Origin of the sequence: Cohnella xylanilytica, from assembly GCF_014212175.1 — a bacterium.
In the GTDB taxonomy this organism is placed as follows: domain Bacteria; phylum Bacillota; class Bacilli; order Paenibacillales; family Paenibacillaceae; genus Cohnella; species Cohnella xylanilytica.
On sequence record NZ_JACJVR010000007.1, the window covers coordinates 1 to 57485 of the forward strand.

54 protein-coding genes are annotated in these 57485 nt (G+C 64.6%); 52 read left to right on the forward strand and 2 right to left on the reverse strand.

Annotated features, from left to right (window positions below):
* Positions 1–182: 182 nt before the first annotated feature.
* Both H7B90_RS02735 and H7B90_RS02740 read right to left on the reverse strand, forming a co-directional pair.
* Positions 183–1433 (reverse strand): hypothetical protein, encoded by a 1251-nt coding sequence (locus H7B90_RS02735; RefSeq protein ID WP_185134343.1) that lies wholly within the window; start codon positions 1431–1433, stop codon positions 183–185.
* Between the two features lie 125 nt (positions 1434–1558).
* Positions 1559–2794, reverse strand: coding sequence for a nucleotidyltransferase (locus H7B90_RS02740; RefSeq protein WP_185134344.1), 1236 nt, complete (start codon positions 2792–2794; stop codon positions 1559–1561).
* Between the two features lie 137 nt (positions 2795–2931).
* On the opposite strand from H7B90_RS02740, the gene H7B90_RS02745 reads away from it, so the two are divergent.
* The 52 genes from H7B90_RS02745 to H7B90_RS03000 form a co-directional block, all read left to right on the forward strand.
* Entirely contained in the window at positions 2932–3450 is a 519-nt protein-coding gene (locus H7B90_RS02745) for a YceD family protein (RefSeq protein WP_185134345.1), read from the forward strand.
* 60 nt (positions 3451–3510) lie between these two features.
* Positions 3511–3684 carry a 50S ribosomal protein L32 gene (gene rpmF / locus H7B90_RS02750; RefSeq protein ID WP_185134346.1) on the forward strand — a complete coding sequence of 58 codons (174 nt, stop codon included), beginning with the start codon at positions 3511–3513 and terminating at the stop codon, positions 3682–3684.
* A gap of 100 nt (positions 3685–3784) precedes the next feature.
* Entirely contained in the window at positions 3785–4396 is a 612-nt protein-coding gene (gene fapR, locus H7B90_RS02755; RefSeq protein WP_185134347.1) for a transcription factor FapR, read from the forward strand.
* A complete protein-coding gene (gene plsX / locus H7B90_RS02760; RefSeq protein WP_185134348.1) occupies positions 4380–5366 on the forward strand; it encodes a phosphate acyltransferase PlsX in 987 nt (328 codons plus the stop codon). The genes fapR and plsX overlap by 17 nt, the downstream gene beginning before the upstream one ends.
* A gap of 10 nt (positions 5367–5376) precedes the next feature.
* Positions 5377–6363, forward strand: coding sequence for a beta-ketoacyl-ACP synthase III (locus H7B90_RS02765; RefSeq protein ID WP_221481895.1), 987 nt, complete (start codon positions 5377–5379; stop codon positions 6361–6363).
* Between the two features lie 118 nt (positions 6364–6481).
* Positions 6482–7411, forward strand: a complete 930-nt coding sequence (gene fabD, locus H7B90_RS02770; protein ID WP_185134349.1) for an ACP S-malonyltransferase — start codon at positions 6482–6484, stop codon at positions 7409–7411.
* Between the two features lie 41 nt (positions 7412–7452).
* On the forward strand, positions 7453–8205 hold the full coding sequence (gene fabG / locus H7B90_RS02775; protein ID WP_185134350.1) for a 3-oxoacyl-[acyl-carrier-protein] reductase: 753 nt from the start codon (positions 7453–7455) through the stop codon (positions 8203–8205).
* Between the two features lie 81 nt (positions 8206–8286).
* Positions 8287–8520 carry an acyl carrier protein gene (gene acpP / locus H7B90_RS02780; RefSeq protein WP_185134351.1) on the forward strand — a complete coding sequence of 78 codons (234 nt, stop codon included), beginning with the start codon at positions 8287–8289 and terminating at the stop codon, positions 8518–8520.
* A gap of 226 nt (positions 8521–8746) precedes the next feature.
* Positions 8747–9988, forward strand: coding sequence for a beta-ketoacyl-ACP synthase II (fabF, locus tag H7B90_RS02785; protein ID WP_185134352.1), 1242 nt, complete (start codon positions 8747–8749; stop codon positions 9986–9988).
* A 110-nt stretch (positions 9989–10098) separates the two neighbouring features.
* On the forward strand, positions 10099–10839 hold the full coding sequence (gene rnc, locus H7B90_RS02790) for a ribonuclease III (protein WP_185134353.1): 741 nt from the start codon (positions 10099–10101) through the stop codon (positions 10837–10839).
* A 3-nt stretch (positions 10840–10842) separates the two neighbouring features.
* On the forward strand, positions 10843–14412 hold the full coding sequence (gene smc / locus H7B90_RS02795; protein ID WP_185134354.1) for a chromosome segregation protein SMC: 3570 nt from the start codon (positions 10843–10845) through the stop codon (positions 14410–14412).
* Positions 14413–14490: 78 nt separating this feature from the next.
* On the forward strand, positions 14491–15501 hold the full coding sequence (gene ftsY, locus H7B90_RS02800; protein WP_185134355.1) for a signal recognition particle-docking protein FtsY: 1011 nt from the start codon (positions 14491–14493) through the stop codon (positions 15499–15501).
* Positions 15502–15655: 154 nt separating this feature from the next.
* Positions 15656–16096 carry a MarR family winged helix-turn-helix transcriptional regulator gene (locus H7B90_RS02805; protein ID WP_185134356.1) on the forward strand — a complete coding sequence of 147 codons (441 nt, stop codon included), beginning with the start codon at positions 15656–15658 and terminating at the stop codon, positions 16094–16096.
* Between the two features lie 3 nt (positions 16097–16099).
* Positions 16100–17596: an MDR family MFS transporter gene (locus tag H7B90_RS02810; protein WP_221481896.1), complete on the forward strand. Its 1497-nt coding sequence runs from the start codon at positions 16100–16102 to the stop codon at positions 17594–17596.
* A gap of 322 nt (positions 17597–17918) precedes the next feature.
* Positions 17919–18467, forward strand: coding sequence for a chromate transporter (locus H7B90_RS02815; RefSeq protein ID WP_185134357.1), 549 nt, complete (start codon positions 17919–17921; stop codon positions 18465–18467).
* A gap of 99 nt (positions 18468–18566) precedes the next feature.
* The gene (locus H7B90_RS02820) at positions 18567–19994 is read left to right on the forward strand and encodes an 8-oxoguanine deaminase (protein WP_185134358.1); all 1428 of its coding nucleotides are present in this window, start codon (positions 18567–18569) and stop codon (positions 19992–19994) included.
* 20 nt (positions 19995–20014) lie between these two features.
* Positions 20015–20896 carry a C45 family peptidase gene (locus H7B90_RS02825; RefSeq protein ID WP_185134359.1) on the forward strand — a complete coding sequence of 294 codons (882 nt, stop codon included), beginning with the start codon at positions 20015–20017 and terminating at the stop codon, positions 20894–20896.
* Positions 20880–21620, forward strand: a complete 741-nt coding sequence (locus H7B90_RS02830) for an SDR family NAD(P)-dependent oxidoreductase (protein ID WP_185134360.1) — start codon at positions 20880–20882, stop codon at positions 21618–21620. Before H7B90_RS02825 ends, H7B90_RS02830 begins: the two co-directional genes overlap by 17 nt.
* A 17-nt stretch (positions 21621–21637) precedes the next feature.
* Positions 21638–22975, forward strand: a complete 1338-nt coding sequence (locus H7B90_RS02835) for an amidohydrolase (protein WP_185134361.1) — start codon at positions 21638–21640, stop codon at positions 22973–22975.
* A 39-nt stretch (positions 22976–23014) separates the two neighbouring features.
* The gene (locus H7B90_RS02840) at positions 23015–24226 is read left to right on the forward strand and encodes an aromatic ring-hydroxylating oxygenase subunit alpha (RefSeq protein ID WP_185134362.1); all 1212 of its coding nucleotides are present in this window, start codon (positions 23015–23017) and stop codon (positions 24224–24226) included.
* Positions 24223–25044, forward strand: a complete 822-nt coding sequence (locus H7B90_RS02845; RefSeq protein WP_185134363.1) for an alpha/beta fold hydrolase — start codon at positions 24223–24225, stop codon at positions 25042–25044. Before H7B90_RS02840 ends, H7B90_RS02845 begins: the two co-directional genes overlap by 4 nt.
* 18 nt (positions 25045–25062) lie before the next feature.
* On the forward strand, positions 25063–26439 hold the full coding sequence (locus tag H7B90_RS02850) for a RidA family protein (protein ID WP_185134364.1): 1377 nt from the start codon (positions 25063–25065) through the stop codon (positions 26437–26439).
* Position 26440: 1 nt separating this feature from the next.
* A complete protein-coding gene (locus tag H7B90_RS02855; RefSeq protein ID WP_185134365.1) occupies positions 26441–27205 on the forward strand; it encodes a maleate cis-trans isomerase family protein in 765 nt (254 codons plus the stop codon).
* 22 nt (positions 27206–27227) lie between these two features.
* On the forward strand, positions 27228–28607 hold the full coding sequence (locus H7B90_RS02860) for an amidohydrolase family protein (RefSeq protein ID WP_185134366.1): 1380 nt from the start codon (positions 27228–27230) through the stop codon (positions 28605–28607).
* Between the two features lie 195 nt (positions 28608–28802).
* The gene (locus tag H7B90_RS02865; protein WP_185134367.1) at positions 28803–30413 is read left to right on the forward strand and encodes a PucR family transcriptional regulator; all 1611 of its coding nucleotides are present in this window, start codon (positions 28803–28805) and stop codon (positions 30411–30413) included.
* A gap of 32 nt (positions 30414–30445) precedes the next feature.
* On the forward strand, positions 30446–31771 hold the full coding sequence (locus H7B90_RS02870; protein ID WP_185134368.1) for a 5'-deoxyadenosine deaminase: 1326 nt from the start codon (positions 30446–30448) through the stop codon (positions 31769–31771).
* Between the two features lie 46 nt (positions 31772–31817).
* Positions 31818–32963 (forward strand): XdhC family protein, encoded by a 1146-nt coding sequence (locus H7B90_RS02875; protein WP_185134369.1) that lies wholly within the window; start codon positions 31818–31820, stop codon positions 32961–32963.
* Positions 32878–33498: a nucleotidyltransferase family protein gene (locus H7B90_RS02880; RefSeq protein ID WP_185134370.1), complete on the forward strand. Its 621-nt coding sequence runs from the start codon at positions 32878–32880 to the stop codon at positions 33496–33498. The genes H7B90_RS02875 and H7B90_RS02880 overlap by 86 nt, the downstream gene beginning before the upstream one ends.
* A gap of 713 nt (positions 33499–34211) precedes the next feature.
* Complete coding sequence (locus H7B90_RS02885) at positions 34212–35402, forward strand: BMP family ABC transporter substrate-binding protein (protein ID WP_185134371.1); 1191 nt, start codon at positions 34212–34214, stop codon at positions 35400–35402.
* 150 nt (positions 35403–35552) lie between these two features.
* Complete coding sequence (locus tag H7B90_RS02890) at positions 35553–37091, forward strand: ABC transporter ATP-binding protein (RefSeq protein ID WP_185134372.1); 1539 nt, start codon at positions 35553–35555, stop codon at positions 37089–37091.
* On the forward strand, positions 37088–38218 hold the full coding sequence (locus H7B90_RS02895; protein ID WP_185134373.1) for an ABC transporter permease: 1131 nt from the start codon (positions 37088–37090) through the stop codon (positions 38216–38218). Before H7B90_RS02890 ends, H7B90_RS02895 begins: the two co-directional genes overlap by 4 nt.
* A gap of 18 nt (positions 38219–38236) precedes the next feature.
* Complete coding sequence (locus tag H7B90_RS02900; protein ID WP_185134374.1) at positions 38237–39166, forward strand: ABC transporter permease; 930 nt, start codon at positions 38237–38239, stop codon at positions 39164–39166.
* 73 nt (positions 39167–39239) lie between these two features.
* On the forward strand, positions 39240–40172 hold the full coding sequence (locus H7B90_RS02905) for an FAD binding domain-containing protein (RefSeq protein WP_185134375.1): 933 nt from the start codon (positions 39240–39242) through the stop codon (positions 40170–40172).
* Positions 40150–42414: a xanthine dehydrogenase subunit D gene (gene pucD / locus H7B90_RS02910; protein WP_185134376.1), complete on the forward strand. Its 2265-nt coding sequence runs from the start codon at positions 40150–40152 to the stop codon at positions 42412–42414. Before H7B90_RS02905 ends, pucD begins: the two co-directional genes overlap by 23 nt.
* A gap of 39 nt (positions 42415–42453) precedes the next feature.
* Positions 42454–42960 (forward strand): (2Fe-2S)-binding protein, encoded by a 507-nt coding sequence (locus H7B90_RS02915; RefSeq protein ID WP_185134377.1) that lies wholly within the window; start codon positions 42454–42456, stop codon positions 42958–42960.
* Entirely contained in the window at positions 42957–43442 is a 486-nt protein-coding gene (locus H7B90_RS02920; RefSeq protein WP_185134378.1) for a nucleoside deaminase, read from the forward strand. The genes H7B90_RS02915 and H7B90_RS02920 overlap by 4 nt, the downstream gene beginning before the upstream one ends.
* Positions 43439–43942: a 2-oxo-4-hydroxy-4-carboxy-5-ureidoimidazoline decarboxylase gene (gene uraD, locus H7B90_RS02925; protein ID WP_185134379.1), complete on the forward strand. Its 504-nt coding sequence runs from the start codon at positions 43439–43441 to the stop codon at positions 43940–43942. Before H7B90_RS02920 ends, uraD begins: the two co-directional genes overlap by 4 nt.
* 40 nt (positions 43943–43982) lie before the next feature.
* The gene (gene uraH, locus H7B90_RS02930) at positions 43983–44327 is read left to right on the forward strand and encodes a hydroxyisourate hydrolase (RefSeq protein WP_185134380.1); all 345 of its coding nucleotides are present in this window, start codon (positions 43983–43985) and stop codon (positions 44325–44327) included.
* Between the two features lie 11 nt (positions 44328–44338).
* On the forward strand, positions 44339–45736 hold the full coding sequence (locus H7B90_RS02935) for an allantoinase (RefSeq protein WP_185134381.1): 1398 nt from the start codon (positions 44339–44341) through the stop codon (positions 45734–45736).
* The gene (gene allC, locus H7B90_RS02940; protein WP_185134382.1) at positions 45733–46995 is read left to right on the forward strand and encodes an allantoate deiminase; all 1263 of its coding nucleotides are present in this window, start codon (positions 45733–45735) and stop codon (positions 46993–46995) included. The genes H7B90_RS02935 and allC overlap by 4 nt, the downstream gene beginning before the upstream one ends.
* Complete coding sequence (locus tag H7B90_RS02945; RefSeq protein WP_185134383.1) at positions 46992–48233, forward strand: (S)-ureidoglycine--glyoxylate transaminase; 1242 nt, start codon at positions 46992–46994, stop codon at positions 48231–48233. Before allC ends, H7B90_RS02945 begins: the two co-directional genes overlap by 4 nt.
* Before the next feature lie 1226 nt (positions 48234–49459).
* Positions 49460–49843, forward strand: a complete 384-nt coding sequence (gene ylxM / locus H7B90_RS02950; protein ID WP_185134384.1) for a YlxM family DNA-binding protein — start codon at positions 49460–49462, stop codon at positions 49841–49843.
* Positions 49844–49873: 30 nt separating this feature from the next.
* Positions 49874–51256 carry a signal recognition particle protein gene (gene ffh, locus H7B90_RS02955; protein WP_185134385.1) on the forward strand — a complete coding sequence of 461 codons (1383 nt, stop codon included), beginning with the start codon at positions 49874–49876 and terminating at the stop codon, positions 51254–51256.
* Positions 51257–51317: 61 nt separating this feature from the next.
* A complete protein-coding gene (gene rpsP / locus H7B90_RS02960; RefSeq protein ID WP_185134386.1) occupies positions 51318–51590 on the forward strand; it encodes a 30S ribosomal protein S16 in 273 nt (90 codons plus the stop codon).
* Between the two features lie 28 nt (positions 51591–51618).
* Complete coding sequence (locus H7B90_RS02965) at positions 51619–51852, forward strand: KH domain-containing protein (protein WP_185134387.1); 234 nt, start codon at positions 51619–51621, stop codon at positions 51850–51852.
* Positions 51853–52035: 183 nt separating this feature from the next.
* Positions 52036–52557 carry a ribosome maturation factor RimM gene (rimM, locus tag H7B90_RS02970; protein WP_185134388.1) on the forward strand — a complete coding sequence of 174 codons (522 nt, stop codon included), beginning with the start codon at positions 52036–52038 and terminating at the stop codon, positions 52555–52557.
* Between the two features lies 1 nt (position 52558).
* A complete protein-coding gene (gene trmD, locus H7B90_RS02975) occupies positions 52559–53347 on the forward strand; it encodes a tRNA (guanosine(37)-N1)-methyltransferase TrmD (RefSeq protein WP_185134389.1) in 789 nt (262 codons plus the stop codon).
* 212 nt (positions 53348–53559) lie between these two features.
* Positions 53560–53901, forward strand: coding sequence for a 50S ribosomal protein L19 (gene rplS / locus H7B90_RS02980; RefSeq protein WP_185134390.1), 342 nt, complete (start codon positions 53560–53562; stop codon positions 53899–53901).
* Between the two features lie 121 nt (positions 53902–54022).
* On the forward strand, positions 54023–54730 hold the full coding sequence (gene lepB, locus H7B90_RS02985; RefSeq protein ID WP_185134391.1) for a signal peptidase I: 708 nt from the start codon (positions 54023–54025) through the stop codon (positions 54728–54730).
* Positions 54731–54784: 54 nt separating this feature from the next.
* On the forward strand, positions 54785–55651 hold the full coding sequence (ylqF, locus tag H7B90_RS02990; RefSeq protein WP_185134392.1) for a ribosome biogenesis GTPase YlqF: 867 nt from the start codon (positions 54785–54787) through the stop codon (positions 55649–55651).
* Between the two features lie 261 nt (positions 55652–55912).
* Complete coding sequence (gene rnhB, locus H7B90_RS02995) at positions 55913–56647, forward strand: ribonuclease HII (protein WP_185134393.1); 735 nt, start codon at positions 55913–55915, stop codon at positions 56645–56647.
* A 109-nt stretch (positions 56648–56756) separates the two neighbouring features.
* On the forward strand, positions 56757–57485 hold a 729-nt coding region (locus H7B90_RS03000; RefSeq protein WP_512699101.1), incomplete at its 3' end, for a TP0910 N-terminal domain-containing protein.

Genomic DNA, 57485 nt, shown 5'->3' on the forward strand with positions numbered 1-57485 from the left:
TTGGGCTGCGTCCCCCACCGGGACATAAACATTCAGTTTTCAAAGTGCAAAAATTTAAGAGCAACCCCTAAACCAGGAGCTGCTCTTAGCATACAAGGAGGAGAGGCGATGAGGGCCTCATGAGGGGATGGCTGACGAAGGAAGACGGCCATGAGAAAAAGCCGACCCTCCCCGCCGCGGGATTAGCGGTCGCGGGGAGGACGTTGGCGCGGACGGATGAGGGCGGCCAGAAGGGCGAGAAGAAGGAACACGAGAATCGAAATAATCGATGTAAGGGCCATCTCCGACAGGAAGAGCCAGCCGGACGGCAAAGGGAGGCTCCAGTTCGAGTCGGCGGAGTCGCCGGCGTTCAGGGACGCCCAGGCCGGGGCGATGCCGGACAGCCAGCCTTCCCGGACGGCGTAGGCGAGCGGGAAGGTGAACAGGAGCGCCAGCGCGGCATGAAGCAGCCGGCCCGAGACGAACCGGGCCCAGGGGAACCCGGTGCCGGCGCCGATGACGGCGCGAGCCTGAAGCAGGCCGCTCCAGCCGGTCCAAGCCAGGACGGCGGCGAGCAGGGAGACGGCGTGCACGGGAGAAGAGGCGAACAAGGCGGAGCGGCTCGTCTCGTAGGCGCCCAGGTGCAGCTCGTAGATGCCGGGAACGGCGAGCCAGGCGTCGGCTTGCGGCCAGGCGATCTGGAGCATGCGGAGCAGGACGGAGCTCATGAGGATCAGGCCGCCGACGGCGAACAGCACCGTGACGGCATGGGTGACGGCGTCGGCGATCTGCTTGCCGAACGGCCGTCCGTCTTCTTCGCGAGCCTCCCGGACGATTCGGGAGAGGCGGCTGAGCAGGGCGCCGGGCTCCCCGGCGGCGGGCGGGGGCGGGACCGAAGGAGACGCGGGCTTGGCCGCGCGAGCCCACAGAGCGCCCGCGGCGATCGCGGACAGCCAGAGGCCGAGAACGATGGCCCAGCCGTAAGCCGGCGCATGAAGGAAGCCGCTGCCGATGACGAGGACGACGACGAACGGATTGGGCAGATGGGAGACGAGAAGCAGCGTGTCCATATCGGCGTCGCGGACGAGCCCTTTGTCCTTCAGCCGGGCGGCTTCCCGCGCGCCGGCGGGCATGCCGGCGATCCAGCCGAAGACGATCGCCCATCCGGCGCCGCCGGGAAGCTTGAACAGGCGCCGGGTGACGGGCTCGCACAGGGCGCTGAGGGCGTGCAGGAGGCCGGACGCGGCGAGAAGCTCGGCCAACATGAGCGGAGGGAGCAGCCCGGGGAACACGGTCTGCCACCAGATTTGCAGTCCGGCCAGGGAGGCGCGGAACGCTTCGCCGGGCGACCGGACGATTCCGATAACGAGAAGCAGCGCGCAGGCGCCGTACAGGACGGACAGGGAGGCTTGCCACCGGCGGGAGCGGGGGCGAACGGAAGGGGCGTCGGACATCTCGGTCAATCCTCCCATGCGTTGATCGCGTCCGCGGGCGTTCTATAAGAGGGCGGGCGCACAATACAATGTACGCGGGGTTGTCCGGCGATAGACCTCCTTGTCCTCACGGAACGACCGGGGAGTTATATTTGCACGGGGGGCAGCGTGTAATCCCGCAAGGCAAGGCGGGGATCCGGATCCCGGAAGGCGAGGGAGTAGACCGCGCTGGCCCGGGCGTCCATGGCGAGATAAGCCCAGTCGCCGGCGGCGGCGGATTGGACGACGGGGACGGCCGCCGTCCGCTTCATGCGCCGGAGCAGCTCCCGGCCTTGGCCGGTGAAGCCGAGCACGCGGATGTATCGGACTCCGCCCGCCAGAGCCGCGGCGGACAGCTCCTCCTTGCGGTGCCCGAGAAGGATGCGGAGCAGCGTGCGCTGGAGCTTCGTCCTCGTATAGCGCTTCGTCTTGAGCTCGTCCAGCAGGGAGTCGACGCCGAGCCGGGGAAGCCGCGCCAGGCTGCGGCGGATCCGGAATTCCAGACCTTCCGCGACTTCCGCGAACGCGGACAGGTCGGATTCGCTTAAGGCGTATAATTGATGGAACAAGGGACCGGCGAACCGTTCCCACGCGATCGGGGCGCGCCCGGCCCGGGCTTCGCGCTCCAGAATCTCCAGCGTGGAGGCGGGAACGTAAGGGGCGAGGCCGGCCAAATCGCCCGATTCGGCCAGCAGCTTGCGAAGAGCCGTGGCGCTGGCGATGGCGGCGTCGGTAATCGAGGTCTGGCCGTATTCGGACTTCTCCCGGCGGATGGAATACGGAACGATAGGGCTGCGCAGCCGGCGCAGCGCCAGCAAGTAATGAAGCCCGAGCGTATGGTTGGGCTGGTCGAGCCGGTAGCCGGCTTCCGCGTCCGCGCCGATCGCGCGCAGATAGCGCCTCACGGATTCGGCGTACGCCGTCGGATAAGGCAAGCCTTCCTTGAGAAGCCGGGCAAGCTCGGAGCCGACCGCTTCGGGCTCTTCGGCCAGCCGGTCCGCGATTCGCAGCAGCGTATCGGCGTCTCCGCTCTCGCTGCCGAAGCAGAGCGTGTCGACGACGCCGGCGGCGTGGAGGACGGCAACGGCGCCGTAAGCGAACCACTGGGCCGGCTGGGAGCTGTAGGCGACCGGAAGCTCCAGTACGAGGTCGCAGCCGGCGCGCAGGGCCATCTCGGTCCGCGCCCACTTGTCCGCGAGGGCGGGCTCGCCCCGCTGCAGGAAGTGGCCGCTCATGACGGCGACGACCGCGTCGGCTCCCGTTATTTTCCGCGATTGTTGTATATGATAGAGATGACCGTTGTGCAAAGGATTGTATTCGACGACGATTCCGACCGTTCGCATGACCTTCTCCTTATTCCCGAGGGGGATTCTCCTATAACTATAACCGCGGGGGGAAGGGAATAGGAAGTCCCTGCGAATTGTTGACAAAAGCGTTATGCGACGGATATAATAATTTTTGTTTGTTTGGAGTGATAACGATGCTGCTCAACGTTCAAGAACTGGCTCAGCGCAAGGAGCCGGTTACGTTAAAAGATTCTTTCGACGCGGCCTCCGCTCTCGCCGGGCTTCCGGGCGTGAAGCCTCTTAGCCCCTTGACCGCGGAATTGACCGCCGTCTACGCGGACCGCGCGATCGACGTGACGGGAACGATCTCTTGCCGGGTTCGGCTGCAATGCTCCCGCTGCCTCGATCCGATCGAGGAGCAGATGAACGTTCCGTTCGAGGAGACCTTCAAAGTCGTCTCGAAGGAGACGGCGGAGCAGGGCGAGCAGGACGACGAAGATTTCGTGCCGATCCACGGCGAACGCCTGGATCTCCGCCCGTACGTCGAGGAAGAACTGGTGCTTCATTTGCCGCTGGCGCCGCTGTGCCGGGAAGATTGCGAGGGACTCTGTCCGGAATGCGGGCAGAACCGCAACGAACGGGAATGCGGCTGCAGCCGGGAGAAGATCGATCCGAGGTTCGCCTCGCTGAAGGATTTCTTCGATCCGAAGTGACTTTGTCCGACAATGAACGCCGATACAGGCAGCTTTCGACTCTGATAAGGAGGTGGGAACATGGCAGTCCCTTTTGGTAAAACATCGAAATCCCGCAAAAACAAGCGTCGCACGCACTTCAAGCTGGTTGTCCCGGGCATGATCAAGTGCGATCAATGCGGCGAGCTGAAGCTGGCGCACCGCGTTTGCAAAGTGTGCGGCACTTACAAAGCACGTGAAATCATCAAGCAATAATGAAGATAACGCGTCTCGGCGTGACTGGCGTCCCGGCGCGTTTTTCTTTATCGTTTTTTGGCACCAGGTATCAGTATGAACTTACAAGGCGGTGAAGGTTATGGAACGGCTTCCCAAGCGTCAGCGCCATCAGCAGCTTAGCCGGCTCATCGAGGAGAACCCGTTCCTTACCGACCGCGAGCTGACCAGGCTGCTCAAGGTGAGCATCCAGACGATTCGCCTGGACCGTCTGGAGCTGGCCATCCCCGAATTGCGGGAGAGGCTGAAGATGATGGCGGAGCGGTCTTACGACCCGGTTCGCTCGCTGCCGCTCCATGAAGTGATCGGGGATATCGTCGACCTGCAGCTCGACAAGAGCGGCATCTCGCTGTTCGAGATCCGGGAAGAGCACGTGTTCTCCCGCAGCGGAATCGCCCGCGGGCATCACGTGTTCGCCCAGGCGAACTCGCTCGCGGTAGCCGTCATTAACGACGAGATCGCTCTGACCGCCTCGGCGGACATTCGGTTCATCCGGCCCGCGAGGCTCGGGGAGAAGTGCATAGCCAAAGCTTACGTAAGGTCGAGCGGATCGCAGAAAGGGAAGGCGAAAGTGGAAGTGTTCACGTACGTCGGGGACGAAATGGTGTTCCAAGGGAACTTCGTCATTTACCGTTCGCGCATGGCCGGCGACGCGGGGCCCGAAGGAGGGGAAGCGCATGAGAATCGCGGTTGACGCGATGGGAGGCGACTTGGCGCCTCAGGCGCCGGTGGAAGGAGTCTTGGCCGCCGCGAAGGAATGGCCGGACACGCAGTTCAAGCTCGTGGGCAAGCCGGACGTTCTGAACCCGCTTCTGGGAAGCAAGCCGTCCAACGTCACGGTCGTGGAGGCCGAAGAGACGATCGAGGCCGACGACGAGCCCGTCCGGGCCGTTCGCCGCAAGACGAACGCTTCGATGGTGGTGGCCGGGCGGCTCGTCAAGGAAGGCGAGGCGGACGCGATGATCTCCGCCGGCAACACGGGCGCGCTCATGACGGTCGGCCTGCTCGTGCTCGGACGGCTGAAAGGCATCGAGCGTCCGGGTCTCGCGCCTATTTTGCCGACGGTGGATAAACTAGGGGTGCTGGCTCTGGATCTCGGGGCCAACATGGACGCGAAGCCCGAGCATCTGCTGCAATACGCGCTCATGGGCAGCCTGTACCGGCAGAAGGTGCACGGCATGGCGAAGCCCCGCGTCGGCCTGCTCAACGTCGGCACGGAAGAGGCGAAGGGCAACGAGCTGACGAAGGCGGCGTTCGACCTGCTGAAGGAAGCGCCGATCCACTTCATCGGCAACGTGGAAGCGCGGGACGTGCTCGAGCGCAATTGCGACGTGCTCGTCTGCGACGGCTTCGCCGGCAACATCCTGCTCAAGGGGATGGAGGGCGCGGCGGATACGCTGTTCGGCGTGTTGAAGAAAGAATTGACCTCGTCCTGGCAATCGAAGCTCGCGGCCGCGATCTTAAGGCCGAACTTCCGGCGGGTGCGGCACATGATGGATCCCAAGGAGCACAACGGCGCTCCGTTGCTCGGCGTGAACGGCCTCGTGGTCAAGAGCCACGGCTCGTCCGACGCCGTCGCGACGAAGCACGCCATCCGCCAGGCGCGGGTGGCGATCGGCAACGGCCTCATCGCGGCATTGGCCGACGAATTCGGCGGAAAGTGAGAGAAAGCGAATGAATGGAATTCCCGTCGGCATTCTGGGGACCGGCAAATACAACCCGGAACGCCGTTTGACGAACCAAGAGCTGGAGACGATGGTGGATACGAACGACGAGTGGATCGTCACCCGCACGGGCATCCGGGAACGCCGGATCGCGGCGGCGCACGAGGCGACGTCCGACCTGGCGTACGAAGCGTCCCTGAAGGCGCTGGAGGCCGCCGGCATTACGGCCGACCAGCTCGACCTGATCATCGTGGCGACGATCACGCCGGACATGTTCTTCCCGTCGACGGCGTGCATCGTGCAGGAGAAGCTGGGCGCGAAGAACGCGGCGGCGTTCGACCTGTCCGCGGCTTGCTCCGGGTTCATCTACGGACTCGCCAACGCGTCGGGCTTCATCGCCATGGGGACTTATAAATACGTACTCGTCGTCGGGGCGGACACGCTGTCCCGCATTACCGATTACACGGACCGCAACACGTGCGTCCTGTTCGGCGACGGCGCCGGAGCGGTCGTGCTCGGCGCGGTTCCGGAAGGCCGCGGGTTCAAGTCGTTCAAGCTGGGCGCGGACGGCGCCGGCGGGGAATTGCTCTGCATCCGCGGAGGCGGCTCCCGCCTGCCGTCTTCGGCCCAGACGATCGAAGGCAAGCACCACTTCCTGTACATGAACGGCCGCGACGTCTTCAAGTTCGCGGTGCGCGTCATGGGAAGCGCGGCGGAAGAGGCGCTGGCGATGGCCGGCATGGACAAGGAGAACATCGACCTGCTCATTCCGCACCAGGCGAACATCCGCATCATCCAGTCCGCGCTCGAGCGGCTGAGCCTGTCGGAAGACAAGTGCATGATCAACGTCGACCGCTACGGCAACATGTCGGCCGCCTCGATCCCCGTCGCCCTGGCGGAAGCGGTCGAGGAAGGCCGCCTGAAGGAAGGCGACCGGCTGGTGATGGTCGGCTTCGGCGGCGGCTTGACGTGGGGAGCTTCGGTGCTCGTGTGGTAATAAGGACGCGAAGCGGCCGTATAAGAGGCGCGCGCGGCGCAAGCGGCGCGAACGCGGCCTATACGGCGCAGGCATAGGCGGCGCTTCGCGGGATTCAGACGTTGGAGGGATCGTCCCAATGGGTAAAATCGCATTCGTATTTCCGGGCCAAGGCGCGCAGGCGGTCGGAATGGGGAAGGACGCGTACGAACGGTTCGAAGCGTCCCGCGACATCTTCGACCGCGCCGACAAGGCGCTCGGCTTCTCCGTCTCGGGCCTGTCGTTCGAAGGCCCGGACGAAGAACTGCGCCAGACGGCCAACACGCAGCCGGCGCTGCTGACGACGAGCGTCGCGCTGCTGGAAGCGTTCAAGCAGCGCGGCGTCAAGCCCGATTACGTCGCCGGGCACAGCCTCGGCGAGTACAGCGCGCTCGTCGCGGCCGGCGTGCTCGCGTTCGACGACGCGGTGCGCCTCGTCCGCTCGCGCGGCTTGTTCATGGAACAAGCCGTGCCCGGCGGACAAGGCGCGATGGCCGCGACGCTGGGCGCCGAGCGCGAGGCGCTCGAGGCGCTCTGCCGCGACGTGTCGGCTACGGTCGGCCTCGTGGAACTGGCCAACGTGAACTGTCCCGGACAGATCGTCGTGTCCGGGACCGCGGCGGGCGTCGCGGCGGTCGCCGAGCGAGGCAAGGAAGCCGGCGCCAAGCGGGTTATCCCGCTCGACGTCAGCGGGCCGTTCCATTCCTCGCTCATGCGGCCCGCGGCCGACAAGCTGGCCGGCGAGCTGGCCAAGGTCGAGTTCAAGGACGCGGCCGTGCCGGTCGTCGTCAACGTCGACGCGAAGCCCGTCACGGACGGGAACGCGCTGCGCGAGCTGCTCGTGAAGCAGGTCGTGTCTCCGGTTCTGTGGGAGGACACGGTGAAGTTCCTGCTCTCCGAAGGCGTCGACACGTTCGTCGAGATCGGCTCCGGCACGGTACTCGCCGGGCTGATCAAGAAGATCGACAAGTCCGCGCGCGTCGTCAGCGTGAACAGCGCGGCGGCGATCGCGGAAGCGGAGCTCGCCTAACCACCCACAACCATCCACAAGCTGGAAGGAGTTGTCGTTCAATGGCACGATTGGACCTGACGGGCAAATCCGCCCTCGTCACCGGCGCCTCGCGCGGCATCGGCCGGGCGATCGCGATCGCCTTGGCGGAGGCCGGCGCCGACGTCGCCGTCAACTACGCCGGCAGCGAAGCCGCCGCCGCCGAGACGGCGAAGGCGATCGAAGCGCTCGGCCGCAAGGCGATTCTGGTGCAGGCGAACGTCGGCAAGTCCGCCGAATTCGACGCCATGGTGCAGAAGACTCTCGAGGCGTTCGGCAAGCTCGACATTCTGGTGAATAATGCCGGCATCACGCGAGACAATCTAATCATGCGGATGAAGGAAGAAGAGTTCGACGACGTCATCGAGACGAACCTGAAGGGCGTGTTCAACGGCATCAAGGCGGTCACCCGCCCGATGATGAAGCAGCGCGCCGGCAGGATCATCAACATCTCCTCGGTCGTCGGCGTGCTCGGCAACGCGGGCCAAGCGAACTACGTCGCCGCCAAGGCGGGCGTCATCGGCCTGACCAAATCCGCCGCCCGCGAGCTCAGCTCCCGGGGCATCACCGTCAACGCGGTCGCTCCCGGCTACATCGAGACCGACATGACGGACAAGCTCTCGCCGGAGATCCGCGAAGGCATTCTCGGCCAGGTTCCGCTCGGGCGGATGGGCCGTCCGGAGGACGTGGCGAGCGCCGTCGTCTACCTGGCTTCGGACGAGGCGGCCTACATGACCGGCCAGACGCTGCACGTCGACGGCGGCATGTACATGTGACGCGGCCCCAACGCGGGAAACGTTTACGCTATGGCTTTTTGTCCATGATTCACGTATAATACGTTAAGGGAGGTGAACCGGATGTCCGATGTATATGATCGCGTTAAGCGCATCGTGGTCGAACGCCTGGGTGTAGAAGAGGCGGAAGTTACCAGTGAAGCGAACTTCAAGGATGACTTGGGCGCTGACTCTCTCGACGTAGTCGAGCTCGTAATGGAGCTTGAAGACGAATTCGATCTGGAGATCTCCGATGAGGATGCAGAGAAGATCACAACGGTGGGAGAAGTCGTAAATTACATACAATCTCATGCCTAAATGATCTACGGGTCCCGTTCCTGCGACGGGACTTCTCCACATTCAAACGTCTTTTTTGTACGCATGATTGGGCCAGGTGAGATCCGGGAGCCGGAAGCCTTCGTGGGCTCCCTCCCGGATTTTCCGCCTTCCAACATATTTCGCCTGCGGACGGTCCGCGTCCGCGAAGCGGCGGGGAACGGGCCGCTCGGGCGAAGCCGACTTGGCTGAAGAGGTGAACATCGTTTTGGAACAACGCGTCGTGGTTACCGGAATGGGGGTCATTACTTCCCTCGGTACCGATCTGGATACTTTTTGGAATAGCCTGCTCGCCGGCAAGTCCGGCGTCAGCCTGATCGAAGCGTTCGATACGACCGACTATCCGACGAAGATAGCGGCGGAAGTGAAGGGCTTCAATCCCGAGGAATTCGGTATCGATAAGAAAGAATCCCGCAAGATGGACCGCTTCGTGCAGTTCGCTCTGGCGGCTAGCCTCAAGGCGATCGACGATTCCGGCCTGCGCATCGGCGAGAACGTCGATTCCGAGCGGATCGGCGTCAGCGTCGGCTCCGGCATCGGCGGTCTCGGAACGTGGGAGGATCAACATACGATTCTGATGGAGAAGGGCCCGCGCCGCGTCAGCCCGTTCTTCATCCCGATGATGATCGCGAACATGGCCAGCGGCCAGATCTCGATCGCGACGGGCGCCAAGGGGCCGAACACGACCGCGGTGACCGCGTGCGCGACCGGAACCCATTCCATCGGCGACTCGTACAAGATGATCCAAAGAGGCGACGCCGACGTCATGATCTGCGGCGGCGCCGAAGCGACGATCCGGCCGATCGCGATGGCCGGATTCAGCAACATGCGCGCGATGAGCACGCGCAACGAGGAGCCCGAGAAGGCGAGCCGTCCGTTCGATACGGACCGCGACGGGTTCGTCATGGGCGAAGGCTCGGGCGTGCTCATTCTGGAATCGCTGGAGCACGCGCTGAAGCGGGGCGCGAAGATCTACGCCGAAGTGATCGGCTACGGCATGAGCGGCGACGCGCATCACATGACCGAGCCGGATCCGGACGGAGCGGCCCGCTGCATGAAGCGCGCCATCCAGGACGCCGGCATCGCGCCGGACGCGATCGAATACATCAACGCGCACGGAACTTCGACGCCGGTCGGGGACAAGTCCGAGACGACGGCGATCAAGACGACGTTCGGCGACCATGCCTACAAGCTGGCCGTCAGCTCGACGAAGTCGATGACCGGCCACATGCTCGGCGCCGCGGGCGGCGTCGAGGCGGTCATTCTCGGCCTCTCGCTGAAGAACGGCGTGCTGCCGCCGACGATCAACCTTGACAATCAGGATCCCGAGTGCGATCTCGATTACGTCCCGAACGTTCCGAGGAAGGCGGACATCTCCGTCGCGCTCTCGAACTCGTTCGGCTTCGGCGGCCATAATGCCACGATCATCATGCGCAAATACGGGGCCTAAGGGCGCGAACGTGTGACGCAGGCGGCGCGAGCCGCCTGCGTTTTTCCTTGAAGAGTCTTCAAACGACAGGGCTGCCAGATTGGGCGCGATTGATAGGGAGGTGCCTCTAGATGAGCGAACCATTGAACCGTCTGCAGGAGCGGCTGAACCTTCGGTTCCGCAACGGCGCGCTGCTGCGCCAGGCTTTTACGCATACGTCGTACGTGAACGAACAGCGCGGCCACCGCGTCGAGCATAACGAACGGCTGGAATTCCTCGGCGACGCCGTGCTGCAGCTGACCGTGTCCGAAGTGCTGTACCGGATGTACCCCGATCGTCCCGAAGGGGAGCTGACCCGGCTCCGGGCGAGCATTGTGTGCGAACCTTCGCTTGTCCGTTTTGCCGAGGCGCTCGATTTCGGGCAGGTCGTGCTGCTCGGCAAAGGGGAGGAGCAAACCGGGGGGAGAACCCGGCCCTCGCTTCTGGCGGACGCGTTCGAAGCGTTCGTCGGGGCGCTGTACCTGGACCAGGGGCTCGAAGCGGTTCGCGCTTTTCTCGATTCGCATCTGTTCCCGCATCTCCCGAAGGAGAGCCGGCTTCCGCTCAAGGACCACAAGACGGAGCTGCAGGAGAAGGTTCAGCAATGGAATCTCGGCCCGCTCGAATACCGGACGGTGGAGGAGAGAGGCCCGGCCCACGACCGCGAATTCGTCGTCGTCGTGTCGGTCGGGGAGCAGCCGCTCGGGGAAGGAGCCGGCCGCTCCAAGAAGGAAGCGGAGCAGCAGGCGGCCTCGAAGGCGCTGCGGCAGCTCCAGGAGAACGGCGTTCCCGCCCGGGCGGCCGTTCCGAGGAACGCGAGGGGTGATGGATAACCGATGTATCTGAAAGGAATCGAACTCGCCGGGTTCAAATCGTTCGCGGACCGCACGGCGCTGGAATTCGGCCGCGGCATCACCGCCGTCGTCGGCCCCAACGGCAGCGGCAAGAGCAACATCTCCGACGGCATCCGCTGGGTGCTCGGGGAGCAGAGCGCGAAGAGCTTGCGCGGCGGCAACATGCAGGACGTCATCTTCGCCGGAAGCGACGCCCGCAAGGCGGTCAACTTCGGGGAAGTGTCGATCACCTTCGACAACAGCGACAAGACGCTTCCGCTCGACTTCACGGAAGTGACCGTCACCCGCCGCGTGCACCGCAGCGGGGAGAGCGAATACCTGATCAACAAGCAGCCGTGCCGCCTGAAGGATATTACCGAGCTGTTCATGGACACCGGCATCGGGAAGGAAGCGTATTCGATCATCGGGCAGGGCCGGATCGAGGAGATTCTCAGCACGCGCTCGGAGGACCGGCGCGGCATCTTCGAGGAAGCGTCCGGCATCGTCAAGTACAAGGCCCGCAAGAAGGAAGCGCAGAAGAAGCTCGAGGATACCGAGGCGAACCTGCTGCGGATCAACGACCTCGTCGTCGAGCTCGAGGGCCAGGTCGGACCCCTGCGCGAGCAGGCCGAGAAGGCGGAGAAGTTCAAGGCGCTCAAGGAAGAGCTCAAGTCCAAGGAGATCGCCCTGTACGTGCATCAGATCGAGAGCGTGCACGCGTCGTGGGCGGACACGAACGACAAGCTGGCCAAGCTGAAGGAAGAGGAGCTGGCGCTGTCCGCGGAAGTGAGCCGCCACGACGCCATGCTCGAGGAAGACCGCCAGGCGCTGCACCGTCTCGAGGAGACTCTCGAGAAGCTGCAGGACGAGCTGCTCCACGCGAGCGAGGAGACGGAGAAAAGCGAAGGCTACGGCGAGCTGCTGAGCGAGCGGCGCGCCAACCTGGAGCGCAACCGCGAGGGGCTCGCCGCGAGCCTCGCCCAAGCCGAGGGGCGGCTCGCCGAGACCGCGAGCGAAGGCGAGACGCTGGCCGTCCGCCGCGAGCAGGTCGAGAAGGAACTCGCGGAGCTGGGCGCGCGGCTCGCCGAGGAGGAGACGAAGCTGAGCTTCGTCGACGGCAGCGGCGACGGAGAAGAGCGGCTCAAGGCGGAGCTGTTCGACGCCATGAACGCGATGGCGCAGGCGCGCAACGACATCCGCTACTGCGAGCAGCAGCGCGAGGTGCTCGAGAAGCGGATGGGCCGCACCGCCGAGGAACGCGCGAAGTGGCAGGAGCAGCGCGAAGCGCTCGCCCGCCGGCGCGAGGAGCTGGAAGCGCGGCTCGCGGCGTGCACGGCGGCGGTCGTGGAAGTCCGCGACCGCTACGTGGCGGAAGGCGCGCGCTCGGCCGAGCTGCAGCGCAAGCTCGAGGAGGCGCAGGCCGAAGCCCGGCGCGCCGAGCAGAAGCGCGAGGCGCTCGTGTCCCGGCGCGACACGATCAAGGAGCTGCAGAACGATTACGACGGCTTCCAGCACGGCGTCCGCGAAGTGCTGAAGGCCGCGAAGCGCGGCCAGCTGCACGGCGTACACGGGGCGGTGGCCGAGCTGGTGGGCGTCCCCGCCCACCTCGAGACGGCGATCGAGACCGCCCTCGGCGGCGCGCTCCAGAACATCGTCATGGAGAACGAATCGACGTCCCGGGCGGCCATCGCCTACTTGAAGCAGCGGCAGTCGGGACGCGCGACGTTCCTGCCGCTCGACGTCATCAAGGCGCGGACGATCGGCGAAGGCGACCGGCGGGTCGTCGGCGAAGCGGAAGGCTTCGTCGGCGTCGCCTCCGAGCTCGTCAAGGCCGAGCCGCGCTACGCGAACATCGTCGGCAGCCTGCTCGGCAACGTGCTCATCGCCCAGAAGCTGGAGCAGGCGAACAAGATCGCCTCCCGGCTGCAATACCGGTACCGGGTCGTCACGCTCGAAGGCGATATCGTCAACCCCGGCGGTTCGATGACCGGGGGCAGCCTGCAGAAGAAGTCGTCGAGCCTGCTCGGACGGCAGCGTCAGCTCGAGGAGCTGGACCGCGACATCGCGGCGGCCGAGCAAGCCCGGGCCGCGGCGCGGGACAGCGTCGACGACCTGAAGAAGGAGCTCGCCCAGGTCGCCCAGAACATCGAGCAGCTGCGGGAGCTCGGCGAGCGGGAACGGATGAACGAGCAGCAGGCCGTCACCGAGAAGCAGCAGCTTCATAACGAGGAGAAGCAGCATGGCGAGCTGGAGGCGGCGCTCGAGGGCGAGAAGGCGATCGTCGCCGGCGAGATCGCCGAGCTGGACGCGACGCGCGCCGAAGCCGAGGAGAGGCTCGCGAGGCTGGCCGACGAGGAGCGGAAGCTGCAGGAGCAGATCCGCGAAGCCGAGGAGCTGCGCCGCCGGAGCCAGACGGCGAAGGAAGAGCTCCAGGCGTCGCTCACCGAGCTGAAGGTGAAGATGGCGCGGCTGGAGCAGGACCGGCAGTCGATCGGCGAGCAGACGGCCCGCTACAAGGCCGAGTGGAGCCGGCTCGAGACGGAGAAGCGCCAGCTCTCGGAAGCGCTCGAGCAGAACGCGGCCGAGACGGAGCGCACGGAGAAGGAGATCGTCGCCCAGCGCGAACGGCTTAACGAGCTGAGGCTGCAGAAGCGCGAATACACCGAGGGCATCGAATTCAAGCGTTCGGACCGCGCGGAGCGGCTCAAGCAGTTGGAGCTGAAGGAGAACGAGACGAAGGAGCAGCGCTCCCGCCTGAAGCAGGTGGAGGAGCAGCTGCGCCAGGCGGAGATCTCGTCCAACCGGATGGACGTCGAGCTCGACAACCTGCTTCGCAAGCTGAGCGAGGAATACGAGATCGGCTTCGAATGGGCGAAGGCGAAGTACCCCGTGCCGGAGGACGTTCCCGCGACGCAGAACGACGTCCGCGAGCTGAAGCGGAAGATCACGCTGCTCGGCGACGTCAACCTGGGCGCCATCGAGGAGTTCCGCCGCGTGAGCGAGCGCTTCGAGTTCCTGTCGGAGCAGAAGAACGACCTGATGGAAGCCAAATCCAAGCTTCATGCCATCATTCGCGAGATGGACGAGGAGATGTCGAAGCGGTTCCGCACGACGTTCGAAGAGATCCGCAAGCACTTCGTCGTCGTGTTCTCCCGCCTGTTCGGGGGCGGCCGCGCGGATCTCATCCTGAGCGAGCCGGACAAGCCGCTCGAGACCGGCATCGACATCGTCGCGCAGCCTCCGGGCAAGAAGCTGCAGAACCTGCAGCTGCTGTCCGGAGGCGAGCGGGCGCTGACGGCGATCGCGCTTCTGTTCGCGATCCTGAACGTCAAGCCCGTCCCGTTCTGCGTGCTCGACGAAGTCGAAGCGGCGCTGGACGAGGCGAACGTCGCCCGGTACGCGCACTACATGCGCGAGTTCTCCGAGCTGACCCAGTTCATCGTCGTCACCCACCGCAAAGGGACGATGGAAGAAGCGGACCGCCTGTACGGGGTGACGATGGAGGAGGGCGGCGTGTCGAAGCTCGTCTCCGTCCGCCTGGAGGAAGGCGAAGAGATGATCGCGACCGCCTAACGTCCGAACTTGGCCTGGCGTCACATCCGATAGAAGAAGAGAAAAGCGGGCGAGTCCCGTCCGGTTGGAGGAGTAGGAATGAGCTTTTTTAAGAGGCTGAGAGAGAGCATCGCGGCCAAGGCCGAGGCGGTGACGACGAAGTTCCGCGACGGCCTGGCCAAAACCCGCGACGCGTTCGTCGGGCAGGTGGCCGACCTGTTCTCGCGGCGCAAGAAGATCGACGAGGCGTTCTTCGAGGAGCTCGAGGAGATTCTGATCGGCGCCGACGTCGGCGTGAACACGGTCATGGAGCTGATCGACGAGCTTCGCGCGGAAGTGAAGAAGCGCAAGATCGAAGAGCCGGGCGAGCTGCAGCCGATACTGTCGGAGAAGCTGGTCGCGCTGTTGAAGGGCTCCGGGGAGCCGGCCCAGCTGAACGTTCAGCCGAGCGGCATGACCGTCATCCTGTTCGTCGGCGTCAACGGCGTCGGCAAGACGACGACGATCGGCAAGCTGGCTTGGCGGTTCAAGCAGCAGGGCAAATCGGTGCTCCTGGCGGCGGGCGACACGTTCCGCGCGGGCGCGATCGAACAGCTGGAAGTATGGGGACAGCGCGTCGGCGTGGACGTCGTGAAGCAGGGCGCGGGAGCCGACCCGGCGGCGGTCATGTTCGACGCGGTGCAGGAAGCGAAGCGCCGCAACGTCGACGTGCTGCTGTGCGACACGGCCGGGCGGCTGCAGAACAAGGCGAACCTGATGGAGGAGCTGGCGAAGATTCACCGCGTCATCCAGCGGGAGATCCCGGGCGCTCCGCACGAGACGCTGATGGTGCTCGACGCGACGACTGGGCAGAACGCGCTCCAGCAGGCGAAGCTGTTCGGGGAGAAGAGCGGCGTCACCGGCCTCGTCCTGACGAAGCTGGACGGAACGGCCAAAGGCGGCATCGTCATCGCGATCCGCCACGAGCTGTCGCTGCCGGTCAAGCTGGTCGGGCTCGGCGAGCAGATGGACGACCTGCAGGAATTCGACCCGGAGCAATTCGTGCACGCCCTGTTCGCGACAATGGCGAACGAGCCCGAAGAAGGCGATCCGGCGGAAGAACGGAACTAACGGCGAGCTAAATGAACGATAACTGGAAAAAGGGCCCTATTCTACGGAATAGGGCTCTTTTTCCGTTCTTGACTTCTAAAAATCTTATCGATAAAATACTTCGTATGCGAAATATTCGTTAGCATAATTTCAAGTGGTAAGGATGGAGGCCGAGATGGCGGATCAACAGCAGGTCAGTCTTATTTTCAGGTCGTTTCGCGAGGTCAACCAAGCGTTCCATCACGCGATCTGGAAGGAGTCCGAAGGCTTCGGACTGACGCCGATTCAGTTTTTCGTGCTCAAGACGTTGTGCCAGCATCCGAGAATCCGCCTGAGCGAATTGGCGGAGCTCGTACATATCGGCAACAGCGCGGCGAGCGGAATCGTCGACCGGCTCGTGAAGCTGGGCGCGATCTCGCGGGATCGGCTGGAGACGGACCGGCGCTCCATCACCTTGTCGCTAACGGAGAAAGGAGAGGGGTTGCTCAAAAGCGCAAGCGAGGTATCCATGGAACGTTTGATGCCCTTGTTGGATTTGTCCGATGAGGACGTGGAGAACCTGATCCGGATTCATCACCTTATCGTTCGGAAATTACAGACAGTGGAGAGAGGCTGAAACATGAGTCAAGTTATCAAAAGAGGCCCCATTATGGCGGCCATCATCATCGGCGCGTTCGTCACGATCTTGAACCAGACGCTGCTGAACGTGGCGCTGCCGAAGATCATGGACAATCTGGCCATTACCCCGAACACCGCGCAGTGGCTGACGACGGGCTTCATGCTCGTCAACGGCGTCCTGATCCCGCTCAGCGCCTACCTGGTCGGCAAGTTCACGACCCGGCAGCTGTTCATTACCGCGATGGGGCTCTTCCTCGTCGGCACGATCTTCTGCGCCTTCGCCGACAGCTTCGCCATCCTGATGGCCGGCCGGATCATTCAGGCCGCCGGCGCCGGCATCATGATGCCGCTTATGTCCATCGTCGTCCTGACGATCTTCAAGGTCGAGGAACGCGGCAAGGCGATGGGGATGATGGGGATCGCGATGATCTTCGCCCCGGCCGTCGGTCCGACGCTGTCGGGCTGGATCGTCGAGCATCATTCGTGGCACGTTCTGTTTTACATCATCGCCCCGTTCGCCCTGATCGCTCTTCTCTTCGGCTTGATGTTCATGAAGAACGTCGGCCAATTGACGAACCCGAAGCTGAACCTGCTCGGCGTCGTTCTGTCGACGCTCGGCTTCGGCGGCCTGCTGTTCGGCTTCAGCGAAGCCGGCAACAACGGCTGGGACAGCGCGACGGTTATCGTCAGCCTGGCCGTCGGCTTCGTCGCGCTCGTGCTGTTCATCCTGAAGGAGCTGCTCGCGTCGAAGACGCCGCTGCTCGAGTTCCGCGTGTTCAAGTACAACATGTTCTCGCTCACGACGGTCATTAACATCCTGATCACGATGGCGATGTACGCCGGGATGATTCTGACCCCGATCTACATGCAGAACATTCTCGGCCTGACGCCGATCAAGTCCGGGTTGGCGCTCCTTCCGGGCGCGATTCTGATGGGCATCATGTCCCCCGTCACCGGCGCCATCTTCGACAAGATCGGGGCCCGCTGGCTCGCCGTCGTCGGCCTCGTCATTACGGCGGCCACGACCTGGGAATTCGGCCAGCTGACCGTCGATACGACGTACACGCACATGGTCGTCATCTATACGATCCGCATGTTCGGCATGTCGATGCTGATGATGCCGATCCAGACGGCGGGCATGAACCAGCTGCCGCAGCGGCTCAACCCGCACGGCTCGGCCATGTCGCAGACGCTGCGCACGGTCGGCGGCGCGCTCGGCACCGCTTGGCTCGTCACGGTCATGACGAACAAGACGAAGGACGTGGCGAAGGAGCTCGTCATCTCCGGCCAAGTGGACGTCAACGACAAAGTCAAGATGCTCGACGTGACCAACCACGCCACGGTCAGCGGCATCAATCACGCGTTCATGTACGCGTTCTGGCTGACGATCGCGGCTCTCGCGCTGTCGTTCTTCATCCAGAAGACGAAGCCGCAGAAGGACTTCGCCGCGGGCGCGGAAGCGACCGGCGGCAAGGCGGCCGCTTCGTCCAACGGGTAAGCGCGCATCGGGCGCGGCAGAATCTATCCGACCTCTATTCAACCTCTATCGGACCTTCGGGTTCGGCAGAGGTTTTTTTCTTGTTGTCGCAGCTCCGCCGCCTTGTCGCCTACCGTATCTCCGCTCGCGCCGAACATGTAATATAAAATAACGCAAATAATCGCAAAATTCCGTGCGCTCAAACAAAAAAGCAAGACGATGTTAGTTAAACTGACGAAAAGCCGCTGCATCCGTTGAAGCCCGCCGCCGGAAGCCCCTACAATGGGCGCAAGATCGCTCTTGGCCCGCCGGGCCGGGAGAGAAAGGCGGGAAGCTCGCTTCGATGCTGACCTTATGGAATCTGTTCAAGGCGTTCGGAGTGGCGACGCTGCTCGGCTACGGCGGCGGCCCTTCGATCATTCCGCTCTACGAGCATCAAGTGGTCGGGCGCTACGGGTGGCTCGACTCCGAGGAGTTCGGCCGGGCGCTGGCGTTCGGCAACGCGTTCCCGGGCCCGATCGCGACGAAGCTCGCCGCGTACATCGGCTTCAAGGTGGCGGGCTGGGCCGGAGCGGCGGCGGCGCTGATCGCGGTCGTGCTGCCGACGGCGCTCGTCATGATCGCCCTGTCCGGAATCATGCTGAAGCTGTCCGGCAATCCGACGATCAAAGGCATGATCCGAGGCGTGCAGCCGGTCATCTTCGTCATGCTGGCGATGCTGGCGTGGGACTTCGTCAAGTACGCGTTCCAGCCGATGAACGGACCGGTGCCGTTTCTGCCGCTTCTTTTGGCGGCCGCTTTCTTCGTCATGGTGCAGTATTACCAGATCAACGCCGTATGGGGCATTCTTCTGGCTCTGGTCGTCGGCGGGCTATTTATGAGGGGCGCCTAATCCGGCTGCCGGTCCGCAAGCGACAAGAGCGCGAGCGACAAGAAGGCGAGCGACAAGGGCGCGAGCGACAAGAGGTCGGGCGACAAAAGGGGGAGAACGATGGGGACGCTGCTTATCCGCAACGCGAGGAACATCATCACCATGGACGGGGAGAGGCGAAGGTTCCCGGGCGGCAGCCTGTACGCGGTCGGCCAGGAGATCGTCGCCATCGGGCACGATCTGCCGTACGAGACGGCCGACACGGTCATCGACGCGCAAGGGAAAATCGTTTACCCGGGCCTCATCAATACGCATCACCATCTGTACCAGAACCTGACGCGCAACATCCCGTTCGTCCAGAAGACCGAGCTGTTCGACTGGCTGGTCACGCTGTACGAGATCTGGCGCCATCTAAGGCCGGAAGATATTTACGCCAGCGCCGTCGTCGGCTTGGGCGAGCTGCTGAAGAGCGGCTGTACGACCGCGGCCGACCATTTCTACTGCTTCCCGAACGGCGTGTCGGGCGAGATGATCGACGAGGAGATCCGGGCGGCTTCCGAGCTCGGCATCCGCTTCTTCCCGACGCGGGGCTCGATGAGCCTAGGCCGCTCGAAGGGCGGCCTGCCGCCGGACGAGGTGTGCCAGAGCGAAGAGGTCATCCTGCGCGATTCCAGAAGGCTTATCGAGACGTATCACGATCCGGGCCGGTTCGCGATGGTGCGGGTCGGCGTCGCGCCGTGCTCCCCGTTCTCCATTACGGCGGACCTGCTGCGGGAATCGGCCGGCCTGGCGCGCAGCTACGGCGTGAGAATGCACACGCACCTCGCCGAGACGAAGGACGAGGACCGGTTCTGCCTCGAGAAGCTCGGCATGCGGCCGCTCGACTTCATGGAGAAGAACGGCTGGGTCGGCGACGACGTCTGGTATGCGCACGGCATCTACTTCGACGACCGGGAGATCGGGCATCTTCGCGCGCATCGCTGCGGCGTCGCGCATTGTCCGACCAGCAATATGAAAATGGGGTCGGGCGTCATGCCGCTCGTCAAGATGCTCGAGGCGGGCGTCAAGGTCGGCTTGGGCGTGGACGGCTCGGCCTCCAACGACGGCTCCAACCTGCTGCTCGAGGTCCGGGTCGCCCACCTGCTCCACAACCTCGCGCACGGAACGACCGCGATCGGCGCGGAGGACTGTCTCGCGATCGCGACGCGCGGTTCCGCCAAGGTGCTCGGCTGGGAAGACGACATCGGCTCGCTCGAGGTCGGCAAGGCGGCCGATCTGTTCCTGATCGACGCCCGCCAGCTCGCGTTCGCGGGGGCGCTCCACGACGATGCGGCGCTGCCCGTGCTGACCGGGCTGTCGCAGACGGTGGACATGACGATCGTCGGCGGCCGGGTCGTCGTCAAGGACGGGAGGCTGGTCGGCGCGGACGAGGAGAAGGCGGCGATCGCCGCGCAGGCCGCTTCGATGAGGTTGATCAACGAGGCCGCTCTGCGGACGAAGATCGATTACGGCCGGATGCGCAGCGAGCGGAAATACCCGAACCTGTGAGCGATGAGGAGGCGGAAGCGATGTGCACGATCGGGGCGTTGGCTTACGAGGACGAGACGGGAAGGCTCCGCGTGTTCGGCTTCAAGAACGCGGACAATCCTCCCGTCGGTTATTGGCACGGAACGGCCGGCGGCGGGGACGGGGGCTTCCGCTCCCTCGCGTTCGGCTTATTGGCGCAGACCGGCATCAACGCGGGGCTGAACGAACGGGGACTGCTCGTCGTCAGCTCTTATTTCGGTTGCGAGGACCCGTCGGAGAGCGAAGGACCTGCCGAACCCGGCGGAGGCTTCCGGAGCGGCGACATCCGGGGAAGGGTGCAGGCCGAAGCGCTCGCGCGCTGCGAGACGGCGGCCGACGCTCTCGTCCTGCTGCAAGAGAGATTCGAAGAGGCGGAGGAGCGATCGATCGGCGGCAGCCACATCCTGGCGGACAAGGACGGCGGTCTTTACGCGTTCGAGCATCACCGCGGTCATACCGCCTGGCAGGACGCCTCCCTCGCCGGTTGGGCGGCGCGGAGCAACCAGGCGTTCGGCCTGTTCGCGGCGGCGCAGGCCCGGCAGCGGGACGAGATCGTCCGCGACCGGACGATCCGGCTCCGGACGGCGGAGCTGCGGCTCGACGCGCTCGCCCGGAGGCGTCCGCCGGGCGAAGAGGCGATCGCGGAGCTGCGGTCGCTGCTCGCCTCGCACGCGCCAGACGGCGGCGGCGCGGTCGGCAGCATCTGCGCGCACGGCGCCGTTCACGGCCGATCGAACGCGCCGCTGCCGCACGACACGGTCAGCTCCATGATCTGGGACGTAACCGAAGGCAAGATGCACTATACGCTCGGGCAGCCATGCCGTTCGGAATGGCGGACCGCGACGCTGTCAGGAAAGGGGATTTACGATGCCGTATTCCTATGAGGGCAAGAAGGTGCTGATCACGGGAGGAGCCGGCGGAATCGGGGCGGCCGCCGCGGAAGCGTACCGGCAAGCGGGCGCGCAGGTGGCCGCGTTCGACATCGCCTTCGGGCGGGAGGAAGAGCGGGACGGCGTCTACGAGCTTCCGGTCGACCTCGCCGACCCGGCGAGCGTCGCCGCCGCGTTCGCCCGGCTGTGGGAGCGATGGGATTCGCTGGACGTCCTCGTGAACAACGCAGGAGTCGAGTGCGTCGCTTCGCTGGAAGAGACGACGGACGAGGCGTGGGACCGCGTCATGAACGTCAATCTGCGCAGCGTGTTCCTCTGCTGCCGCGCCGCCCTGCCGAAGCTGAAGGCGGCGCGAGGCAATATCGTCAACACGGCGTCCCAGCTCGCGTTCGTCGGCGCGTCTTCCTTCACGGCCTACACGGCTTCCAAGGCCGCGGTCGTCAACTTCACCCGCAGCCTCGCGCTCGAGACGGCGAAGGACGGCGTGCGCGTCAACTGCGTCTGTCCCGGAGCGATCGACACGCCGCTGCTGCGCCGGCAATTCGAAGGACGCCGCGGTCCCCAGGGGACGCTGGACGATCTGGTCGGCATGCATCCGCTCGGCAGGCTGGGACGGCCGGAGGAGATCGCCGCCTGCATCCTGTTCCTGAGCGGGCCGGCCGCGTCGTTCGTGACGGGAAGCGCCCTGCTGGCCGACGGCGGCTACACCATTCAATAACGGAAGGGGAGCGGCAGATGGAGAACGGCTTGCTGATTACGGGAGGGACGGTCCTCACCGTGAACGAGAGCAACGAGGTTATCGAGAACGGAGCCGTCCTGATCGAGAAGGGGCGGATCGCGGACGTGGGCGAAGCTTCCGCGCTGAACGCCAAGTACGCGAACGTCGAGCGGCTGGACGCGTCGGGCCGAGTCGTGCTGCCGGGGCTCGTCAACCTGCATATGCATTCGGGTCTCATTCGCGGAACCGCGGAGGATCTTCCGGTGTTCGAATGGCTGACCAAGTACGTCGATCCGAAGCACCGCGCCTTGACGGAGGAGCTGGCCTACGCCGCCGCGCGGCTCTGCTACGCCGAGTCGATCCTGGGCGGCACGACGTGCGTCCTGGACATGTACCGCTTCATGCACCGCTGCGCGGACGCGGCCGAGCGGCTCGGGCTGCGCGCGACGCTCGCCCCGTACGTCGTCGACAAGCCGGGCATGGACTACTTCGAGACGCTGGACGGCAATACCCGGCTTGTCGAGGAGCGCAACCGATCGGCGAACGGCCGCATCCGGGTCTGGTTCGCCCTCGAGCATCTGACGTACTGCACGGAAGGGGCCTACCGCCGGGCGGCGGAGCTCGCCGAGAAGTACGACACCGGCATCCACACGCACGGCGAGGAATCGATCGAGATGGCGCGGCGGCTGAAGGCCGAGACCGGGAGATGGCCCGTCGAGCTGTTCCATGACCGCGGCATCCTCGGTCCGAGAACGGTGCTGGCGCATTGCGTCTGGCTGCAGGAATCGGAGATGGAACTGCTCGCGAAGACCGGGACGTCGGTCGCCCACTGCCCGGTCAGCAACCTGAAGCTCGCTTCCGGCATCGCGCCGGTCAAGGAGCTGCTCGACCTCGGGGTGACCGTCGGCATCGGCACGGACGGCGTGAAGGAGAACAACAGCCTGGACATGTTGGAGGAGCTCAAGTTCGTGCCCCTGCTGCAGAAGGCGCGGCTGCTCGACGCGACGGCGATTCCGGCGGAGACGGCGCTGCGCATGGCGACGATCGACGGGGCGAAGGCGCTCGGGCTGGACCGCGAGATCGGGTCGCTCGAGATCGGCAAGAAGGCGGATCTCATCGTCGTCGACTTCCGCAAGCCTCATCTGACCCCGATCATCCGCGGCAAATACAACAACGCCGTCAGCAACCTGGTCTATGCCGCCTCGGGCGCCGACGTCAGCCATGTCTTCGTCGGCGGCGTTCCGCTCCTGAAGGAGCGCCGCCTGCTGACGGACGACGCGGAAGCGATTCGTCTCGAAGCGCAGGAGGCGGCGGAGAAGCTGTTCGAGCTGCGCGAGCCCTATATTCCGGTCTGAGCCGTCCATTCACCCCGAGAACGAAGAGGAGGAATCGTCATGGCGTATTATCCGAACGAAGAGGTTCTGTCCATCCTGTCGCAGCTGGGACCGTCGCTGCTCGAGACGAAGGAAGCCCGCTCGATGCCGGCGGAATGCTACACGTCCGAGGAGTTCTTCAAGTTCGAGAAGGAGGCGGTCTACGCGAGAAGCTGGCTGTGCGTCGGGCGCCAGGAGCAAATTCCGAATCCGGGCGACTACTATTCGATCTCGATCAACGACGATCCGCTTCTGGTGACCCGCGACAAGAAGGGGAACATTCACGTCGTCTCCGCCGTCTGCCAGCATCGGGGCCACCTCGTCGCCGAAGGCTCCGGCAACTGCTCGACCTTCCGCTGTCCGCTTCACTGGTGGACGTATGGGCTCGACGGAGAGCTCGTGTCCGCCCCGGAGATGATCCGGATCGAGCCGTTCGACATTCTGCGCCACGACCACAGCCTGCCTCGCCTGAAGACGGAGATCTGGAACGGGTTCATCTTCTGCCACTTCGATCCGGACGCTCCGCCGCTCGCGCCGACGCTCTCGAAGCTGGACGCCGAGATGGCCAACTACCGGGTCGACGAGCTCGTGGCGATGCCGTTCGTGGACGTGGAGGACTGCGAATGGAATTGGAAAATCATGATCGAATCCTCCCTCGAGCCCTACCATACGAATTACTTGCACAAAGGCCCCCACGACTTCGCGCCGAGCCAGCTCGCCGGGTTCGTCGACTTCGACGAAGACGACGGCCAGATCATGCACCCGACGGGCTTCACCCACGTCGACGCCGGCTTCTCGCCGGACATGACGGCGAACTTCCCGGCCATCTCCACGCTGACGCTGGAGCAGCGGCAGCGGATGACGATCGCATCGGTCCCGCCGATGCTGACGCTCGGGCTGATGCCGGACCAGGTGTTCTGGAACATCATCCTGCCGCAAGGACCGGGCCGCATCCTGTTCCGCTCGGGCCTGCTGTATCCGCCGGAGACGGTCGCTCTTCCCGACTTCGAGGAGCGCTACAAGCGCGCGAACGACAGCATCCAGGAGATCAACGCGCAGGATCTCGCCGCGAACGCTTCCTTGCAGAAGGGGCTCCGCTCGCGGCTGTCCCGCCGCGGCCGGTACGCGGCGCTGGAGCGAACGCTGCCGCAGCTCAACAAGTGGCTGGCGAAGCGGTACTTCGATTATGTCCGAGGGCTTGGCATCGAGGTCGGGCCGATGAAGACCGTATGAGGCCGTCCGCGGACGATCCGCGCGAGACGCGCGAGCTGTTCCTGACGGGGCCGAAGCTAAGATTGCGACTGCTGGCCAGAGGCAATCCGCAAGGAAGGCCGGTGCTGTTCCTGCACGGGATTACCGAGAACGCGGCGGCGTTCGAGCCGATGCTGCGCGCGCTGCCGGACGACCTGTACGCGCTCGCTCTCGACTTGCGCGGACGGGGAGGGTCGGACAAGCCCGCGGAAGGCTACGGCGCGCTCGATTACGCCGAGGACCTGCTCGCCGTCTGGAACGTCTTCTCCGGCCATGCCGACAAGCCGGCGCTCGTCGGCCATTCCATGGGCGGCCGGGCGGCCTGCGCGTTCGCCGCGCTGTACCCCGATCTGGCGGCGGGCGTCGTCCTGATCGACCCGCCGCTGTCGGGCCCCGGCCGCGCGCCGTTCCCGCTCCCGCTCTCCCGCTTCCTGGAGCCGAAGCGGGCGCTGGCGGCGGGAGACCTTGAAGCCTTCCGCTCCTATTACGGAGGGGAAGGCTTCGACTACGACCGCAAAGCCCGCGAGCTCGCGGAATGCTCGGAGGAAGCCATCGTCTTGTCTTACGAGGCGATGAACCGGGATCCTTTTCACGCTTATTACCGAATGCTGCGCATACCCGCCCTGCTGATCTCGGCGGGATTGTCTCCTCTTATCTCGGAAGACGACGAAGAGGAGCTGCGCGGCTTGAACCGGCAAGTTCGCATCGCGAGAATGGACGGCGTGGGCCACGAGATCCACAAGCTGGCCCCGGAACGGCTGACGGGCGAGCTGCTCGGGTTCCTGTCGTCCTTGTCTTAATCCACGGAGGTGCATGGCATGTCGAAGGAGCTTGGCATCGAGGCCGTCTGGCCGGAAGGAATGGCGAAGCCGCCCATTCCGTACAGTCCCGCGGTGCGCGCGGGGGATTGGCTGTTCGTCTCGGGGCAGTCGGCGTCGGATCTGACGACGGGGCTCGCCCCGGAAGCGGCCGTGCCGGAGGCGTTCCCTTATTACCAGGACGCGATGGGCAAGCAGGCCGCGTATTTGTACGGACGGGTCGGGCGGATTCTGCGGGCGGCCGGCCTCGAGCCGGAGCGGGTCGTGCGCGTCAACCAGTGGTACGCCGCCGACATGAAGGCGCCGGGCTACGAGCGCGGCGACCTGACCGTGAACAACAAGCGGTACGTTCGGGAGAAGCATCGGTTTTTCGAGACGGTCAGTCCTCCGAGCACCGGCATCGGGGTTCGCGGCCATCTGGTCGAGGGGGCGAAGGTGGAGGCGGACTTCACCGCCCGCTACTCGGCGGACGGCGAATATCCGGTTGCGGTGTCGGCGCCCGGAGTGCCGAAGCCCGCGGCCGGCTATTCGGAAGGCGTGCGGATGGGGCATTGGGTGTTCCTGTCGGGAGACCTCGCGTCGGATTGGAAGGGCAACTGGGGAGAAGAGGGCTTCGAAGGGGAGGTGCACGCGCTCGCTCCGGAAGCTCGCACGAACGGCCTCTATTGGGGCGACGAGCCGGTCGCGAAGCAGACCGAGTACATTCTCGGGAGACTCGAGAAGGTGGCCGAGGCGGCGGGCACGAGCCTGAAGCACGCGGTCAAGGCTTACGTCTATCTGGCGGACCCGGCCGACTATCCGGCGTTCGAGGACGTCTGGGCGAAGCGGTTCCCCGACCCGCTCGACGCGCCGGCGCGCGCGCTCGTTCCGAACGTCGAGCTCGGGGCGAAGGGATGCAAGGTCGAGATCGGCATGGATCTGCTCATGCCCGAGGCCGCCCATCTGCGGCGGGCGGTGACCGGCGGCTGGACGCCGAAGAGCCAGGAGCCCCCGGCGATGCGGGCCGACGACCTGATCTATTTCAGCGGCCTCATGGCGACCGATCCCGCGACGGGATTGGCGAAGGAGGCGGCGCCGACGCCCGGGCTGCCGTACTTCGGCTCCGCCGGCTACAGGCAGATGGCTTACATTCTGGAAAAGGCGAGGCGCATCTGCGACGCGGCCGGCGTCTCGCTCGCCCGGACCGTGAAGGCGACGCTGTACTTCGCCGACCTCGGCTTGTACGCGGGGGCGATGGAAGCGTGGAAGGAAGCGTTCGCGGACGCCGGACACTACCCGGCGGCGACGGCGGTCGAGGTGAACCGCGGGCTGTGGGTGCCGGGCTGCGGCATTCTCGCCGACCTGGTGCTGTACGATCCGCAGGGGAGCGGGGCTTAGGATGGCGAGAATCGGCATGCTGACGCCGTCCTCGAACACGGTGCTGGAGCCGGTCACGAGCCGGCTTCTGGACGATCTGAATAGGGAAAGTCGGGACGGGCGGGAGAGGTGCGGCGTCCGGGAAGCGGCCACCGCGCACTTCGCGCGCGTCCGGGTGACGGAGATCTCGCTCGAGGCCCGCTCCGACGGGCAGTTCGCCGACGAGCCGATGCTCGCGGCGGCGGCGCTTCTCGCGGACGCCAAGGCCGATCTGCTCGTCTGGAACGGCACGTCCGGCAGCTGGCTCGGGCTGGAGCGGGACTTGGCGCTCGTACGGGCGATCGAAGCGGCGACGGGCATTCGCGCGACGACGTCGTCGCTGGCGATGAAGGAAGCGTACGAGAGGCTCGGCGTGCGCCGGCTCGGGCTCGTCACGCCGTATGCGGACGACGTCAACGCCCGCATCGCCGAGCGGTACCGGGAGCTTGGGCTCGAGTGCGCGCCGGCGCTCGGCTGCGGCATTCGCGAGAACGAGCGGTTCGCGCGGGTGCCGGAGGAGACGATCGAAGCGATGATCGTCGAAGCGGCCGGAAGCGGCCGGCTCGACGCGATCGCCGTCGTCTGCACGAACGTGAACGCGGCCTCTCTGGCCGTCCGGATGGAGAGCGTCCTCGGAATCCCGGTGCTCGATTCGGTCGCGGCGACCGCCTGGCAGGCGCTCGGCCTGCTCGGAATCGACGGGCGTTCGCTTGCCGGACGGTGGGGGCGCATTTTCGAATACGGCTGATGGAACAGGGAGGGGGAGCGGCGTGGAACGGTTGGATTATTGGATTCGCGGCTGCGTGGACCCGTTCTCCGGTGAGCGAACGGACATCGGCATCTCGGACGGGACCGTCGCGTACGTCCGTTCGGCCGCGTCCGGTTCCGGGGAGGAGCGGCTCGGGATGGACGGCAGCGGGATAGATGGAAGCAGGATGGATGGAAGCAGGATCGATGGAAGCGGGATGGGCGGGGGCGGCGCGAACGGAGGCGCGGGAGCCGGCGGAGCGGCCGAAGGCCTCGGGACGGGCGGACGCGGCAGCCCCGTCGTCGTGAACGCGGAGGGCTACGCGGCGCTGCCGGGGCTGGTCGAGACGCACATCCATCTGGACAAAGCGTTCCTCTCGTCCCGGATGCCGGGCGTCGCCTCCGACCTTAAGCAGGCGATCGCGATGACCGCGGAGCTGAAGAAGACGTACACGAAGGAAGACATTGCGGAGAGGTCGCGAAGGGTGCTGGACCGGGCCTCCCGGTTCGGAGTGACGCTGCTGCGCGCGCAAGCGGAGATCGATCCGATCGCGGGTCTCAAGAGCATGGAATCGGCGCTGGAGCTGAAGAGAGAATACGCGGACCGGATGGACATCCAGCTCGTCGCGTTCCCGCAGGAGGGAATCTTCCAGTCCCCGGGGACCGCGGAGCTGCTCGAAGAGGCGATCCGGATGGGAGCCGACGCCGTCGGCGGCATTCCGTACAACGACCGCGACGCGGCCGAGCATCTCGGCTTCGTCTTCCGGATGGCCGAGGCGCATGGGCTGCCCGTGGACCTGCATATCGACTTCTCCGACGATCCGGACCGGCTCGATATCGCGGAGGCGATCCGGCTGACGAAGGAATTCGGAATGGAGGGGCGGGTCGCGGTCGGCCATCTCACTTCGCTCGGCTCGGCCGAGCCGGACGTCGCGAAGCGGATCGCGGCGGGCATCGCCGATGCCGGCATCCACGTGTTCGCGCTTCCCGCGACGGACCTGTACTTGAACGGAAGAGGCGACGAATGCCGCGTCCGGCGCGGGCTGACGCCGGTCCGCCTGCTGCTGGAAGCCGGGGCGAACGTCTGCTACGGCTCGAACAACATCCGCAACGCGTTCACGCCGTTCGGCACCGCCGACCCTCTCGACATCGGGCTGCTGCTGGCGCAGACGGCGCACCTGGGGACGGACGAGGACGCGCGGCGTATGCTGGAGATGTGCACGGTTCGGGCGTCCAAGGCCTTGCTCGGGCATTCCCTCCGCATCCGGGAGGGAATGCCGGCCGATCTGACGCTGATCCGGGGAGCGGGGGCGGCGGAGCTGCTGTACGAGCGGCCGAGGGACCGGATGGTATGGAAGAGAGGGAGGCTCGTCGCGCACACGGTTACATGTATGGAAAGATAACAACATATTTTCTCATATTCGGCCAAATATGGGATTGCGACGCAAGAAAATCGATAAAATCAGCTTAAATTTATGTAATATTATATTACATTATATATTGATATTCTTCGTTTTCGCCCCTAAAATGTTATTAATAATAACATAAACGGAAGGCGGCGGCCGATCGCGGCAGCCGTTCCGGGGGAGGGGTTCGTCGTGCATTTGACCGTCGAGCAAGCTCTGAACGTCTATCCTCTGTCCGAAGGCAGGTTGATCGCCGGCAGAAGGGGCAGCAACCGCGTCGTCAAATCCGTCAACATCATGGACGCTCCGGACATCACGGACTGGATCAAGGAAGGCGAGATGCTGTTCACGACCGCCTACCTGATCAAGGACCGCCCCGAAGAAGGGGCGGAGCTGCTCCGGAAGCTGGACCAATGCGGCTCGTCCGGCCTCGGCATCAAGCTGGGGCGCTTCTGGTCCGAGATTCCGGAGCCGCTTATCGCGAGAGCGAACGAGTTGGGTTTTCCCCTGATCGAGCTCCCCTATCAATTCACTCTCTCCGATCAGATGAACGGGCTGTTCAACGCGGAGATGAAGCGCAGCACCGGCCTTCTGCAGGACGTGCTCGACAAGCAGGTTCGCCTGATGCGGTTCGCGCTGCAGTCGGACCCGATCCGCCATCTGTTCGAGATGATCGAAGGCGTCATCGGCGATCCGATCGCGGTCGTCGGTTCGCGCGGCCAGCTCATCTACAATTCCTCCGGCTTGCCCGACGCCGAGCTGCAAGCCCAGTGGCCCTGGCAGCAGCGGCATTGCTGGGTCAAGAACAAGGGCTGGCACGCCTTCCGCGTTCCTCTTATGAAGCAGGAGCAATGCACCGGATACGTGCTGTTCTTCACCCCGAGGGTCCTTCTATCGGCCATCGAGGAGAGCTTGTACTTCCAGGCGGCGGAGCTGCTCTCCTTCCACTTGAACTTCAACTACGAGGATTACTTCGAATTGTCCGTCCAGAAGGACTTCGGCGTGCTGATCAAGCGCCATCTCAAAAACGGTCTCCCCATCGAGACGGTGACGGAATACGCCGAACGCTGGGAGATCGATCTGCTCGGCCAGCCGTACCGATGCGTGCTGACGGACCTCGCGGCGGCGGAAGAGCCGGCCGGCCGGCTGGAGGAGCTCGACGCTCTCAAGGGAGAGTTCCTCGGGCACTCGAAGCTTCAGGAGCTGAAGGGGCTGCACATCGTCATGGACGAAGGGCTGCTCTCCGTGTTCCCGGCGACGGGCGAAGACCCGGGCGGCGAAGCGCTGGCCGCGGCGCTGGCCGCTTGCTTGGCCGGGCTCAAGGGGAACGGAAGCGCGGCGTTCAAGTCGGCGCTGAGCGGCCGGAAGCGGTCGGCCGCTCAGCTCGCGGAGGCGTTCGGCGAATGCCGGGAGACGCAGCGGCTGTCCCGCGCCTGGGGGATGGGCGACCGAATCGTGCGGTACGAGACGCTCGATCTGGCGTTTATTTTCGAACAGGTGCCGCGCGAGCGGATGCGGGTCTACTGCGACCGGTGGCTGGGCGGTCTGATGGGCAAGGATCCGGAATACGTTCAAGAGATGATGAGGACTCTCGAGACTTACCTGGACAACGACGGGCAATTGAACGAGACGGCGAAGAAGCTGTTCATCCACCGCAATACCGCGACGTACCGGATCGAGAAGCTCGGCGAGCTGCTGGACGTCGACTTCAAGAGAATCAACGATCTGCTTCGGCTCAAAATGGTGTTCCTGTTCCGCCGCATGCTGGCGCGGGAAGGGACTTCGGCGGACCGCAACCGGTAATCGCGCGATTCCACCGCTTGGAGGGGTTTGACATGACGACGAAGCTGATCCGCAACGCCGTCATCCTGACGATGAATCCGAATCTGGACATCGTGGCGGGAGACGTGCTCATACAAGACAATCGCATCGGGAGAATCGGCCCGAACCTGCAAGACGAGGCGGACGTCGTCATCGACGCGGCGGGGAAGGCGCTGCTGCCCGGCTTCGTGCAGACTCATATTCACTTGTGCCAGACGCTGTTCCGCGGCCGCGCGGACGACCTCGCCCTGATCGATTGGCTGCGCAGCCGGATCTGGCCGCTCGAGGCCGCGCATTCCGAGGATTCCGTCTACTATTCGGCCTTGCTCGGCTTGGGAGAGCTTATTCGCAGCGGAACGACGACGATCCTCGACATGGAGACGGTCCATCATACCGACGCCGCGTTCCGCGCGATCGAATCGAGCGGCATGCGGGCGATCTCGGGCAAGGTGATGATGGATCACGGAACGGAGGTGCCGCTGCCGCTTCAGGAGGAGACGGGGAGGTCGCTTCAGGAGAGCGTCGATCTGTTGGAAAAGTGGAACGGAGCCGCCAACGGGAGAATCCATTACGCGTTCTGCCCGAGGTTCGTCGTCTCGTGCACGGAAGAGCTGCTCGTCGGAGTGCGGGATTTGTCCGCCCGGTACGGGGTGCGGGTTCATACCCACGCCTCGGAGAACCGCGACGAGATCGCGTTGGTCGAGGCCGAGCGCGGCATGCGCAACGTCGTCTATCTCGATCATATCGGACTGGCGCGGCCGAATCTCATCCTCGCCCACAGCATCTGGCTCGACGAGGAAGAGAAGCGCATCATCCAGGAGCGCGGCGTCAAGGTGACCCATTGTCCCGGCTCCAACCTGAAGCTCGCTTCCGGGATCGCGGAGGTGCCGGACCTGCTCGGCCGGGGCATTCCGGTCGGCATCGGCGCGGACGGCGCTCCGTGCAACAACAACCTGGATATGTACCAGGAGATGCGGCTGACCGCCTTCATCCAGAAGGTGCGCCACGGGCCGACGGCGATGGACGCCCGGACGGTGCTGCGCATGGCGACGATGGGCGGGGCGGAGGTGCTCGGGCTGGAGAAGGAGATCGGCAGCATCGAGGTCGGCAAGCTCGCGGATCTGCAGCTGCTCGACCTGGAAGACTTCCACGTCTATCCGTCCTACGACGCGGACCTGTTCTCCCGCGTCGTCTACGCCGCCACCCGCGGGGACGTCGACACGGTGCTGATCGACGGGGAGATCGTCATGTCCGGCAAGCGGGTGCGGACGATCGACCGCTCGGTCGTTCTGAAGGAAGCGGACCGGTCGCTCAAGGGGCTGCTCGCCCGCATCGGCTGACGAGGGCGGGCGCGGAGGACGAACCGGAACGGAAGGGGGGGTTCGCATGGACGCGTACGACATCTTGCGTCGTCTCGCGGAATCGGAGGAGCCGGCCGTGCTGGCGACCGTCGTCGGCGTCGAAGGCCACGCGTACCGCAAGGCAGGGGCGGCGATGCTGTTCACGGCCGAAGGCGGGAAGATCGGCAGCATCAGCCCGGGCTGCCTCGAATCCGACTTGCGCGAGAGAGTCCCGGCGTTGCTGGAGAGCGGCGAGCCCGAGATCGTCGCCTACGACATGCGCCCGGAAGAGGATGCGATCTGGGGCGAGAGCGTCGGCTGCGGAGGCCGGCTGCGCATCTTGCTCGAGCCCGTCGCGGGCGAGCTGCGGCGCGTGCTCCGGGAGGCGCGCCGGCTGAACGAAGCCGGGGCGGCCGTGCGGCTGCTGCGCTACGCGGAGCCGGGCGGCATCCGGTACGAAGCGGAGGTCGAAGCCGATGCCGGAAGCCGCGGTTCGGCCGCGGCGAATCCGGCGCTGGCGGCTGCGGCTCCGACGAATTCGGGCTCGACGGCTGCGGCTGCGGCCTTTGCTTCGGTCCCGGCTTCGGGCAAGCGGGCGTCTCCGTCTTCGGCGGAGCGGCCTTGGTTCGAGACGACGCTCGCTCCCCGGCCGAGGCTTGTCCTGTTCGGGGCGGGCGGGGATCTCGACCCGATCTTCCGGCAGGCCGCGGCGCTCGGCTTCCGGATCGCCGTGGCGGATTGGCGGCCGGGATTGGCGACGCCGGAGCGGTTCCCGGGCGCCGAGCTCGCGACGGGGACGGCCGGCGCCATTGTGCAAGCTCTGGGCGTGGGGCCGTCGGATTACGCCATCGTCTGCGGCCATCAGCTGCGGAAGGACCGCGAGATGATCGAAGCGCTGCTGCCGATCGAACCCGCCTATCTGGGAGTCATGGGCTCGCGGAGGCGGATCGAGCTTCTGTTCGAAGGGCTGCCGAAGCCGCCGTTCGTCCGGGCCCCGGTCGGGCTCGACATCGGCGCGGACGGACCCGAGGAGATCGCGGTCAGCGTCGCGGCGGAGCTCGTCGCCGTGCGGGGCCGCGGCCGAAGCCGGAAGGGAGGGGGCGGAGATGCGGATAGCCGGCATTCTGCTGGCGGCTGGCCGGAGCCGAAGAATGGGGAGGCCGAAGCTGTCCCTCGAGCTTGCTCCCGGTAGGCCGCTCGGCGCGGAGACGCTCGGGCGGATGCTCGCCTACCCGAGGCTGGATCGAGTCGTCGCGGTCGTCCGTCCGGACGACGACTTGCGCTGGGCCGAGCCGGTCCGCGCGGCCGATCGCGGCGGCAGGCTCGTCTTCGCGGCGTGCGAGCGGTTCGCGGAAGGGATGGCATTCTCGCTTCGACGAGGGCTGGCCGAGGCGGAAGCCTTCGGAACGCCCGACGCCGTATTGGTCGCGCTGGCGGATCAGCCGTTCATCGACGCGGAGCTGCTCGATTCGCTGATCGAGGCGTATGCGCGCGACCGAAGCCTCGACTTCGCGGCGTGTCGCGACGGAGAAGAGGCGCGGCCGCCGGCGCTGCTCGGAGCCTCCATGTTCGGGCCGATCGCGCGCCTGGTGGGCGACCGGGGCGCGCGCGGCCTTCTGGCCGATCCCCGCTGCAAGGGGGCGCTCGTCGAGCCGCGATCGGCGATCGCGTTCGTGGATATCGATACTCCGGAGGATTTGAAGCGGGCCGTCCGTCTGCGGCGTTAGGCGGCGGCTCTTTTTTTCTGCATACAGACTTGTTATCCGGGCTCGGAGTTGCTTGTCTTTGCGGAGATCGTGTCGCGTGGAGCTTCTCTATTTTTGCCTGGTTCCCGCTTCGATTGGCCCCTTTTTCCTCCTGGTGGCCCTCAATAAGATCGCTGAGATTCGTTAGATTTTTAAAAGGGCTTTTGATGCTAAATAGCGACTCCTGAGTTTGTTAGAGAACGGGGCCTGCGAGCCGGAACGCTGTGATTCCGATTGCAACCATATACGAGACTTCCAAGTCTTCATATCCCAAGAAGTCTGCTAGGGAAATGGTCATTCGTAGTTTGTTTCTGCCGTTGCTCCATTCGTATACAGGCCTCGTTACTCATGGCGGGGCGCTATCTTGGATCGTTTCGCCATACGGACGTATCATGCGGAAGTTCGGGCAGCCGAATCCCCTATTCCAAGAATCTGTAGCGGATTGGTCTTGCTAAGTTTTTTCAATTTCAGCCCATTTGAATGTTACATAACATGACGTAAAATCAAAGAAAGTGCACCGCGCACAATAGAAACCCGTACGATTCATGAATCTCGCCAATCAAACGTAAAGAAAGTTGACGTATATTAAGGGTAAAAGTATATTTTAACTAAGTCGCCGCCGATTTGAAGGTTAAATGTAACGTTAACTTCCATGAAGACAGGCGGACAAAAACAGAGAGTCGGGGAGGAACCGTATGAAAAGGTTGAAGAGGTCATGGTCTCTCGGATTGGTTATGGTAACGATGCTGGCCGCCGCGTTGTCCGCGTGCGGAGGGGGCAACAACGGCAATTCCGCTTCCGGCGGATCGGCATCCTCGTCGCCTTCGGCAAGCCCGTCGGCACCGGCTTCCGCAAGCGGATCCCCGTCGGCTTCGCCTGCAAGCGGCGGAATCGCCAATCCCCGCGTCGCGTTCGTGTACATCGGTCCTCCGGGAGACGGCGGCTGGACGTACCAGCACGATCAAGGCCGGCAGTACATGGAGAAGGAGCTCGGCATCAAGGCCGATACGGTCGAGAACGTGCCGGAGAGCGCGGACGCCGAGAGAATCATCAGCGATCTCGCGCAGAATCACGACATTATTTTCACGACCAGCTTCGGTTACATGGAATGGACGCTTAACGCCGCCAAGAAGTTCCCGAACGTCAAGTTCGAGCACGCGGGCGGCTACAAGACGAACGACAACATGGCCACCTACTTCGGCAAAAACTGGGAAGCCAGCTACCTGAGCGGCATCGCGGCCGGCAAAATGACGAAGAAGAACGTGCTCGGCTACGTCGCCGCCTTCCCGATTCCGGAGCTGATCTACAATATCAACGCCTTCACGCTCGGCGCGCAGAGCGTCAACAAGGACGTCAAGGTCAACGTCGTCTGGACGAACACCTGGTTCGATCCGACGACCGAGCGCAACGCCGCGATGAGCTTGCTCGACAAGGGCGCGGACGTGCTCATCGCCTACCAGGATTCGCCGGCTTCGCTGCAAGCGGCCGCCGAGAAGGGCGCGCTGGCCGGGGGCAACGATTCGGACATGACCCGCTACGCGCCGAAGGCTTACCTGACGAACCCGATCTGGAACTGGGGCCCGTACTACGTCAAGAAGGTCAAGGCGCTGATGGACGGCACCTGGACGAACGAGCAGTACCTCGGTTCGTTCCAGGACGGCATGGTCGACATCGCTCCGCTCGGCGAGAGCATTCCGGAGGACGTCAAGAAGCTGGTAAGCGACACGAAGGAGAAGTTCCTGAAGGGCGAGCTGAACGTCTTCGTCGGCCCGATCAAGGATCAGGGCGGAGCCGAGAAGATCGCTTCCGGCCAGACGCTGACGGACGCCGAGATTCTCGAGATGAACTGGTTCGTCCAAGGGGTCGAAGGCACGATTCCGAAGTAACCGAAGCGCTTCCCGCCTGCCCATACTCCGATCGACAAATCCCTTCCCGGAGGGATTTGTTGATTATTCGGGCAAGCGGCCGGGACGGGGGGCGGGAGAAGCGAGCGAGATCGGGGGGCCATCGGGCCTTCCCGGACAGGAGGAACGGATATGAACGAGACATACTCGCTGGAGATGAGGCAGATCGTCAAGACGTTCGGACCGGTCGTCGCGAACGACCGGGTCGACTTCCGCTGCCGGCCGGGAGAAGTGCACGCCCTGCTCGGGGAGAACGGGGCCGGCAAGAGCACGATCATGTGCATGCTCTCCGGCGTCTACCGGCCGACGAGCGGGGAGATCTACATTCGCGGCAAGCAGGCGAAGATCCGTTCGCCCAAGGACGCGGCGAAGCTGGGCGTCGGGATGGTGTTCCAGAACTTCCGGCTCGTACAGACGCTGACCGCGACCGAGAACATCGTGCTCGGGGAGAAGTCGTCGTTCTGGCGCGGCCCGGGCTGGCTGAGGAGGAAGGAGGAGGAGATCGAGGCGATCGCGAAGCGGTTCGGCCTGCTCTTCCCCGTCGACCGGCCGATCTGGCAGCTGTCCGTCGGCGAGCAGCAGCGGGTGGAGATCGTCAAGACGCTCTACCGCGGGGCGGAGTTCATCATTCTGGACGAACCGACGTCGGTGCTCACGCCGGGGGAGGCGGAGCAGCTGTTCGAGACGCTCGCCCAGATGAAGGCCGAGGGCAAGACCGTCATTCTGACGACCCACAAGATGAAGGAAGTGATGGCCGCCGCGGACCGCATCTCGGTTATGCGCAAGGGCCGCATGATCCATACGATCGCCAAGGCGGACACGAACGAGAAGGAGCTGGCGAAGCTGATGGTCGGCAAGGAATCGGCCGCCGTCCGGCGGGAGAGCCGTCCCCGCGCGAAGGGACCGGTCCTGCTCGAGGTTCGGAACCTGGACGTCTACGGGGATCACGGGCGCCTGGCGCTGAACGACCTCAGCCTGACGATCCGCGCGGGCGAGATCGTCGGGGTGGCCGGCGTCGCGGGCAACGGGCAGAAGGAATTGGCCGAGGTGCTGAACGGGCTCCTCCCGTGGAAGAAGGGCAAGATCGTGTTCAACGGACGGGAATTCAAGACCGCGTCCGTTCGGGGGGCGATCGAAGCGGGCATCTCGCACGTCCCCGAGAACCGGATGAAGAGCGGGCTGGCGGGCAGCCTGGGGGTTGTCGACAACTTGCTGTTCAAGTCGTACCGCTCCGGGGAGAGGTCGAAGTACGGGTTCCTGCGCAGCGCGAGCAACCGCGAATGGTCGCAGTCGCTCGTCGAGCAGTTCGACGTCAGGACGCCGGGGCTCGATACGCCGGTGCGGCAGCTGTCCGGAGGCAATCAGCAGAAGCTGCTGTTCGCCCGCGAGATTCATCGCAACCCGCATCTGATGGTCGCGGTGCATCCGACCCAGGGGCTCGACGTCGGGGCGACGGAGGCCGTGCATCGGCTCCTTGAGAATCTGCGCGACGAAGGACGCAGCGTGCTGCTCATCTCGGAGGACCTCGACGAGGTGATGCAGCTGTCCGACCGCATCCTGGTTCTCTATAACGGCAGCATCGTCGGAGAGAGGGGCCGAGAGGAAGCGGACCGCGAGACGATCGGCATGTACATGGCGGGCATCCGGGACGAGAAGGAGGAAGCGGTATGAACGAGAGACCGGCAACGACGGCGTCGTCCGGGGCGGCGGCCTTGGACGCGGGAGCGGGAGCGGGCCCTTCGAAGCGCTTCTCCTGGCGGCTCGAGATCGATCCCTCGCGGAAGGAGAGCCCGTGGTGGATGACGTTCGTCTCCGTCGCGCTCGCGCTGCTCGCCTGCGCCGCCTTCATCGCGGCGAACGGCAAGAACCCTTGGACCGTCTACGAGAAAATGTTCAGCGGCGCGTTCGCCACCGAGTTCGGCATCACCGAGACGCTCGTCAAGGCGATTCCGCTTCTGCTGTGCGGCCTCGGCGTCTCGATCGCCTACCGGATCTCGGTATGGAACATCGGCGCCGAGGGGCAGTTCGCCGCGGGCGCGATCGCCGCTACCGCGGTGACGATCTACTTCCCGGATCTGCCGTTCTACGCGACGATCCCGCTCATGGCGCTGTTTGGCATCGCGGCGGGCGGAATCTGGGGAGCGCTGACGGCGATTCCCAAGACGTATTTTCAAGTCAACGAACTGATTACGTCCTTGATGCTCAATTACGTGGCGCTGCTGCTGCTCGACTACTTCGTGTTCGGGCCGTGGAAGGATCCGAAGGGGTTCAACTTCCCCGGCACCCCGATGTTCAATGACGCGCAGTCGCTGCCGGTGCTGGGCGACACCCGCCTTCACTTCGGCCTCGTCTTCGCGCTGGCGGCCGTCGTCCTGTACGCGTTCGTCGTCCGGTATACGCGCTGGGGCTACGAGCTTCGCCTCATCGGGGCCAATCCCGAAGCCGCCAAGAACGCGGGCATTCATCTGAAGCGGCACATTCTGATCGTCATGATCGTAAGCGGCGCGCTTGCGGGACTCGCGGGAATGAGCGAGGTGTCGGGCGTCACGCACCGGCTCATGTACGGCATCTCCCCGGGCTACGGCTACACGGCCATCATCGTCGCCTGGATCGCGAAGCTGCATCCGGTCGGGCTCGTCGTCTCGTCCGTGCTGTTCGGCGGGCTGATCGTCGGCGGCTACAGCGTGCAGACGATGGGGCTTCCGTCCTCGATCTCGAACATGCTGCAGGGCGCGATCCTGTTCTTCCTGATCGCGGGCAACATGGCCTTCAAATTCCGGCTGCGGAGGAGCGGCTAACCAAAGGAGCGAACGACGATGGACCTCATTACCCAACTGCTGGTCGCCGCTCTGTCTTCGGGCACCCCGCTCTTGTTCGCGACGCTCGGCGGCATTCTCATCGAGAGATCCGGCATCATCCAGCTCGGCGCTGAAGGCTTGATGCTGATGGGCGCGGTCGCCGCCTGCCTGACGTATCTCCATACGGGCAGCCTGGCTCTGACGCTGCTCGCGGCGCTGGCGGTCGGCGCGGCTCTCGGCCTGATCCATTCCGCGCTCACGGTGACGCTCAGAGCGAACCAGATCGTCAGCGGTCTCGCGATGACGCTGTTCGGAACGGGTCTCAGCGCTTATCTGGGCAAGTCGATCACGGGTCAGCCGATTCCCGGCGCCGTGCCGAAGATCGACCTCGCTTTCCTCGAGCCGGTGCCGGTCGTCGGCGACCTGTTCGCCCATCTGGACCTGCTGACCTGGCTCAGCTTCCTGCTCGTTATCGTCCTGCATTTGTTCATTCATCGGACGTCCTGGGGGCTTCACCTGCGGGCGATCGGCGACAACCCGCCGACGGCGGACGTCATGGGCATTCCGGTGCAGGCGTTCCGTTACGGCTGCATCGTCGTCGGTTCGATGCTGATCGGCCTCGCGGGAGCCGACCTGCTGCTGGTCTATTCCCCGACCTGGATCGAGGGAATGACGGCCGGACGCGGCTGGATCGCGGTCGCGCTCATCATCTTCGCCCGCTGGAATCCGCTTCGCGCCATGTTCTGCGCCTATTTCTTCGGCGCGATGGACACGATCGGCTTCAAGATTCAGCTGATCGGCAGCGCGATTCCGTCTTATTTTCTGAAAATGATTCCTTACGTCGTCACGATTCTCGTCCTCATGTTCCTCGGCTACCGCAACCGCAACAAGCCTTCGGGCTCCCCGGAAGCGCTCGGCCTTCCTTATATCCGGGAGCAGCGGTTCTGAAGCTTGGGACGCCGTACGTTCGACAGGACGAACGCCGATTCGAGATCGGCATCGATTCAAGGAGGGATGGAGGATGGCCATGGAAGAGAAGGAGCGGCTTCGCTCTCCCTCCGTGTGGCTGCCGCGCGATCCGGGAGAAGCCGTCAGGCTGAAGGAAGCGTTCGGCGGGGACGCCGTCTACGTCGCCGGAAGCACGCTGCTTCGCACGCAGTGGGAGGCGGGGACGGCGCCCGTGCCGGCGCATCTGATCGACCTGGCTTCGATTCCGGGCCTGGACCGGATCGAAGAGACGGACGACGGACTCGTTATCGGCTCGCTCGCGCGTCTGCGGGATTGCGCGGCGCACCCGGCCGCGGCCGGGAAGGCTCCGCTGCTCGTCTCCGCGGTCAAGGCGATCGCCGGGGCGTCCGTTCGCAACCAGGCGACGCTCGGGGGCAACGTCGTCTACCGCGTCGGGGATTCCATGCCGGCGTTGCTGGCGCTGGACGCCGAGCTGATCTGGCACGACGGCCGGACGGAGGAGACGATAGGCGCGGCCGAATGGCTGGCCGGCCCGTCGGCCCGGCCGGGAATTCTGACCGCGATCCGCCTCCCGGACCGGGAGAGCGGAATGACTTCGAATAGAAGGCGATGGTTCGCCTTTCATAAAGTCGGCCGCCGCGAAGCGTTCGTGCCGTCTCTCGTTACGGTCGCGATCGCGGCAAGCGTCGCTCCGGACGGGACGATCGCGGACATCCGCATCGCCGCCGGCGGAGGCCAGACGGTGCCGCGCCGGCTGACGGACGCGGAGCGGCTGCTCGCGGGGCGGATACCGGACGCGGAGCTGCTGGAGCACGTATACGACGCGGCGCTGGAGCAGTACGCGCCGGCGCCGGATCCGTTCGCCGCGGATTCGTACCGCAAGAGAACGGCGGCGAACTTGATCGCCGCGGAGCTGTGGAAGTCGCTCCGGGAGCCGGATAGGGCCGGGAAGGGGGATGGAGATGCTTCTGAATCGATCGACTAGCCGAGACCGGTGGCGTGTCCGCCCCGACGGCCCCGGGAAGGTGACGGGGAAGCTCGCGTACTTGACCGACATGACCGCGCCGAACATGCTGCACGGAATGGTGCTTCGCAGTCCGCACCCGCACGCCCGGATCGTCTCCATCCAGACGGAGAAGGCGATGGCGATGGCAGGCGTCCATGCGGTGCTGACTTACGCGGACGTGCCGGGGCTGAACCGGTTCGGCATCGCGCACCCGGACCATCCCGTGTTCTGCGAGGACCGGGTCCGGTTCGTCGGGGACGCCGTCGCGGCCGTCGCGGCGGATACGCCGGAGCTCGCGGCCGAAGCGCTGAAGCGGATCGAGGTCGTCTACGAACCGCTGCCGGTCGTCGACGACCCGGAGCTGGCGCTTCGGGACGACGCGCCGCGCCTGCACGAGCAAGGGAACGTGCTGCATAGCAACGATTACGCGTTCGGCGATCTGGAGGCCGCTTTCGCGGCTTGCGCGCATATCGTGGAAGAAACGTATGTGACCCCGCGGCAAATGCACGTCTACATGGAGACCGAAGGGGGCTTGTTCGTCCCGGAGGAGAACGGCCGGCTGACGGTCTACTCGCCGACCCAGCACGGGTTCATGGACCGGATGCAGCTGGCGCGCATTCTGAACCGTCCCGAAGCCGACATCCGGGTCGTCTCCAGCCCGATCGGCGGCTCCTTCGGCGGCAAGGACGAGCTGAACGTGCAGCCGTACGGCGCCCTGCTGGCGCTGGCCTGCGGCCGCCCGGTCAAGCTGCACAACTCCCGGTTCGAGTCGGTGCGGGCGGGGCTCAAGCGCCACCCGATGCGGATCGCGATGCGAACCGGCGCGGACGCGAGCGGCAAGCTGCTCGCGCACCAAGCGAGAATCGTCTCCGACGCGGGCCCGTATTCGACGCTGAGCGCCGAGGTGCTCAACTTCGCCGTCGAGCACGTTCTCGGACCGTACCGGTACGGGGCGGCGGAGGTGAAGAGCGTCTCCGTCTTCACGAACAACGGCATGTCCGGCGAATTCCGCGGCTTCGGCGGGAACCAGGCGATCTTCGCGCTCGAAGGGCAGCTGGACCGGCTCGCCGGGAAGCTCGGGATGGACCCGTGGGAGCTGAGGCGCCTCAATCTGAGGAAGCCGGAAGATCCGGGTCCGTTCGGCCAGCCGATCGTGCCGACGGACGGAGCCCGGCAAGTCTGGGAGGCGCTGCTCGAGAGCCGGCTGTGGCGGGAGAGGAGCTCGCCTTCCGCCGAAGCGCGGCCGCGGGAGCCGTGGCGGAAGATCGGCTACGGCGCCGCGTTCGTCATGCACGGCTCCGGCCTCGGCGTCGGCATTCCCGACCCGGCCGGCGGCCGTCTCGCCCTCGCGGCGGACGGCAAGATCGAGGCCGCGTTCGGCTACGAGGAGTTCGGCCAGGGGCTGATCGCGTCGCTCGAGCAGATGCTCGTCGAGTCGTACGGCTTCGGCCCCGGCGACCTGCGCATCGTCATCGGCGACACGGACGTCGTGCCCGACAGCGGCTCAAGCACGGCTTCGCGGGCGACGAGCATGATGTGGAAGTCGCTTCGGCGGCTGCACGGCCCGTTCACGGAGCGGCTGCTGGGAGCCGCGGCCGAAGCGCTCGGCCGGGAAGCGCGGACGCTTCGGATCGGGGAAGGGGGCATCCGGAGCCTGGAATCGGGAGAGCTGCTTCTCTCGTACGGCGACCTGGCGCGGGCGGCGTCCGAGCCGATCGTCTGCGAGACGAGCTTCTCCTTCCCCGCGTCCCCGGTAGAGCGAGTGGGCTCGCACTACCTGTATACGTACTGCTCGGTGGCGGTGAAGGCGGAAGTCGACACGCGGACCGGCCGGGTGCGGGTGCTCGACCAGTTCCACGCGGTCGCCGCCGGGCCGGTCGTGAACCCGCAAGGGTTCCTCGGCCAGATCGAAGGCGGAAGCGGAATGGCGCTCGGGTTCGCGCTGACGGAGGACGCCGTAATGGAGAAGGGCGTCTATCTGACCCGCAACCTGGACACCTATCTGATTCCGACGATCGCGGAGCTGAGCGGAACCTTCGAGGTGCTGCCGATCGAGGAGCTGCCGGAAGGCGACGAGCACGGGCCGCGGGGCATCGGCGAGGTCGGATCGGTCGGGCTGGCCCCGGCTATCGCGCAGGCGGTGTACGACGCGACGGGCAAGCGGGCGTCGAAGCTGCCGATCGATCCGGAGCTGCTGCAGGAGCGGTTCAGGGCGGAATAAGAGCCGGTCCCATTATCCCAAGGAAGGAGCCGAACGGACATGATCGACAAGACATTGGCGCAGAGAAGCGCGGGAGCGGTTCTGGAATGCGAAGTGAACGGCAGGAAGATCGCGATCGAGACGCCTCCGGCGCGCAGGCTGCTCTCGATTCTGCGGGACGACTTGGGGCTGACGGGGACGAAGCGCTCGTGCGAGATCGGCCGGTGCGGCGCTTGCATGGTCCTGATCGACGGCAAGCCGCGCAATTCCTGCCTGACGATGGCCTACCAATGCTCGGGCCGAAGCATTACGACGATCGAAGGGCTGGCGGACGAGGAGAGGCTTCATCCCGTTCAGGAATGCTTCCTCGAGGAAGGCGGCTATCAATGCGGCTATTGCACGCCCGGCATGATCGTCTCGGTCAAGGCGCTGCTCGACGACACCCCCGATCCAACGATGGAGCAGATCGAAGAAGCGCTAACGGGCAATCTGTGCCGCTGCACCGGCTACGGGGGCATTCTGCGCTCGGTGGCGAGGGCGATCGAACGAGGAGGAGAAGCGACATGACGGAGAAGGAGAAGCATCTGCATTATTTGCGAATGAGCATCGAAGCGTCCAAGAGGGCCCGGGCGTCCGGCAACACGCCGTTCGGCTGCGTTCTCGTCGACCGGACGGGACGGGTGCTGTGGGAGCAGGGCAACGTCGAGATAACGGAGCACATCTGTACGGGGCATGCCGAGACGACGCTCATGCAGGCGGTGTCGAAGCGATACAGCAAGGAAGAGCTGTGGCACTGCACGCTCTATACGACGGCCGAGCCTTGCGCGATGTGCGCGGGATCGATCTATTGGGGCAACGTCGGGCGGGTCGTATACGGCATTACGGAGCAGAGGCTGGCGGAGCTGACGGGGGACGACGAACAGAACCTGACGATGGATATGCCTTGCCGCGAAGTGTTCGCGAGCGGCCGCAAGCCGATCGTCGTCATCGGCCCGTTCCCCGAGATCGAGGACGAGGTCGTGGCGGTCCACGAGGGGTACTGGAGATGACGAAGCTGACGTTAAGCGCCGTTAACGGTATGAACCGCGAGGCGTTCGTAGAAGCGCTCGGCGGCATCTTCGAGCATTCGCCGTGGGTGGCCGCGAAGAGCTGGGAAGCGAGGCCGTTCCGGTCCCGAGACGAGCTGCACGAGGCGATGATGGGCGTCGTCCGCGGCGCCGGCGCCGAGACGATCGACGAGTTCCTGCGAGCCCACCCGGATCTCGGAACCCGGCTCGCGGTCACCGATTATTCCGCCGCCGAGCAGTCGGGCGCGGGGCTCGACCGGTTGACGCCGGAGGAATACGAGCTTCTGTCCTCGCTGAACAAGGAGTACGTCGGGAAGTTCGGATTCCCCTTCATCCTGGCCGTTCGCGGCAAGAACAAGGACGATATTCTCTCCTCCATGAAGGAGCGTCTTCCGAGAGGGACCGAGGAAGAGCGGGAGGAAGCGCTCGCCCAGATCCGGCGCATTACCGGCTTCCGGCTCGCCGATCTGATCGAAGAGTAACTCGCGGAGTTCGCGCGACAACGAATGGGGAGGGGAAGCCATGCGCGGAAGATTGACGACGCACGTTCTCGACGTGGCGCTCGGGACGCCGGCTGCCGGCTTGCGGGTGCAGCTCTGGCGCATTCGGGATGACGGGAGGGAATTGCTGAAGGAGGCGTTCACGAACGAGGACGGCCGGCTGGCGGAGCCGCTTCTGTCCGGCGAAGCCATGGAGACCGGCCAATACGAGCTTCTGTTCGACGTAGGCGATTATTACCGGGGAAGCGCTTCGGTCGCGTTCCTCGAATGGGTCCCGGTCCGGTTCCATATGGCCGATCCGGATTCCCACTACCACGTGCCTCTGCTGGTCGCTCCCGGAGGCTACAGCACTTATCGCGGAAGCTAGGAGGGTTGACGATGGCCGAACGCTTCGATCGGATCGTGAGGGGAGGGCTGGCGGTGCTCCCCGGGGAGACGCGAGTTCTCGATATCGGAATCCGGGGCGGCAGGATCGCCGCGCTGGAGGACCGGCTCGAGGCGGAGGATGGGACGCCGGTGACCGACGCCCGCGGCCTGTGGGTGCTGCCCGGCATGGTAGACGTCCACGTTCACTTCAACGAGCCGGGCATGGGGCATTGGGAAGGCTTCGCGACGGGCTCCGCCGCGCTGGCGGCCGGCGGCTGCACGACGTACGTCGATATGCCGCTCAACGGACTGCCGCCGACGGTGAACGTGCCGGCCTTGAACGCGAAGGCGAAGCTCGCGGAAGGCGTCTCCTCCGTCGATTACGCCTTCTGGGGCGGGCTCGTGCCCGGCAACCTGGACGATCTGGAAGGGCTGGCCGCCGAAGGCGTGCCCGCCTTCAAAGCGTTCCTGTCCAACCCGGGAGGCGAGGGAGAAGAGCGGTTCCGCGAGGTCGACGATTGGACGCTGCTAGAAGGAATGAAGCGCATCGCTTCGTTCGGCGGTTTGCTCGCGCTTCACGCGGAGAGCGACGCGATCACCGCGAAGCTGGCCGGCGAAGCGGCGAAGGCCGGGCGCGCCGGCCCGCTCGACTTCGCCGCGACGCGTCCCGTCATCGCCGAGCTGGAAGCGGTGAACCGGGCGCTGCTGTTCGCGGAGCAGACCGGCTGCCGGCTGCACTTCGTGCACATCAGCAGCCCCGAAGGGGTCGAGCTGATCGACCGGGCCAAGCGGCGGGGGCTCGACGTAACGGTCGAGACGTGTCCCCACTACTTGACGCTCTCCGAGACGGACCTTGCGAGACTCGGCGCGGTCGCCAAGTGCGCGCCGCCTCTTCGCGACGCCGATCGGATCGAGCGGATGTGGGAGCAGCTCGCGGAGGGGAAGATCGACATCGTCGCATCGGACCATTCGCCGTGCCCCGCGGAGCTGAAGACCGCGCCGGGCATGTCGTTCATGGAAGCGTGGGGAGGCATCGCGGGAGCGCAGAGCAGCCTGGAGCTGATGCTGGCGGAAGGATACTTCCGAAGGGGCGTTCCGCTGCCGGCGCTGTCGGCGATGCTGTCGGCCAACCCGGCGAGAAGATTCGGGCTGTATCCCCGCAAAGGCGAGATCGCCGTCGGCTTCGACGCCGACCTGGCCCTCGTCGATCCCGAAGGGGCCTATCGATTACAAGAAGAAGATTTGCTGCAGCGGCACAAGATCAGCCCGTATCTAGGAAGAACCTTCCCTTGCCGGGTCGTCGAGACGCTCGTCCGGGGCCGGACGGTGTACGAACGGGGCCGGGGAATCGCGCTTCCGGGAAGAGGAGAACGGCTTCGGACCGAAGCCGGAAGGAAGGTGACGCCATGATCCCGAATTTGCCGGAACCGAACGAGACGATCGGCGAGCTGACGAAGCTGCTCGGGCAGCTGGCCGCCTTCTCCGACGGGGAGGGGCCCGGGGTAACCCGCTTGCTCTATACGCCGTCGTGGGCGAACGCGCAGCGCTTCCTGGCGGACGTGATGGCCGAAGCGGGACTCGCGCCCCGGTTCGACGCCGTGGGCAATCTGTACGGACGTCTGCCCGGTACGGATCCGGACGGCGACGTCGTCCTGACCGGCTCGCACGTCGACACCGTCCGTTCCGCGGGCCAGTACGACGGAGCGTACGGCATCGTCGCCGGAATCGCGGCGTTGGCCTATTTGAAGAAGACATACGGCGCGCCGCGGCGGCCGCTGGAAGTCGTCTCCTTCTGCGAGGAGGAGGGAAGCCGGTTCCCGCTCGCCTACTGGGGCTCCGGCCATGTGTCCGGCCTATACGACTGGCGCTCGGGAGCCGACATGGCGGACGAGGACGGCGTCACGCTGGGCGAAGCGATGCGAGATTGCGGATTCGGCCGGGAGGAGCTCGGCGAATGCCGTCGCGACGACCTGGCCGCCTTCGTCGAACTTCATATCGAGCAGGGCATGGTGCTGGAACGGATGGAGAAAAGAATCGGCATCGTCGAGACGATCGTCGGCCAGCGCCGTTACGCCGTCACGCTCGAAGGCGCGGCGAACCACGCCGGCACGACGCCGATGACGATGCGCCAGGACGCGGCGGCCGGCGCCGCCGAATGCATCGTCCGCCTCGAAGCGCTGGCCTCGCAGTGGGGCGAGCCGCTCGTCGCGACCGTCGGCAAGATCGAGGCTCGGCCGAACACGCCGAACGTCATCGCCGGCGCGGTCGACTTCACCCTCGATATCCGGCACGCGGACGAATGGCGCCTGAACGCGTTCAGCGAGCTGGCGTTGTCCGAGATCGAGCGGATCGCCCTTCGCCGGCGACTGAGACACAAGATCACGCCCTGGCTCGCGACGAAGCCGGTGCCGATGAACCCGGCGCTGGCGAGGAGCGCCGAGCGCGTCTGCCAACATCTGATAATGCCGTATCGCCGCATGGTGAGCGGAGCCGGGCACGACGCCCAGGTGATCGCTCCCCTGTGCCCGACGGCGATGATCTTCGTGCCGAGCCGGGGCGGAATCAGCCATTCGCCCAGCGAATACACGGAGCCCCGCCTGCTCGCCGACGGGGTCGCGGTCTTGGCCGCCATGCTATACGAATTGGCTTACGAGGAGCAACCGACATGAGAACATTCGCCGAACTATCGCCGTCGCCCCGCACCATCCTGACTCCCGGTCCGGTCGAGGTCGACCCTCGGGTGCTGCGCGCGTTGTCCTATCCGATCCTGGGTCAATTCGATCCCGAATTCACCGCTCTGATGAACGATACGATGGAGATGCTCCGCCAATTGTTCCGCACGGATAACCGGTGGGCGTATCCGGTGGACGGCACGTCGAGGTCCGGTATCGAAGCGGTGCTGACCAGCCTGATCGAGCCGGGCGACCGCGTGCTCGTTCCGATCTACGGGCGGTTCGGGCACCTTCTGCACGAGATCGCCGAGCGCTGCGGAGCGGAGGTAACGACGATCGAGAAGGAGTGGGGAACCGTCTTCGAGCCGGAGGAGATCGTCGCGGCGATCAAGCGGACGAAGCCGGCCGTCGTCGCCCTCGTCCACGGGGAGACGTCGACCGGCCGGCTTCAGCCGCTCGAAGAGATCGGCCGGGCGTGCCGCGAGCTGGACGTCCTGCTCGTCGTGGACGCCGTCGCCACGATCGGCGGCGTCCCGGTCGAAGCGGACGCTTGGCATCTCGACGCGGTCGTCGGAGGCACTCAGAAGTGCCTGTCGGTTCCTTCCGGCATGTCTCCGATCACGTACAACGAGCGGGCCGAGCGCAAGGTGCTGTCCCGCAAACGGGTCGAGCGCGGCCTGCGCGGCCCGGACTACTCCGCTCCGGCGGAAGAGCGCCGCCCGATCCAGAGCAATTATCTCGATCTGGCCCAGCTTCAGGACTACTGGAGCCCGGCCCGGCTCAACCACCATACCGAGATGACCTCGATGCTGTACGGCTTGCGCGAAGGGCTGCGAATCGCGCTGGCGGAAGGGCTGGACGCCCGCTTCGCCCGGCACCGCCTGCACGAATCGGCCCTCGTCGCCGGGTTGCGGGCGATGGGGGTTGCGTTCTACGGCGATCCGGCGTGCAAGCTGCCGGTCGTCACCTGCGTGACGATTCCGGAGGGCATCGACGGGGAGTCGGTGCGCTCGATGCTATTGGACCTGTTCGGCATCGAGATCGCCAGCTCCTTCGGGCCGCTCAAGGGCAAGATCTGGCGCATAGGCACGATGGGCTACAGCTGCAGTCGCAAAAACGTCCTCCACTTCCTCGGCGCGTTCGAAGCCGTCCTTCTCCGCCACGGCTTCCGGCTTCCGGCCGGAGCGGCCCTCCAGGCGGCGCTGGACGTCTACGACGCTGCGAAGGAAGGATAGCGCGGACGCCTGACCGGACCCGGTTCTCGGGTTCGGTTTTTTCTCGTTTTCGGATATTATCGCCACTCTCCCGTCGGCTCAGGACGAACCGTAGCGCGGGCTTATGGGCACTCTCCCGTCGGCTCAGGACGAACCGTAGCGCGGGCTTATGGGCACTCTCCCATCGGCTCAGAATGATCGGTAACGCGGCTTAGTGTCGCTCTCCCAACGGCTCAGAATCATCGGTAACGCGGCTTATGGCCACTCTCCCATTAGCTCAGGATGACGGGTGCCCGACTTATAGCACTCTCCCATCGGCTCAGAATGATCGGTAATGCAGCTTAGCGTCACTCTCCGATCAGCTAAGGATGATCGGTAGCCCGGCCGCGGGTTGGCTTCAGGTCGAAGGCGGAGGGGGAAGGATAGGGGAGGGATGGGGGAAGAAAGGAGAAAGGAGAAAGGAGAAAGGAGGAGATAGGGGCATTTAGGAGATCGAGTTGTAGCGAAAATAGACCTGAGCTAAAGGGAGAGTGGCCATAAAAAAGAAAATGGGAATCGGAGCCTGGCGACTATTAGCGATAAAGTGAAGAAAGAGCCTGACTGCAAGAGATGAACGGTACGGGATTGAATGCTGTAGTTTAGCTGCAATAGCTTAACTTCAAGAGCTTGACTTTAAGGCAGACTCGTATTAATGAAGAAAAAAAATTGAATCGGCGGGACTGAGCAAAAAGGGGAGTGAGCATAACGAGGCGAAGCGAGAGAAGCTAGAATTATGAAGCGAGAATAATAAGGAAGAGAGAGGATCGACAAACCTCCGGCAACTTTCGCGGGACAGGTTCGTAATACGATTATGCCATTCGCAAAAAAAAGAATGATTTTGCCGAAGCGGGTTATGGGGCATGTCGTCACGGAGCGAAAGGGATAGCGGTGGCATCCGGTTAGCGGTTCGGCCGAGTCGAGACGGATGCGGGAATGCCGCTCCTGAATCGAAGGGATAACGGAATGATCGCAGCGAACGGGATTCGCCGGTTATCGGGGCGCCGGGAAGGAGGGCGGGGAAGAAAGGAAGATCCGAGCGGAGGGGAAAAGGGACGCCGCCCCGAAAGCGAAAGGCGCCTGCCGAACGAAGCGGGGCGAAAAACTGTTAAGGCTTTTTCCTTGACATCGGATCGAATCTCTCGTAACATAGGAACGTAGCTTGGGCTGTTAAGTGGTTTTCCTTGACAATGGCGAAGGAGTGAACCTTTGTGCATGGGGAGAACGCTCTGGAGAAGACGAATCGGATCAACGTGCTGTTCGATTTCTATGGTCCGCTTCTGACGGAGAAGCAGCAGACCTTCCTGAAGTGTTATTACCACGACGATTATTCCCTGGGCGAGATCGCCGAAGACTTCGAGATCAGCCGGCAGGCGGTCTACGAGCATCTGAAGCGCTCGGAACAGATACTGGAAGACTACGAACATAAATTGGGTCTCGCGGCCCGCCACGAGCGGCTGCAGGAGGGACTCGCGCAATTGGATCGGTTGATCGGCGAGCTGCCCGCTCCCTGGCGGGAATCGCTGCGCGGCACGGTGGAGACGCTCCGGGGAGCGGAAGCCGGAACGCCGCCGGAAGGCGCGGCGCGCGCGTAACGCGGGCCGATCGAAAGGAGGGACCGGAGCATGGCATTCGAAGGATTGACGACTCGGCTGCAGAACGTGTTCGGCAAGCTGAGGGGCAAAGGCAAGCTGTCGGAGGACGACGTTAACGAAGCGATGCGCGAGGTCAGGCTCGCGCTGCTGGAAGCGGACGTCAACTTCAAGGTCGTCAAGGATTTTATCGCCAAGGTCAAGGAGAAGGCCGTCGGCGCGGAAGTGCAGAAGAGCTTCACGCCCGGCATGGTCGTCGTCGACATCGTCCACAAGGAATTGATCGAGCTGATGGGCGGCTCGCAGGCGAAGCTGGCGAAGTCGAACAGGCCGCCGACGATCGTGCTGATGGCCGGTCTGCAAGGGGCGGGTAAGACGACGCTGACCGGCAAGCTGGCGAAGCTGCTGCAATCGCAGAACCATAAGCCGCTGCTCGTCGCGGGCGACATCTACCGGCCCGCCGCGATCAAGCAGCTCGAGGTGCTCGGAGGCCAGATCGGCGTCCCGGTGTTCTCGCTCGGCGACAAGGTCAGCCCGGTCGAGATCGCGAAGCAGGGCGTCCAGCTCGCCAAGGAGCAAGGCAACGACTACGTCCTGATCGACACCGCCGGCCGTCTGCAGATCGACGAAGCCCTGATGGAGGAGATCAAGCAGATCCACGCCGCCGTCAAGCCGGATGAGGTTCTCCTCGTCGTCGACGCGATGACCGGCCAGGAAGCCGTCAACGTGGCGAAGAGCTTCCACGAGCAGCTCGAGCTGACCGGCGTCGTGCTGACGAAGCTGGACGGCGATACCCGCGGCGGCGCCGCGTTGTCCGTCAAGGCGGTGACGGGCTGCCCGATCAAGTTCGCCTCCACGGGCGAGAAGATCGACCAGCTCGAGGCGTTCCACCCGGACCGGATGGCGTCCCGGATTCTCGGCATGGGCGACATGCTCTCCCTCATCGAGAAGGCGCAGTCGAACATCGACGCGGAGAAGGCGAAGGATCTCGAGCGCAAGATGCGCACGGCCGAATTCACGTTCGACGACTTCCTCGAGCAGATGGAGCAGGTGCGCAAGCTGGGGCCGCTGGATCAGCTTCTCGATATGATGCCCGGAATGAACAAGATCAAGGGCAATCCGAACTTCAAGATCGACGAGAAGCAGATCGCGAGAACGGAAGCGATCGTCAAGTCGATGACGAAGGCCGAGAAGCAGAAGCCCGACATCATCAACTACAGCCGCCGCAAGCGGATCGCCGCGGGAAGCGGAACGTCGCTCGCGGAAGTGAACCGGCTGCTGAAGCAGTTCGAGGACATGAAGAAGATGATGAAGCAGTTCACCGGCATGATGGGGCCGAAGGGCAAGGGTCCGAAGGGCGGCATGAAGGCGCTCAAGGGCATGCTCGGCGGCAAAAACATGAAGTTCCCGTTCTGATCGCAAGACGAACGGCGAATCGATAACAGCCGATAACTTCGTTAAGGAGGTGAAAGTTCAAATGGCAGTTCGCATCCGTCTGAAACGTATGGGCGCTCATAAAGCTCCTTTCTACCGCGTGGTCGTATCCGATTCCCGTTCGCCGCGCGACGGCCGCTTCATCGAGGAGATCGGCATCTACAATCCGGTCGCTCAACCGGCTCAAGTGCAAATCGACGAAGAGAAAGCTCTGAAATGGCTCCAGAACGGCGCGCAAGCGTCCGACACGGTCCGCAATCTTCTGAGCAGCGCCGGCGTCCTGAAGAAGTTCCACGAATCCAAGCTCCAGAAGTAAGACGTCCTACGACCCGGAGGGATAAGCCATGGAACAATTGATTCGGGTTATCGCCCGAGCTTTGGTGGATCATCCGGAAGACGTGCAAATTCAGGTCAAGGAAGACGCGCGCGGCCTGGTGTACGAGCTTTCCGTTCATCCCGACGATGTCGGCAAAGTCATCGGCAAGCAGGGACGCATCGCGAAAGCGCTGCGTACGGTAGTCGCTTCCGCCGCCGTCAAGGAGCGGAGACGCGTCATCGTGGACATTGTATCGGAATAACGCAGGCGAAGGGTCGGGAATGCCTCGGGCATGTCCGGCCCTTCTCGTCGGTTGCGTGAACCGCAAAATCCGCATTCCGGACGAACCGCCATGCAGATTTTGCAGTTCATCGGGAACCGGAAGAAGAGGCAACTTATCGGTACAGATCCTTTTCTACAAGCGATCCTTAAGGAGGCGGCTTCCATGGCGGAAGAGCGCAGGCTCAACGTAGGCAAAATCGTCAATACCCACGGCATCCGCGGCGAAGTGAAGGTATGGCCCACCACCGACTTCCCGGACGTTCGCTTCCGTTCCGGCAACCGGCTGCTGCTCGTGCCGCCGGAATCCGGCGAGCCGGTCGAGGTCGTCGTCCAGAGCTCCCGCGAGCAGAGCAACGTGTTCATCGTGAAGCTCAAGGGCTTCGACAACATCAACGAGGTCGAGAAGTATAAAGGCTGGGAGCTGAAGGTCGAGCCCGACAATCGGGTCGAGCTCGAGGAAGGCGAATATTACGTCCGGGACATCGTCGGCTGCTCCGTCCTGACGGACGAGGGAGAGAAGCTCGGCACGATTACGGACGTGCTGTCTCCCGGCGCGAACGACGTCTGGGTCGTCAAGCGGCCGAAGGGCAAGGAACTGCTGCTGCCTGTCATCGACGACGTCGTGCTGGACGTGGACGTCCCCGGCAAAGTCGTCAAAGTGCGTCTGATGGAAGGGTTGCTGTAAGATGCGGGTAGACGTGTTGACCTTGTTCCCGGAGATGTTCGAAGGCGTATTCGGGAGCAGCATTCTCGGCAAAGCCCGCGACAAGGGAATCGTCTCGCTGGAGACGGTAAATTTCCGGGATTACGCCAATAATAAGCATAATACCGTCGACGATACGCCGTACGGCGGCGGGGGCGGCATGGTGCTCAAGCCGGAGCCGATCTTCGCCGCCGTCGAGGACGTCTCGGCGCGCGCGAACGGGGAACGGGCGGCTGAAGGTAGGGAACCCGCCAAGCCGCGGGTCATCCTCATGTGCCCGCAAGGCGAGAAGTTCACGCAGGCGAAGGCCAAGGAGCTCTCGGGCGAGGAGCATCTGATCTTCATCTGCGGCCATTACGAAGGATACGACGAGCGAATCCGTCAGTACCTGGTGACGGACGAGCTGTCCGTCGGCGATTACGTGCTCACGGGAGGCGAGCTGCCCGCGATGGTCGTCATCGACGCCGTCGTCCGGCTGCTGCCGGGCGTCCTCGGCAACGAGCTGTCCGCCGTGACGGATTCGTTCAGCGACGGACTGCTCGAGTACCCCCACTACACCCGTCCGCCCGAATTCCGCGAGTGGAAGGTGCCGGACGTGCTGCTGTCCGGCCACCACGCCGAGATCGGGAAGTGGCGCCGGCAGCAGTCGCTCGTCCGGACGCTGGAGCGCCGTCCCGATCTGCTGGAGACGGCCGAGCTCACCGCGAAGGAGCGGGAATGGCTTGAGCGGGAGAAGGCGCGCGGCGGCCTTCCGGCGCCGGATTCCGAGTAAAGGCGGGCCTCGCGCGGGGGAGAGCAAGTTATAGTTGTTTTCCGCCGCGGTTTATGATAAAATTTCAACTGTTGTTTGTGCCGTTCTGACGGGCGATCGTCCCGGACAGGCCAACGGCCCGATAGTCGGACGGTCCTCTGCACGCCATGAGGCGAATCAAGAGATTCGCGGAGCGGGGTACGAACGTCTGTGGAGAGAGGAGTGAATACTCAATGAACTTGATCCAAGCGATTACGCAAGAACAACTTCGCAAGGACATTCCCAGCTTCCGTCCCGGCGACACGCTGAAGGTTCACGTTAAAGTCGTCGAGGGTTCCCGCGAGCGGGTTCAGTTGTTCGAAGGCGTCGTGATCAAGCGTCGCGGCGGCGGAATCAGCGAGACCTTCACGGTTCGCAAGATTTCGTACGGCGTCGGCGTCGAGCGTGCTTTCCCGGTTCATTCGCCTCGCATCGAGAAGATCGAAGTGGCGCGCCGCGGTAAAGTTCGCCGTGCGAAGCTGTACTATCTGCGCGGTCTGCGCGGCAAGGCGGCTCGTATCAAGGAAATTCGATAATGAGCGTCAAAGGGGGGGCTTGGCGGTGTTCAAGTCCTCCTTTTTGCATTTAATTTTTTGCCAGTGGTCGCCTTCGATGGGCCGTAACGGAGAGTAGAGCAGGAGAGAGGCGAATATCGACATGGATCAATCGCGTGATTGGAAAAGCGAGGAGACGGCTCGTCCGGACGAGGCCAATGGCTCCGGATCGCAGACGGCATCCTCCGGCGCGGGGGGCTCGCCAGCTCCGGATTCCGCGCAACCGCCCGGCGGCCCGGGGCCCTCTAAACCGGCGTCCTCCAAAGCCAGCAACGAATTGAAGGAATGGATCAAAGCGCTTGCCATCGCGGCCGTCCTCGTCATCGTCATCCGTTGGCTGCTCGTCTCGCCGTTCATCGTGGACGGGGAATCGATGGAGCCCAACTTCCAGGACCGGGAACGGATCATCGTCAACATGGTGCTGTACGACTTCCGCAAGCCGAAGCAGGGCGAGGTCATCGTCTTCCACGTGCCGGAGGAGAACCGGGACTTCATCAAGCGGGTCATCGCGGTGCCGGGAGACACGGTCAAGGTCGAAGGCGATACGGTCTACGTGAACGGGAAGCCGCTCGACGAGCTTTACCTGAAGGAAGCGCTGGAGCAGGCGCACGCCGAAGGCCGGGAGTACAACAATACGGATTTCGAGGAAGGCACCGTGCCCGAAGGCCAATTGTTCGTAATGGGCGACAATCGTTCCAACAGCAAGGACAGCCGAATGATCGGATACATACCGATGAGCCGCGTCGTCGGCCGCGCGGAGCTGATTTTCTGGCCGCTGAAGGACATAAAATACATCGGACGCGGATACTAAAGGACGGGAGCCGATCCGCTCCCGGATTCGCGCGGCGAGCGGAGGGGGTTCTTCATGACGATTCAATGGTTCCCGGGTCACATGACGCGGGCCAAACGGCAGATCGAAGAGAAGCTGAAGCTGATCGACGTCGTGTTCGAGCTGCTCGACGCCCGGGTGCCGCAGGCGAGCCGCAATCCGATGGTCGACGAGATCGTCGGGGCGAAGCCGCGGCTCATTCTGCTGAACAAGGCGGACCTGGCGGACGCGCAGGCGAACGCGAAGTGGATCGACTGGTTCCGTTCGTTCGGCCGCGAAGCGCTGGCGATCGACGCGAACACCGGAACGGGCGTCAAGGACATCTCCGGACGGGTGCGGGCGCTGCTGAAGGAGAAGATCGAGCGCCAGATCGCCAAAGGGATGAAGCCGCGGCCCGCTCGGGTTCTCATCGTCGGCATTCCGAACGTCGGGAAGTCGACGCTGATCAACAAGCTGGCCGGCCGGGCGGCCGCCGCGACGGGAGACCGTCCCGGCGTGACGAAGGGCCAGCAGTGGATCCGGACGGGCGGCGACCTGGAGCTGCTCGATACGCCGGGCATTCTGTGGCCGAAGTTCGAGGATCCGGAGGTCGGATTTAAGCTGGCGGCCACCGGCGCGATCAAGGAAGAAGTGCTGCAGATCGACGAGGTCGCGTGCTACATTCTTCGCTGGCTGGCGGCCGAGTATCGCGAGGCGCTGGTCGAACGTTACAACCTGGCCGACCTGCCTCCGGAGCTGCCGGACATCGCCGCGGCCGCGGGCGTGCTCGAGGAGATCGGGCGCCGCCGGGGCTGCCTGGCGGGCGGAGGCCACGTCGATTACGCGAAGGCGGCGGGCGTGCTGCTGCGGGATTTGCGCACGGGCAAGCTGGGGCGCATTACGCTGGAGGCGCCGGTCATCTGAGCTCGGCGGTGAAGGCAAGGAATCGAGCATACGAAGACGTCAAATGCCGTCGGGCGGCCGCAGAGGCCGGGCCGGCGGCTTTTTTTATTGGGGCAAAGCTCGAGGGATCATCGGAGGCCGAAGGGACGGGAGAGACGGAGCGACGGATTAGGCCCGCTCGGATTTGGCTTTGCCGACATTTTCCGCGGATCGTTCGTGAAAAAAGGTTGCCCCAGAGGCCGGCTTGTCGGAAAATGAAAGGATAGCATGCGGAGAGGCGGAATGGGGTTGGCGAAGAAGAAGAGGGAAGCCGGGGAACCGGCAGAATTGGAGCTGGCGATCGAAGGCATCGGCTCGCCCGGCGCGGAGACGGAGGCGGAACAGACGGACGAGTCCCCCGTCGACCGGTTGGCGTTCGAGAGAGACTTGTGGGCCCGGGGGCTCACGGCCGTCGCCGGCATCGACGAGGTCGGCAGGGGCTGCCTGTTCGGAGACGTCGTCGCGGCGGCCGTCGTGCTACCGCCCGGCCTCGTGCTGGACGAGATCAACGATTCGAAGCAGCTCAGCGAGAAGAAGAGGGAGAGGCTGTACGACGTCATCGCGGCGGAGGCGGTCGCTTGGGCGGTCGCCCGCGTGGACGCGGAGACGATTGACCGGATCAACATCCGGCAGGCTTCCCGCCTGGCGATGAAGCTGGCGGTCGAGTCGCTGCCGATTCGGCCGGAGCATCTGCTCGTCGACGCGGAGACGGTGGGGCTGGACATCGAGCAGACGGCGATCATCAAGGGCGACGCGAGAAGCCAGTCGATCGGAGCGGCGTCCATCTTGGCGAAGGTGACGCGGGACCGGCTGTGCCGGGACGTATGGGAGGCGCTGTATCCGGGCTACGGGCTCGCGGCCAACAAGGGCTACGCGACGAAGGAGCATCGGGACGGCCTGCTGCGGATGGGGCCGACGCCGCTTCACCGGAAGACGTTCCTGTCCGGCATTCTGGCGGAGCAGCAGCAATTGTTCTAGTTCGGCGCGGTCCTTGGAGGAGATTCGTTCAACCGGACTGCAAGGGGAACGCGAAGAAGCCGATACATAGGATAAGGGATTTTGGATAGAGGGCAGGGGGAGTTCGACGATGAGCATGAACGTCGGGGCGATCATGAAGGCGCTGCTCGGGGATTCGCAGCCGTCCGACGCCCGCGTCCTGGAGCTGAAGATCGGGCAGATCGTGCGGGGCGTGCTGCTGGAGATGCTGGACGACAACGAGGCGGTCATCCAGATCAACGGGGGACTCGTCCGGGCGAAGCTCGACGCGGAGCTTCCCGTCGGGAAGGGGACGCTGCTGCAGGTGCAGCCGGAATCGAACGGCGGCCACATTGTGCTGAAGGCGCTCGCCGACCCGGCGGCGGCTCTCCCCGACGATCCGATGCGGGACGTCGTCAAGTCGTTCGGGCTTCCGGACCAGAAGTGGAGCCTGGAGCTGCTGAAGGGGTTGAAAAGGGACGGCTACCCGATCGACCGGGAGACGGCGAACTGGTTCAAGCAGGCGGCCGAGGCGAAGCCTTCCGGCGCGGACGCGCAGGAGTGGGCGAACGCGGCGGGCGTCGCGTTCCGCCGGGGTCTCGCGCCGACGGAGACGACGATCTCGTCGCTGCGGCAGGCGCTGTACGGGCCGCCGGTCGGCGAGCAGCTCGGCAAGCTGCAGGCGCTGCTGGGCGAGTTCCTCGCGGGGCCGGCCGCGTCGTCGTCGTCCGAGGCGGCGCGGAGCGCGGCGGGACGGCTGCAGGCGCTGCTGGCGCAAGGGAACGCGCTGCTGGCGGAAGGAAGCGAGGAGCTGCTGCAGGCTCCTCGCTTCCTTCCGCCA

Excerpts from the sequence above, each read along its gene's own strand:
- rplS (WP_185134390.1), top strand. The coding sequence starts at position 53,560 with ATGAACTTGATCCAAGCGATTACGCAAGAACAACTTCGCAAGGACATT.
- smc (WP_185134354.1), top strand. The coding sequence starts at position 10,843 with ATGTATCTGAAAGGAATCGAACTCGCCGGGTTCAAATCGTTCGCGGAC.
- H7B90_RS02830 (WP_185134360.1), top strand. The coding sequence starts at position 20,880 with ATGCCGTATTCCTATGAGGGCAAGAAGGTGCTGATCACGGGAGGAGCC.
- H7B90_RS02900 (WP_185134374.1), top strand. The coding sequence starts at position 38,237 with ATGGACCTCATTACCCAACTGCTGGTCGCCGCTCTGTCTTCGGGCACC.
- H7B90_RS02835 (WP_185134361.1), top strand. The coding sequence starts at position 21,638 with ATGGAGAACGGCTTGCTGATTACGGGAGGGACGGTCCTCACCGTGAAC.
- H7B90_RS02805 (WP_185134356.1), top strand. The coding sequence starts at position 15,656 with ATGGCGGATCAACAGCAGGTCAGTCTTATTTTCAGGTCGTTTCGCGAG.
- H7B90_RS02820 (WP_185134358.1), top strand. The coding sequence starts at position 18,567 with ATGGGGACGCTGCTTATCCGCAACGCGAGGAACATCATCACCATGGAC.
- trmD (WP_185134389.1), top strand. The coding sequence starts at position 52,559 with ATGCGGGTAGACGTGTTGACCTTGTTCCCGGAGATGTTCGAAGGCGTA.
- H7B90_RS02915 (WP_185134377.1), top strand. The coding sequence starts at position 42,454 with ATGATCGACAAGACATTGGCGCAGAGAAGCGCGGGAGCGGTTCTGGAA.
- H7B90_RS02815 (WP_185134357.1), top strand. The coding sequence starts at position 17,919 with ATGCTGACCTTATGGAATCTGTTCAAGGCGTTCGGAGTGGCGACGCTG.
- pucD (WP_185134376.1), top strand. The coding sequence starts at position 40,150 with ATGCTTCTGAATCGATCGACTAGCCGAGACCGGTGGCGTGTCCGCCCC.
- H7B90_RS02880 (WP_185134370.1), top strand. The coding sequence starts at position 32,878 with ATGCGGATAGCCGGCATTCTGCTGGCGGCTGGCCGGAGCCGAAGAATG.
- rnhB (WP_185134393.1), top strand. The coding sequence starts at position 55,913 with ATGGGGTTGGCGAAGAAGAAGAGGGAAGCCGGGGAACCGGCAGAATTG.
- rnc (WP_185134353.1), top strand. The coding sequence starts at position 10,099 with ATGAGCGAACCATTGAACCGTCTGCAGGAGCGGCTGAACCTTCGGTTC.
- rpmF (WP_185134346.1), top strand. The coding sequence starts at position 3,511 with ATGGCAGTCCCTTTTGGTAAAACATCGAAATCCCGCAAAAACAAGCGT.
- uraH (WP_185134380.1), top strand. The coding sequence starts at position 43,983 with ATGCGCGGAAGATTGACGACGCACGTTCTCGACGTGGCGCTCGGGACG.
- ftsY (WP_185134355.1), top strand. The coding sequence starts at position 14,491 with ATGAGCTTTTTTAAGAGGCTGAGAGAGAGCATCGCGGCCAAGGCCGAG.
- H7B90_RS02825 (WP_185134359.1), top strand. The coding sequence starts at position 20,015 with ATGTGCACGATCGGGGCGTTGGCTTACGAGGACGAGACGGGAAGGCTC.
- H7B90_RS02735 (WP_185134343.1), bottom strand. The coding sequence starts at position 1,433 with ATGTCCGACGCCCCTTCCGTTCGCCCCCGCTCCCGCCGGTGGCAAGCC.
- ffh (WP_185134385.1), top strand. The coding sequence starts at position 49,874 with ATGGCATTCGAAGGATTGACGACTCGGCTGCAGAACGTGTTCGGCAAG.
- acpP (WP_185134351.1), top strand. The coding sequence starts at position 8,287 with ATGTCCGATGTATATGATCGCGTTAAGCGCATCGTGGTCGAACGCCTG.
- H7B90_RS02845 (WP_185134363.1), top strand. The coding sequence starts at position 24,223 with ATGAGGCCGTCCGCGGACGATCCGCGCGAGACGCGCGAGCTGTTCCTG.
- H7B90_RS02870 (WP_185134368.1), top strand. The coding sequence starts at position 30,446 with ATGACGACGAAGCTGATCCGCAACGCCGTCATCCTGACGATGAATCCG.
- fabG (WP_185134350.1), top strand. The coding sequence starts at position 7,453 with ATGGCACGATTGGACCTGACGGGCAAATCCGCCCTCGTCACCGGCGCC.
- fapR (WP_185134347.1), top strand. The coding sequence starts at position 3,785 with ATGGAACGGCTTCCCAAGCGTCAGCGCCATCAGCAGCTTAGCCGGCTC.
- rpsP (WP_185134386.1), top strand. The coding sequence starts at position 51,318 with ATGGCAGTTCGCATCCGTCTGAAACGTATGGGCGCTCATAAAGCTCCT.
- uraD (WP_185134379.1), top strand. The coding sequence starts at position 43,439 with ATGACGAAGCTGACGTTAAGCGCCGTTAACGGTATGAACCGCGAGGCG.
- plsX (WP_185134348.1), top strand. The coding sequence starts at position 4,380 with ATGAGAATCGCGGTTGACGCGATGGGAGGCGACTTGGCGCCTCAGGCG.
- H7B90_RS02945 (WP_185134383.1), top strand. The coding sequence starts at position 46,992 with ATGAGAACATTCGCCGAACTATCGCCGTCGCCCCGCACCATCCTGACT.
- H7B90_RS02745 (WP_185134345.1), top strand. The coding sequence starts at position 2,932 with ATGCTGCTCAACGTTCAAGAACTGGCTCAGCGCAAGGAGCCGGTTACG.
- fabD (WP_185134349.1), top strand. The coding sequence starts at position 6,482 with ATGGGTAAAATCGCATTCGTATTTCCGGGCCAAGGCGCGCAGGCGGTC.
- H7B90_RS02935 (WP_185134381.1), top strand. The coding sequence starts at position 44,339 with ATGGCCGAACGCTTCGATCGGATCGTGAGGGGAGGGCTGGCGGTGCTC.
- H7B90_RS02965 (WP_185134387.1), top strand. The coding sequence starts at position 51,619 with ATGGAACAATTGATTCGGGTTATCGCCCGAGCTTTGGTGGATCATCCG.
- H7B90_RS02895 (WP_185134373.1), top strand. The coding sequence starts at position 37,088 with ATGAACGAGAGACCGGCAACGACGGCGTCGTCCGGGGCGGCGGCCTTG.
- ylqF (WP_185134392.1), top strand. The coding sequence starts at position 54,785 with ATGACGATTCAATGGTTCCCGGGTCACATGACGCGGGCCAAACGGCAG.
- H7B90_RS02765 (WP_221481895.1), top strand. The coding sequence starts at position 5,377 with ATGAATGGAATTCCCGTCGGCATTCTGGGGACCGGCAAATACAACCCG.
- H7B90_RS02920 (WP_185134378.1), top strand. The coding sequence starts at position 42,957 with ATGACGGAGAAGGAGAAGCATCTGCATTATTTGCGAATGAGCATCGAA.
- allC (WP_185134382.1), top strand. The coding sequence starts at position 45,733 with ATGATCCCGAATTTGCCGGAACCGAACGAGACGATCGGCGAGCTGACG.
- H7B90_RS02840 (WP_185134362.1), top strand. The coding sequence starts at position 23,015 with ATGGCGTATTATCCGAACGAAGAGGTTCTGTCCATCCTGTCGCAGCTG.
- H7B90_RS02905 (WP_185134375.1), top strand. The coding sequence starts at position 39,240 with ATGGCCATGGAAGAGAAGGAGCGGCTTCGCTCTCCCTCCGTGTGGCTG.
- H7B90_RS02885 (WP_185134371.1), top strand. The coding sequence starts at position 34,212 with ATGAAAAGGTTGAAGAGGTCATGGTCTCTCGGATTGGTTATGGTAACG.
- H7B90_RS02810 (WP_221481896.1), top strand. The coding sequence starts at position 16,100 with ATGAGTCAAGTTATCAAAAGAGGCCCCATTATGGCGGCCATCATCATC.
- H7B90_RS02875 (WP_185134369.1), top strand. The coding sequence starts at position 31,818 with ATGGACGCGTACGACATCTTGCGTCGTCTCGCGGAATCGGAGGAGCCG.
- H7B90_RS02740 (WP_185134344.1), bottom strand. The coding sequence starts at position 2,794 with ATGCGAACGGTCGGAATCGTCGTCGAATACAATCCTTTGCACAACGGT.
- lepB (WP_185134391.1), top strand. The coding sequence starts at position 54,023 with ATGGATCAATCGCGTGATTGGAAAAGCGAGGAGACGGCTCGTCCGGAC.
- rimM (WP_185134388.1), top strand. The coding sequence starts at position 52,036 with ATGGCGGAAGAGCGCAGGCTCAACGTAGGCAAAATCGTCAATACCCAC.
- H7B90_RS02890 (WP_185134372.1), top strand. The coding sequence starts at position 35,553 with ATGAACGAGACATACTCGCTGGAGATGAGGCAGATCGTCAAGACGTTC.
- H7B90_RS02850 (WP_185134364.1), top strand. The coding sequence starts at position 25,063 with ATGTCGAAGGAGCTTGGCATCGAGGCCGTCTGGCCGGAAGGAATGGCG.
- H7B90_RS02855 (WP_185134365.1), top strand. The coding sequence starts at position 26,441 with ATGGCGAGAATCGGCATGCTGACGCCGTCCTCGAACACGGTGCTGGAG.